Consider the following 55,757-nt stretch of genomic DNA (forward strand, 5'->3'; position numbering starts at 1 on the left):
AAACCGGCTCCGGCAACGGGGCTTTGAAAGGCTTGAGCCGTATGCGGGGAAACTCGCACGTACGGTTCTTAGGGGGCCGCGTCGCAGCAATGCGGTGCGGCTACCCGACTTTTGCGCAGAATCTGGCGGCTTCCCCGTTAAGCCTTTGCTTATAAGGTTTCCAGAGTTTTGCCGACAATTGTCTGCTGCGTCCCAATCACGGCAGCAGTAGCATGTCCGCCCGCGATTTCATATCGCGCCATCTGGGCGGGGGCACAAGATACCGGGCTTGGAATTTCGCTGTGTGTCACACCTTGGGCACCTTGCGCACATGGATTACCCGTGTGAGATCCGGAAAGCCCTGGGCCAGATGCCACTGCGCGAGCGCCGCCAAGCGCTGGCGCAACGTATTGATGGAGAGGGTCTGAGCGTGGGGAGCCAGGTAGCGCGCGATGCTATCGGCGCTTGCTGGCAGGAATCCGCCCCATTCGACCTCGAAGTGACGAACGGCGGACTGGTAGCTGCGCCGCGTGTTGTCGCGCGTGGCGGCTTCGAGATAACGATCGACGTCCGTCATCGTGAGCGCCGCGCCTTCTTCTTCCTCCAGTTCTTTCAGGTAGCGATGGATCGTCGTTTTCGAGCCTGTATTGCCTAGCGCGATACGTATCGCATCGATGGAAGGATGCTGTCCTTGCGCGACCAGTGAATTGCGGGCGCGTTTGACATCCAGGCGGCTCAGTCCAGCGCGGGCCATGGTTCTCTTACTATTTCATACTGTATTACGTACCATGTCTATACGTACCAATTTAATCCGTCAAGCTGTGAATCTATTCAAAAATCTCACGCGTGATAATGGCGGATTATCGCGTGTGAGTTTTCTGCGGACAGATCTCCATGCCGACCCTCGGTACAGGAAGCCCGAAAAGGCGCGATCGGGGAATGCTGGCCAGGCAAAAGCATGAAATCACCAAGATACGGGATTCGGGGAGCAATGGAACAACGAACCAACCTAAGCAATCGTTGTCGGCTCGCAATCCTGAGCCGTCGGCTCATGCTTTCGGCAACTGATCATTGGAGGGGCGCTACTTCCGGCCGGCACGCAAGGTGCGGCGCAAATGCCGGTACTCGGTCCAGGTCAGCCAGATCACCACGCCGTCCAGTATCGTGATAAGCAACAACAGCGGTGACCGCGTGAAGCTGTATCGGTACATCTGGTAGGTGATGAACAAGCCGAATACTGCGATGGCAGCCGGATAGTACGCGAGCCTTTCCCTCCAAAGGCCAATAATGAGCCAGAGTTTGACGACGCCATGGCTGAGCAGATAGAAAGCAGCGAAACGCTGGCTACTCACGGATAGGTTTTGTGCTGCGTGAAGCAGATGCGTGGCGACGAAGTCGCGCGGGTCCTCGGTCAATTCAGTGCGCGTGATGGTCCATACCAGGTCGAATACGAATTGGGGAGTCACCAGGTAGGTCAACAAGCCGGCAGCGATTTCCGCCGCTGCAAACGCGCCTTTGAGCGCGAGACTCACCTCAAAGGCGACGTGCAGGTTTTTCTCGTCAAACAGTTTCATGACAGCATTTCATCACGGCGGTTTGGTCAGCCGCGTATCCAACCCATTGAAATGGGGCGAGCCAAAATGTGCCGGTACAGGCGCTCGACAAGATCAGTGACCGAAACGCCCAGCTTCCGCCAAAGCGGTGTTACAGCCGTATAGGCAACAACTGCCACGCCCACCGCGCCAGCCATGTCCAGTGGGAAATGCACGCCCAGGAACACCCGCGCCCAGGCGACGCCCAACCCGGTCAACAGCGTTGCTACGGCCCAGACGGCTGCGCCGTCCAACAGCAACGTCAGGCCGACGCCAGCGAATACCGTCATGTGATCGCTCGGGAACGACGAATCGGCCGCATGTGGAATCCATGTGTGGCCGAGTCCGACCATGAACGGGCGTGGATGCGGCCATGCCGCGCCGATCACCTGATTGACCGCTACGCCGAGCAGTACGACCAGGCATGCCTTGATCGCCATGCTACGTCGTGCATGATCACCCCAAAGCCAAAAGCCGAGCAGTAGCAGTGGGATCAGGTCGACCAGGTAATCCGCCATGCCTATAGCGATCTGCACCAGCCAGGCAGGCGTGCCATCGCCGCCGTTGATTAGCAGGAACAAGGCTTGGTTGAAGGTTTCGATTTCACTCATCGCTGCTTGGGGTTCATAGGAAGTCAGTTCGTATTGACTGGTCAGTCGTCGTTCACCCTGCCCAACGGCCAGAGCTCGCTGCGCGCGACGGCCTTCGGCACCGAGAACGAATAGCGCCCGAGCATGTTGATGTGCTCATGGCCGAACGGCGACAGCCTCGCCTCGTCCTCGGACCACACCGGATAGGTTTTGCCACCACCAAGCATCGGAATTATTCAAATCCGCATGCTGCCACCGTAATATATGGCTCTTCATAACGGTTAAGGGGGGGAGCATGATTGGCAAGCTGATATCGTCCATCGTCCTCGTTGCCGGTGCGCTTGGGGCAAACATTTGCGCTGCCCAGAACAATACGGTTAGCGTGCTATACGCAGGCTCGCTCGTCAATCTGATGGAGCGCAGCATTGGCCCGGCGTTCGCGAAGGCAACCGGGCTGCGTTTCCAGGGCTACGCGGCGGGCTCGAACAAGATCGCGAACGAGATCAAGGGCAATTTGCGGCGCGGGGACGTGTTCATCAGCGCGAGCCCAAAGGTCAATACCGCCCTAATGGGCACAGCCAACGGCACCCACGTCACCTGGTACGCGAGCTTCGCAGAGTCGCCATTGATGATCGGCTACAACCCGCGTAGCCGGTTCGCCTCCGACTTCAAAACAAAGCGCTGGGATCAAGTGCTGCAGGAACCTGGGATCCGCATCGGTCGTACAGACCCGAAGTTGGACCCGAAAGGCGCATTCACTGTCGAGCTGATGACGAAAGCCGCCGAGTTCTATCACCAGCCCGACCTTGTCACGAAGACGCTTGGGGCGGTGGACAATCCGGAACAGGTTCTACCGGAAGAAACGCTGGTCGGGCGCTTGCAATCAGGCCAACTCGACGCGGGATTCTTCTACTCAACAGAAACGTCTGATCTCAAGATTCCCTCGATCCACCCGGCACCGGAACTGCAGGTGAAGGCAAGCTATACGCTGACCATCCTGAACGATGCTCCGAATCCAGGCGGTGCTGCCCGTTTCGTCGAGTTCCTATTGAGCGCGCAGGGCCAGGCGCTCCTAAAGGAGCATGGTGTCGACGTCCTCAAGCCGAAGATCAGCGGTGACGGACAGACGATCCCGCCGTCGGTCCGCGCCGTCATCGACGCCACCCAATGAAGGGGACATACGCCCGTCCGTTGACTTGGCTGGCGACCCTGCTCGCCGTCTATCTCTGTGCGCCGTTTGTTGCGAGCCTTGCGCAGATCAGCCAGGCGGACTGGGCAGGTGTCGACTGGGGTACCACATGGTCCGCAGTCGGTGTGTCGGTCGCGAGCGCAAGCGTTGCGTCGCTGCTCATCTTGCTCGGCGGTGTGCCGCTCGGTTATTTGCTGGCACGGTCAACGTCCCGGAAGGTGGCGCTGCTCGGTTTCGTTGTCCAGTTGCCGCTGGCGCTGCCGCCACTCACGAGTGGGGTGTTGCTGCTGTTTCTGCTCGGACCCTACAGCGTGCTCGGGCGCGCCCTGAACGCATCGCTCACCGATTCGTTCATCGGCATCGTGCTCGCCGAAACGTTTGTCGCGGCTCCGTTCCTGATCATCGCTTCGAAGTCAGCATTCGCTGCAGTTGACCCGGTGTTTGAAGACGTCGCGGCAACGCTCGGACATCACGCGGGTAGCCGATTCCTGCGTGTCACTTTGCCGGTCGCGTGGCCTGCCATTCGCGCGGGGCTGGCGCTCGCGTGGCTGCGTGCCTTTGGCGAATTCGGGGCAACCGTGATGGTTGCGTACCACCCTTACTCGTTGCCGGTTTATACCTATGTCGTCTTCGGCGGTCAGGGGTTGCCGGCGATGATACCGCTCCTGCTTCCAACCCTCCTGATTGCGGTGATCTGTGCCGCATTGTCGATTTATAGCCGCAGCAGCCGCGCCACTCCAGCGGCTGCAGGCAATGCAGAAGATTCGCCCCGCGTAATACCAGCCTCTCCGGCACCGGCGAGCAACACGCAGTTCACGATTCGTCTGCGCCGGCAACTCGGTGCTTTCAGCCTCGACGTCGCATGGGCGCCGCGCGCCCAACGGCTCGCGATCATCGGGCCCTCCGGGTCGGGCAAGTCGCTTGCGCTCCGGTTGATCGCGGGCCTTGAACGCAAGGATGACGGCACGGTAATGCTCGGCGACACCGAACTCTGCGCATTGCCGCCCGAGCGCCGGCAGATTGGCTATATGCCGCAGGATTACGGCCTTTTCCCGCACATGACTGTGGCGCAACAGCTCGCGTTTCCGATTGATGCTGATGCTGCTGCCGCGCGCTACTGGCTCCACCATCTCGGACTTGCCGCGTTTAGTTCTCATCTTCCAGGGCAACTGTCGTTCGGTCAGCGGCAGCGGGTTGCGCTCGCACGGGCGCTCACCCGTCACAGCCAGTTGCTGCTTTTCGATGAACCGTTTTCCGCGCTCGATACGCCCAGGCGGCGGCGCTTGCAGGAATCGCTGCGCGCATTGCAGCGTGAGATCGCGGCCGTAACGATTATCGTGACGCACGACCCCGACGAAGCCGCATTGCTGGCGGACGAGATCCTCGTGATTGAGGATGGCCGCGTACTGCAGGCGGGCTCGACGGACGAGATCTTCGCGCGCCCGGCAAGTCTTCGCGTGGCCGAATTGCTAGGGCTGTCGAACGTGGGCGAAGGCACCGTGATGGCCAATGGCTTAGTTGATATCGGGAACGGGATGGCACTGCCCGTGCGATTGCCTGCAGGCGGTGCGCCCGGACAACGCGTGATGTGGGGTGTAGAGCCCACCGGAATCCGCTTGTCGGCGGATGGCCCATATCGGGGCGTGGTCGACAGCATCCAATTGCGTCGCGGTGAGCGCTACGCGAGAGTGCGCGTGGGGACGTTGTTACTGGATGTCCGGGCCGATGCGGATCTCGATGTCTCAGAAGGTGTGCGTTGCGGGCTTTCAATCAGCCTGGAGGCAACGAACGCATGGACGGGGTAAGCGTCACCGATTCGTCATGGCGAACTGCGACGATCCATTCACATTTCTCTGCATCTCTTTGTTCGGCATCCATCTGATGTAACGATCTCTACATCATTGCAGTAATTCATACGGACATCTATGCTGCCGCCATGATTGCCGTTCCCGACGCCTAGTTCCTGCTGATCGTCAGCTGACGACCGCGTGCGTCACAGCGCGCACGCGGATCTAGCGCACGCCCAAGACCATCGGTTGCGCCGTATTGCGCGATGGGGCCCACCTGTTCCGGTACACGCCGATCGGTTGCGCAACTCGCGGCTTGGCTGACGAGACACCGCAGGCAGAAAGCCAGCGCATGGCGGCGATGTCGAACATTTCGGGGAGTCCTCCTAGAGCGGCGTTCACCTCGGTTGGAAGTGATCCCTGGGCGTTCAATTCGTGACGAAACGAGGCGAGCCTTCTTGCCGGCTCGTCCGCATGACTCCTTCCGCTCATAAGGCTCAACAATGGAAATAAACGTGGCAGAACCCCAAGAACCCGCCGCAGTGGCGGCTACCAAGATTCAAGCGCATGAGCGTCATGGCGTCTCATTCCGCGAGGCCTTTTGGGTCTGGGTCCGTGTCGCGGCCCTGAGCTTCGGCGGGCCGGCCGGACAAATCGCCGTGATGCACCGAATTCTTGTCGAGGAAAAGCACTGGATCAGCGAGACCCGCTTCCTGCATGTGCTCAACTACTGCACCCTCGTGCCAGGGCCGGAGGCGCACAAGCTAGCGGTCTACATCGGCTGGCTGCTGCATCGCACACGCGGCGGGCTCGTTGCGGGCATCCTGTTCATCCTGCCAGGCCTCCTGGCCTTGGGCGTCCTGAGCTGGGTCTATGCCAGCTACGGCAACGTAGGGGTCGTCCAAGCCTTGTTCTTTGGCCTGAAGGCCGCTGTGCTGGCAGTTGTGCTCGAGGCCGTACAGCGCGTCGGACGCCGGGCGCTCAAGAGCCGGGTCATGGTGGCGGTCGCCGGACTCTCCTTTGTGGCGATCTTCTTCTTTGCCGCACCGTTTCCGCTCATCATCGCAGCGGCTGCGGTGATCGGCCTGATCGGTAACGGGCTTGGGATGCCGGGCATCAAAGGTGGCGCAAGCCACGGCGCGGCAGCGAAAGAGGACGGACCGCAGGCGGCCATCGATGCAGCCTTCGCGCAGGAAGTCCCGGATCATGTCAAGCCGCCTTCCCTTGCGCGCGCCATCAAGATCCTGGGGATCAACTTGGCATTCTGGCTCGGCCCCGTGGTTGCCTTGCTCGCAACGGTTGGAGCCGAGAATGTCTACGCGCATATTGCCATTTTCTTCAGCAAGATGGCCGTGGTGACGTTTGGTGGCGCATACGCGATTCTTTCCTACGTTGCGCAGCAGGCCGTCGAACACTTTCACTGGCTGGCGCCAGGTGAGATGCTTGCCGGGCTCGGCATGGCTGAGACGACGCCCGGACCGCTTATCAGTGTGGTGCAGTTTGTCGGCTTCATGGCCGCCTTCCGGCAGCCTGGTGCGCTCGATCCTGCCATCGCGGGAACGCTCGGTGGAATTCTTGCGAAGTGGGTGACGTTCGCACCATCGTTCCTGCTGATCTTTGTCGGCGCACCGTATATGGAAGCATTGCGCGACAATAAAGCGTTGAGTGCAGTGCTTTCGACCATCACGGCGGCGGTAGTGGGTGTCATCCTCAACCTGGCCGTCTGGTTCGCCCTCCACACCCTGTTCGCTCAGGTCGACGTGAAGCATGCATATGGCCTCACGCTCCAGCTTCCGGTGCTGTCTAGCCTCGACCCGTGGTCGCTGCTGCTTTCCGTGGTGGCCATGCTTATGCTGTTCCGCTTCAAGGCCGGCATGATTACGACGCTCGCCACGTGTTGTGCCGCAGGCATCGCTTTCTACCTGCTCGGCTGGGTGGCCTGAGTTGCCTGACTGCAAGCCGTCGCGGTTCGTTCGGCTTGCTTGACGTGTTGCCGATGCTCCCGCCACGGATGCCAAATCAGGCCGCTTCCAGGCGGACTACATCCGCGTTCAATTGAAGTCAGGCCGTTTACCTCCTCCCGCAGTCGCCGATCCCGCGGGGATAAAACGGCGCGCGATCAGTCGTTTTGTAGCGATCGCTACATCGTTGCAGCAGTCTGTACGGCTGGCTATGCTGCCGTCATGACTGCCATCCCCACTCCCTGGCTTCTGCTGATCGTCAGCCTGCCCACCGCCAGCGCCACTGCGCGCATGCGGATCTGGCGGGCGCTGAAGGTTATCGGCTGCGCCGCTTTACGCGACGGCGCCTACCTCTTGCCCGCGCATGCCGAGCAGGCCGCGCACCTGCGCAGTCTTGCCGATGAGGCACTGCAGGAAGACGGCCAGGCGTGGTTGTTGAACGTTCAGGCCGAAGACGCCGCGGAAGACAACACGTACCGAACCCTGTTTGATCGCACCGCCGACTACACCGGCTGGCTGGCTGAACTGTCGGAGGCCCGCAAGACGCTCTCCAGCCTAGGTGCGACCGAGCTCAACCGCCTGCAGCGTCGCCATGATCGCGCCTACGAGGCGATTCGCAAAATCGACTTCTTCCCCAGCGAAGCATCCATACGCGCAGATGCGCAATGGCGGGATTTCGCTGCCGCCATCGAATCCGTCCAGTCGCCGGGCGAACCACATGCAGCCGCAGGCAGCATCCCGCGCCGGGACCCCACCCAGTACCAGGGGCGTTTGTGGGCGACACGCCGCAACCTGTGGGTCGATCGCATCGCCTGCGCTTGGCTGATCCAGCGTTTTGTCGATCCGCACGCGCGGTTCGTGTGGCTCGAAAACCCCGCCGATTGCCCAGCTGATGCGCTGGGCTTCGACTTTGACGGCGCGACCTTCACGCACGTCGGCGACCGGGTGTCGTTCGAGGTCTTGCTGGCCAGCTTTGGCCTGGATGGCAATCACGGGCTCTCCCGAATCGGAGCGGTGGTCCACGCGTTGGATGTGGGGGGCACAACCGCCTCTGAGGCTGGCGGGTTCGAGGCCATTCTGGCCGGCGCCCGCAAACGGCTGGCGGACGACGATGCGTTGCTGGTGGAGATTGGCGCCGTGCTGGATTCCTTGTATGCCCATTTCTCCGATGGCCGAAAACCAAGTTGACACTTAGGAAAACCAAGATGAACACGCCTCAAGAAGCTGACGTCACACCCGATCAGTCGCCTCACGAACGCCCGACCTACACGCTGTGGCAACTGCTGCTGTACTTCGTGCGCCTTGGCACCTTTGGCTTTGGCGGCCCGGTCGCACTGGCCGGCTATATGCGCCGGGACCTGGTGGATGCACGCCAGTGGATCACCGAGTCCGACTACAAGGAAGGCCTCGCGCTCGCGCAGTTGGCCCCCGGGCCGCTTGCTGCGCAGTTGGCGATCTATCTCGGCTACGTGCATTACCGCATCCTCGGGGCGACGCTGGTAGGCATCGCCTTCGTGCTGCCATCGTTCCTGATGGTGGTGGCGCTGGGCTGGGCCTATACGCGCTTTGGCGGACTGACGTGGATGCAGTCGGTGTTCTACGGCGTGGGCGCAGCCGTGATCGGCATCATCGCCATCAGCGCCTACAAGCTCACCACCAAGAGCGTCGGCAAGGACAAGCTGTTGTGGTTCGTCTACCTGGTGCTGGCTGCGGTGACAGTGATCACCGAGTCGGAAGTGGCGTGGCTGTTCCTGGCAGGTGGCGTGCTCGTGTGGTTCTGGCGCGCACCGCCCAAGTGGCTGCGTCAAGGCAAGATGAATGCACTGGCAGCGACGCCGATTCCGGCGGCAAGCGGCATGCTGAGCACGATCGATTGGCCGCTGTTGTCGCAGATTGGTGTGTTCTTCGCCAAGGCCGGCGCGTTCGTGTTTGGCTCGGGGCTCGCCATCGTGCCGTTCCTCTACGGCGGTGTGGTCACCGAAAACCACTGGTTGAACGACAAGCAGTTTGTTGACGCCGTGGCGGTGGCCATGATTACGCCGGGCCCGGTCGTCATCACGGTCGGCTTCATCGGCTATCTGGTGGCGGGCCTGCCTGGCGCCTGCGTGGCAGCGGGGGCGACCTTCCTGCCGTGCTACCTCTTCACCATCTTGCCGGCGCCGTACTTCAAGAAGTACGGCAAGCTGCCCGCGATCCTGGCGTTTGTGGACGGCGTGACGGCAGCGGCCATTGGCGCCATCACCGGTGCAGTGATCGTGCTGGCCAAGCGCTCGATCGTCGATATTCCCACTGCGCTGCTGGCCGTGGTGACGGTCGTGCTGCTACTGAAATTCAAGAAGCTGTCGGAGCCCGTGATCGTTGCGGGTGCCGCCCTGATCGGCTTGGCAGCGTATCCGCTGCTGCACCACTGAACACCGTTATGGGAGAAAACATCATGACCTATCAATTGCAGCCACTGGCGTGTGACCCGACCAAGCTTGCCGGTCTGTCGGAGAAGCTGATCGTCAGCCACTACGAGAACAACTACGGTGGTGCCGTGAAGCGATTGAACGCGATCACGGCTGAACTGGCCGCACTCGATGTGGCAGCCGCACCGGTGTTCGTGCTCAATGGCTTGAAGCGCGAGGAACTGATCGCCACGAATTCGATGATCCTGCACGAGGTGTACTTCGACAGCCTCGGTGATGGCGGGCCGCTGGAAGGTAGGTTGAAGGATGCCATCGAACGCGATTTCGGCTCGGTTGCGCGCTGGCAAGCCGAATTCACGGCGATGGGCAAGGCGCTGGGTGGCGGCTCGGGCTGGGTGCTGCTCACTTACTCCCCGCGAGACCAGCGACTGGTCAACCAGTGGGCTTCCGACCATGCGCATACGCTGGCGGGTGCCACGCCGATCCTGGCTCTCGACATGTACGAGCACTCTTATCACATGGACTACGGCGCAAAGGCTGCGGCCTACGTGGACGCGTTCATGCAGAACATTCAATGGCAACGGGTGGCCGCTCGCTTCGAAGCGGCGCTGCAGAAATAGGAGGCAGCCATGCCGAAGGCAATCTCCTCAATCGAACTCGTTGCCGTCATGCAAGGCCCGGTCCATCCGCAACTGATTGATGTCCGGCGCAAAGCGGCGTTTGACGCGAGCGGAAAGATGATCATCGGGGCGAACTGGCGCGATCCTGACGACATCGAGAACTGGATCGCCTCCGTCGAAGCGGGGCGACCGGTCGTCGTCTATTGCGCGCACGGCCATCAGGTCAGCCAGGGCTGCGCAGCCCGGCTCGAAGCGGCCGGCCATGGGGCAGTATTTCTCGCAGGCGGCATCGAGCAGTGGGCAGCAGACAACTACCCAACGATCAGCAAATCGTAACGGAGCCCATCATGAAATGGATTACTCGTGAACGCCCGAAGATCGACCGCATTGCCTGCCCCTGGCTGATCGCCCGTTTCATCGACGAGACGCCGGAGTTCCTGTACGTGCCGTCCGGCGACGTCGTGCGCATCGCCAATGAAACCGGCGCAATTCCGTACGACATTCCCGGCGTCGAGCTGTCGCACGTGGGCGAACTGTGCAGCTTTGATGCGTTTCTCGACGAATACCACCTTGGCGATGATCCGGCGCTGCAGCAACTGGCCGGCATCGTGCGCGGTGCGGATACGTCAAGGCTCGATCTGACGCCGCAGTCCAGTGGGCTTTACGCCATCTCGCTCGGACTGTCACAAGTGTTTGCCGACGACCCGGAGATGCTGAAACACGGCTTGGTGATGTACGACGCGCTCTACGCGTGGTGCCAACACTGCCAAGCGGAAACGCACAAGTGGCCACCCAAGATGCCGGCTTGAATGCGTCAAGGAGGCAACCTATGAAGCGGATCACGATCATTTCGTGGCTGTTGTTGACGGCAATTCCAGCAATGGGAGAAACGATCATGTTCACCCAGGACAAGCCAGGCGCGCCACCCGCCGGATGGGTGTCGGGTGTTACGGGTCAAGGCACCCCGAAATGGACCGTCGAAACGGACCCGAGCGCGCAGGGTGGCGGCAACGTACTCAAGCAATCAGGCTCCGGAGATTTCCCCTGGTGCGTGAAACAAGACGCCTCCGTCGTCGATGGCTTTGTAGAGGTGAAGTTCAAGCCCATTGCCGGCCGCGAAGACCAGGCGGGCGGCGTCGTGTGGCGATGGAAGGACGGCGACACCTACTACGTCGCGCGGGCGAACGCACTGGAGAACAACGTCTCGCTGTACTACACGACGGGCGGACGTCGGCACACGATCCAGTATCAGGGTGCGCCTGTCGCCGCTCAGGTCTGGCATACGCTGCGAGCCGAATTCGCGGGGAACCGTATCCAAGTGTCACTGGACGGCAAACGCTATATCGACGTGACGGACGAGCACATCAGCGGTGCGGGTGCAGTCGGCGTATGGACCAAGGCCGATAGCGTGACCTCCTTCAACGCTTTCTCGTTCGGAACTACCAACACGAAATAACGCTGAGGAGAAGCGAAAACAATGACCACGTCAGAACGGAACACGACCAACACCCAATTCCCTTTGCACGCAGCGGCAGACGCATCGTGTCCTGCAGTCCCTGCCGCTGAGGCAGTGGCGCGCGCTAGGAGATGGATGGGTGTAGCCCTGCTTTGCGTGAGCACTGTGGCGTTTGCCCAGAGCGAGTTCAAGCACCTGAGCGCCGCCGAAATCAAGAAGGCCATCGTTGGCAAGAAACTCACGGATGGTGCGCATTGGTCGGACAAGTTCATGCCAGACGGCACGCTCGAGTCCATCATGCACGGGCAAGTCCAAAACGGGCGCTGGAGTGTACGCGGGGGCCAGCTGTGCATGGCCTATCCTGAGCGCAAGAAGACTGCTGAAGAGTGCTACGAGGTCTGGCGCCGAGGTCAAGTGCTCGAGTATCGCCGCGATGGGGTCGGCATCGCACAGGGGGATTTGGTCAACAAATGAAGGCTTGGAGGATGTCATGTCGACTCGCACCCAGCAGCTTGCTGCAATCACCCTTGTAGTTTTAAGCGTAGCCGTCGCCGGCTGCGTCAAGAACCCGTTTGGCGAGCGCAGCCGTGAAACGGTTGCGATTGCGCAGGTGCCCGCACCGGTCAAGGCGACGATCGACCGGGCAGCCGGTGGTCGCGCAATCGGTGAGATCGAGAAACAGACCGTGAATGGCAGAGTTCGCTACGAGGCCACACTTGGCAGCGGAAGCGACAAATCCACCATTCTCGTTGGCGAAGATGGCAAACAAGTCATCGATGACGATGATGACTGAGTCGGCTCGCCACCACTTGGCAGCACCTGCGGAGCTTGCCGCCCGAGGCTGGCTCGCACGCCTGGTGCTGCCGCCAGGTGTCGACGCGGGGGCGTTACCGCTGCTCATCGGTCGGGCACTGCGCGGCTTCTGCGACGGGTTCATCGCCGTGCTATTGCCAGCGTACCTGCTCGGTCTCGGACTTGCGCAATTGGCCGTCGGGCTGATCAGCAGTGCAACGCTGATCGGCTCCGCGCTGGCAACGGTACTGGTCGGATTGCTCGGCAACCGTGTTCCACAGCGCCGCTTACTGATATTGGCGGCGGTGCTGATGGCCGCGACCGGAGCCAGCTTCGCGGGGCTGTCCTCTCTTTGGCCGCTGTTGATCGTGGCCTTTGTCGGCACGCTCAACCCGAGTTCGGGGGATGTCAGCGTGTTCCTGCCGCTGGAGCAGGCGCGCCTGGCGGAGTTGGCGACACCCGATACGCGCACGGCGCTCTTTGCCCGTTACAGCATGATCGGGGCGCTCTCGGCCGCCATCGGCGCCTTAGCGTCGGCGTTGCCCGCTTGGCTTGCAGCCCATTTGGGCCTGTCATTCCTGGCGGCCATGCGCGTGATGTTCATCGTCTATGCGTTGACCGGTATCGCGCTCTGGGCCCTCTATGTCCGCTTGCCACAGCCTCACCCGCATGCAACTTCGACGACTACTCCGCTGGGGCCGTCGCGCCGCATCGTGGTCCGCCTGGCGATGCTCTTCAGCGTGGATGCGTTCGCGGGCGGTCTGGTTGTCAATGCCTTGCTATCGCTCTGGTTGATGCAGCGCTTCGGCCTCTCCCTAGGCGCTGCTGGTCAGTTTTTTTTCTGGGCGGGGCTCTTAACCACGGCCTCCCAGCTCGCTGCGGCGCCCCTGGCCAGCAAGATCGGTTTGCTCAACACGATGGTGTTCACCCATATCCCGTCCAGCCTGTGCTTGATTGCTGCCGCGTTTGCGCCTTCGTTGGCTCTGACCCTGACGCTGCTGCTGGCACGTAGCGCGCTATCCCAAATGGACGTGCCGACTCGGACTGCCTATGTCATGTCGGTAGTGACGCCGCCTGAACGCACGGCGGCGGCGAGCCTGACGTCAGTGCCCAGGAGCCTGGCCGCTGCCATCAGCCCGACACTCGCTGGCGCGATGATGGGAATGGGCTGGCTCGGCATACCGCTGATCACCTGCGGTGTGCTGAAGATTGCCTACGACCTAGCGATCCTGCGTGCGTTCGGGCGCGTCAAACCGCTTACCTGACCGAATATCGGTTCGACCAATTCCGTTTCCATACCCACCCCTGGAGTGACTGATGCTACTACTAAAACGTGTTGCGCTTGTCTTTGCGGCAACCTTCGGCGCTTGCGCGATTGCCGGCGCGGCGCCGGCAGAGCCGCGGGCAGCGCTGGATACGGCTCGCATCGAGCAGATCACCGGCCTGAAAGGCAGCTTCTCCAAGAACGAGAACGTCTTCAAGGTGTCGAAGCCGCGCACCGACATCCCGATTCAGGCCGATGGCGTCGCCATGCCGCCGTTCATGGGCCTGACCTCCTGGGCGGCGTTCACGCCAGCGCATGAGGGCCACACGATGTTGATGGGGGATACGGTCCTCTTCGAGGACGAGGTGAACCCCGCGATGAGCGCGGCGCTCGACGCCGGGCTGGAGGTCACGGCGTTGCACAACCACTTCTTCTTCGACCGGCCGAAGGTGTATTTCATGCACATCGGCGGCATGGGTGACCCGGCCCAGCTTGCCAGCGGGGTCAAGAAGATCTACGACAAAATCGCAGAGATCCGCACGGCGAATCCTGCCCCCGGATCAGCCTTCCCTGGGAAGATTGGTGCCGAGAACAAGATTACGCCAGCTCCACTGGAAACCATCCTGGGCATGAAGGGTCAGGTCAGCAACGGCATGTTTAAGGTCGTGATTGGCGCGAAGGCCACCATGCACGGCGTGTCCTTCGGCAATGAAATGGGCCTTAACACCTGGGCAGCATTTGCAGGCACCGACGACGAAGCCGTCGTCGATGGTGACTTTGCGATGCGCGAAGACGAACTGCAGCCGGTCCTGAAAGCGATGCGCGCCGAAGGCATCAACATCGTGGCCATTCACCAGCACATGACGCACGAGCAGCCGCGCTACGTGTTCTTGCACTACTGGGGCAAGGGTAACGCTGTGGCACTGGCGAAGTCGGTCAAGAAGGCACTGGACGTGCAGGCGGCTCTGCAGAAGTAGCGCGACGATACGAAATCGGCGCCAGCGGAGGTTGGCGCCGCTCATCATCATCGAACTCTCGGTGCCGTGCTCAATTTTGGGACACATCAAGTTGTTGTTGACCACGAATGGAACATGTCAGCGATGAGCATGGCCTGGGTGCCCCGGGACAAGCATGCATCTCCGCGCATCCTGATAGCTCCTTTCTGATTGGTATCGAAATTGCTCTCCCGGCGATGCGGGCGCGACTCGAATCGGCGTTCAAAGTCTCCAGCCATTCGATCGCACGCAAGCAATAGGAAGGTGCCAGAAGCCCCGACACGGCACCTCCGACAACGTACAAATTCGCCCATAGAGGAAGAGGAGAATCGATGAAGCACACTATGACAGTCTGGGGAGCCCTGGCCCTCATCGCTTGCAGCCAGGCCGCACCCATTCATGCGGCCGAGCTGGAGGGGCGCAAGGCCATCAACCTCGTATCGTCAGCCGGCGAGAAGCTTGTAATCGGCCATGTGGATTTCAGCCCCAAGGAAGGCGGCTACGCGTTCAAGCTCGCCTTCGCTAGAGAGGCCTTCCGCGAAATCTACATGCAGGAAACCAACTTCCTCTGCCTATCCGACGCCCGGAAAGATGTCTGCCATTTTCCCTATCCGCCCGGCGATTACGCGTCAGACGACAGCAGCGGCCTCATTAGCGAGAGTGATCTGCGTGCGCTTGAACATGCACTGCTGTTCGCCGAGAAACGTCGGGCACCGGAAGAGATCGATATCAACCCGTTCAATGGGCTTTATTACCGGTTGCAGCTCATTGACAAGCACATTGGAGGCACTCTCTTTGCCGTCGATCTGAGCCGCACGATCGACATGGAAGGGGGCACAAAGTATCCGATCGGCCCGAACAACCTGGAACCGGTCAATTTGCAGTACCAGCGTTTTCCTCGCCTGGTCATCGAGTAACGCTTGCTCGATGGAAGTTAACGCCGACAGGCTGGTTCAGGTCGCGCGGCTCCGCTCGCGCTTTTTATCGTCATTCGCAAGTTCATAAAAATGGAATACGTTTCTGCGGTCGCCGATCGATCGTTATTAAAAAATCTGTCGCCCGTTGACTGGCTGTATGCCCTGGCGCTTGGAGCAGGGGCGGTGTTTGCGTTGATGCGATATAGCCCCTACATGGATTACTACGAGGAGGCGATTCTCGTTCTTTCGGTGCCCAGCGCTGCGTGGCTCGGTTGGCATTGGAAATCGGTCCGATGGATGCTGGCGCTCGTCGCCACGCTGGCGCTCTTTGCAATAGGGCTCTATGCAGGCGACCCCGCCAGGGGCGGCAGCGTCTTTCTATTGAAATACGTGCTTTCCAGTCAGTCCGCGATCCTGTGGATGTGCACCTTGTTTTTTCTTTCCACGCTGTTCTTCTGGGGTGGTCTGCTGTTCCGTTCGGAACTTGGGGCTGGCTTGGGGAGCACGTTGTGCTGGAGTGCCACGATTCTCGGCTTCACAGGATTGATGGTGCGCTGGTATGAGTCTTACCTGATTGGCGCGGACATCGGTCATATCCCGGTGTCCAATTTGTACGAGGTATTCGTTCTTTTTAGTCTCATCACCGCGTTGCTGTATCTGTACTACGAAAGCCACTACGCGACGCGCGCGCTCGGCCCCTTCGTGCTGCTGGTGATCTCGGCCGCCATCGGCTTTCTGCTCTGGTATACCTTCGCGCGGCAAGCCGATGAGATCCAGCCATTGGTTCCGGCGCTGCAAAGCTGGTGGATGAAAATCCATGTGCCAGCCAATTTTATCGGCTATGGCGGGTTCGCGTTGGCCTCGATGGTGGGCGTCAGCTATCTCCTGAAGGAGCGCGGAGTGTTCGCTGATCGGCTTCCCAGCTTGGAGCTGCTGGATGACTTGATGTACAAAGCCATCGCGCTGGGCTTCTTGTTTTTCACGATCGCAACGATTCTCGGCGCCCTGTGGGCAGTTGATGCTTGGGGCGGATATTGGAGCTGGGACCCCAAAGAAACCTGGGCATTGATCGTTTGGCTGAACTACGCCGCATGGCTGCATCTTCGACTGGTAAAAGGCCTGCGCAGTCGGATCGCGGCATGGTGGGCCGTCGCAGGCCTAGTGGTCACAACATTTGCTTTCCTTGGCGTCAACATTTTTCTTAGTGGTCTGCATTCTTACGGGGAGCTATAGGCGCACAGTCGCTCTTTGTTGGAGTTTGTCGATCAGCACTTCCGTAAGGGGCGACTTAATGCAAAGCCGGTTAGAGATCGAGCTCTCCAAGCACTAACACTCGATGATGAAGTTGCGGGCATCTTTTCTCGATGAGAAGTATCACATCCACTTACAGGAGGTTTGACATGTCTCGTACCTATTTGCAAAGACTCGTCCTCGCTTCGGCTCTGACGTTGGGGGTGACGACAGCCCATGCCGCTGAGGCATCCCAAAGCGATCTTGTCGCGGCGCTCCCGAAAAGCAAACTGACACTGGCAGAAGGGATGCGCCAAGCAGCCAAGCCCGGCGAGGCGGTGATCTCGGCGAAATTCGAATTCGACGACAACGGGAAACTATCCCTTTCGGTGTACACCGCGGAAAAAGGCCTGTCCGTTGATTCCGAGAAGAACGTCTTGAAGGAACTAAGTGGCAGTCCCGAGCAGACTCCATGGAAGCCGGACGTAGAGATCTTCAAGGACGTACCTCATGTCGCGCGCTCGGCGGAGCAACTGACGCTAATGTCGCTCACGTCCGTAGCGTTGCTCGACGTGGTCGCGAAGGCCCAGAAAACGTACCCAAACGGAAAAGTCTTTTCAATCACACCGGAGATCAAGCAACGCAGAGCAGTCGCGGTTGTGCTGGTCACCAACAATGGCAAAGTATTTGAAATGAGCTACAAGCTGTTAGACGGCACGTTGGTCGAAAAACGTCAGCACTGATTGGCACCCACGACCAGAAAATACGCAAACTGCGCGAGGTCGTGGCGCGGCGCGGGTCACTGACGTGACGTCGGCGGGCGACCTCGGCAAGTATCGTCAGTGCGGCCCGCACTACAGGCTATTGCAGCGCAGAATGACGGCAATTTTCTGGCCGCCCCATCCTGCCGCCACGGAAGGCTCTGCACTGCCGGCTTCAGCAGATTGCCGCCGCAGCGCAAGGCCACCGTTTGCATTTCGTAGCACATGTCGACTGCTTCTAGTTCAGGCCCGCACCTGAAGTCCTCTCACCGCGTGCTGCGAGACGCGGTCGAATTGTTGTCCTCGATGCGCTTCGCGATCGCACTGCTGACGGTGATCGCTGTCGCCAGCGTGATCGGCACGATACTTAATCAGAACGAGCCCTACCCGAACTATGTCAATCAATTCGGGCCATTCTGGGCGGACCTGTTCCGTATGCTCTCACTGCAAAAGGTCTACAGCTCCTGGTGGTTCCTGCTGATTCTGGCCTTTCTCGTAGTGTCGACCACGCTTTGCCTGATCCGCAATTCGCCCAAGATAATCGTCGAGATGCGCTCGTGGAAAGACCACGTACGCGAGCGCAGCCTGCGCGCCTTCCATCATCGAGGTGAATTCGTTGTCGCGCTGCCCAGAGCCGAGGCGCTCGCGCGAGTGGGAGCGCTGCTGCGCAGCCACGGTTATCGCATCAAGCAGGTGGAGCACGAAGGCGCCACGCTACTGGCGGCAAAGGCTGGCGCGGCCAACAAGCTGGGCTATATCTTGGCGCACGCCGCCGTCGTGGTGATTTGCATTGGGGGCCTCCTGGACGGCGACATGCTGATCCGCGCCCAGATGTGGCTCGGCGGCAAGACACCGATCAGCAACGATGCGGTGATCGGCGAGATCCCACTCCAACACCGCCTTCCGGCCAGCAACCCTGGTTTTCGCGGCAGTGTCTTTGTTCCCGAAGGCTCCACGGTTTCCTCGGCGATCCTCAACATTGCAGATGGCTCACTGGTGCAGGACCTGCCATTCACCATCACGCTCAAGAAATTCTCGATCGATTTCTATCAGACCGGCATGCCCAAGCTGTTTGCCTCCGATGTGATTGTCACCGACCGCGCGACTGGCAAGCAGACCGTGGCCACGGTGAAAGTCAACGAGCCGCTTGTGGTCGACGGCATTGCGATCTACCAGTCGAGCTTCGGGGACGGCGGAACGAAGCTGAAGTTTGTTGGTTATCCGATGCAGGGCACAGGCCGCGGAACCTTTGCCATCGACGGCACCGTGGGTGCCAGCGCGCCACTAGTCGGCACCGGCTCCGCCACGGACAGTGAGGGCCTGACGGTCGAGTTCAGCGATTTCCGCCTGATGAACATCGAAAGCATCACCGATGCCTCGGGCAAGCCGGACGCGCGCGGCGTGGCACGCAAGTCGCTGAGCCAGCCTATCGAGTCGCGCCTGGGTGCCGCGGCCAACACAGAAAGCCAGAAAGTGCTGCGCAATGTTGGTCCTTCGGTGCAATACAAGCTGCGCGATCGCAACGGGCAGGCGCGCGAGTACAACAACTACATGGTGCCTGTGCAGTTGGATGGGCAATCGGTGTTCCTGGCCGGCATGCGCGAGTCGCCGAACGAGCCGTTCCGCTACCTGCGTATTCCCGCCGATGACCAGGGCAGCGTGACCGATTGGATGCGCCTGCGAGCAGCACTGCAGGATCGCGCGACGCGCGCAGAGGCGGCGCGCCGCTTTGCGCTGGCTTCGATGCCAGGCGCCGACAAGACGGAGTTGCGCACCCAGTTGGCCGAGAGCGCGCTGCATGCGCTGAATCTGTTCGCAGGGTCAACACGGCCCAGCCCGGATTCGCCTCCTGGCGGCTTTACCGCGATCGCCGGATTCCTAGGAAAATCCGTTCCCGCAGCCGAACAGCAGAACGCCGCCGACGTACTGTTGAAGATCCTGAACGGCTCGATGTGGGAACTATGGCAGCTCGCACGCGCGCAGGACCAGTTGCCGGCGCCGCCGAACAATGCGCAAAGCGGCGCCTTCCTGCAGCAGTCGATCGATGCCTTGTCAGACAGCGTCTTCTACGGGGCCCCGGTCTTTCTGCAGCTTCAGGATTTCAAGGAGGTCAAGGCCAGCGTGTTCCAGATGACCCGCTCGCCGGGCAAGAGCATCGTGTATCTCGGTTCTCTGCTGCTGGTGCTGGGCGTGTTGGCGATGTTCTATATCCGCGAGCGCCGCGTGTGGATCTGGATCAAAGACCACGATCACCTGACCGCAAAGCCGGGCAGCCAATTGCTGATGGCAATGTCTACTCAGCGGCGCACGCTGGACTTCGAGAAGGAGTTCGTCGCGCTGCGTGAAGACATTGGCAGGGCCGCAGGCGCTGACGGACAGCCCTTGCCGCCGTCGCAGACGCTGCACTGAACGGAGGCATTCGCATGTTGCGAGCGAATTCTGGCGGTTTGGCTCGAAACGCAGTCATCAATCAATGAGTTGTGAAACTGCTGTTGGAGAGAAGGCTTCTTGGTCGCCAAGCTTTACTGAAAGCCGCTCTGCAACTTGATACCACCGGAATTTGCACGGAACGTATGACTTCCCCTAGATGAGGCTGCCGATCATGACGCTCGGAAAACCTAAGCGTGCCCAATCGCTCTCGCATCAGTGCTGTGCTGTTTTCGCATGGGTCCTCGCTTCGCTCACGATGACGCTGGGCCTGCCTTACGGAGGCAATGCTGCAACGTCCGACCAGCCCGCGGCACCACTATTGCAACATGTGGGCGACTACCCGCTCCCCGGCGCCACGACGCGATGGGACTACCTCAGCCTGGACCCAACCAGGTCGCGGCTGTTTGTCGCCCACCTCGGGGATAGCGCTGTGGTCGTCATGGACACCAAGACCAAAGCTGTGCTGGCCACGATCAGCAACATCGGCCATGTCCACGGCACGTTGGCAGTTCCGGAACTCGGTCGCGTGTATGCCTCAGCGACCGGAACCGACGAAATCGTGGCAATCGATGTGACGACGCTGAAAATCATCGCCCGCATCCCAGGGGGTGTTTATCCTGATGGCATTGCCTACGCTCCTGAGGTCGGAAAATTGTATGTCTCCGATGAGACTGGCAACACGGAAACGGTGATCGACGCCCGCACCAACCAGCGAATCGCGACCGTCGAGTTGGGTGGCGCAGTTGGGAACACGCAATACGACCCGGTTTCGAAGCACATTTTTGTCAACGTCCAGGGGCGTGGGACCCTGGTCGAAATCGACCCGCGTGTCGACAAGATCGTGGACCGCATCGTATTGCCCGGGGCCGACGGAAATCACGGGCTGCTGATCGAGCCCAAGCTGCACCTGGCATTCATCGCCTGCGAGGGAAATAGCCGCATGCTTGTCCTGGATCTGAAAACCAAGCAGCTCGCTGCCAACTTCGAGGTCGGACAGAGTCCCGACGTGTTGGGCTATGACGCAGATCTCGGACGGTTGTATGTAGCCAGCGAATCCGGCGTGCTGTCGATCTTCCATGTAGCCGCGACAGGTGTGACGAAAGCCGGCGAAGGCTTCGTGGGGCCGAATGCGCATAGTTTGGCGATCGATCCCGCCACGCATGAGATTTATCTTCCCGTAAAAGACGTCGACCATCACCCCGTAATGCGTGTCATGAAGCCTGGCGCCTAACACCCCACGAACGCGCGACAATAGGGGCGTCTGCTCAAACACGGCTGTCGTCATGTCCATCCGCTCCGCTTCCCCGGCCTTGGCCGCCGCGCTGCTGTTCGGCGCGAGCACGCCCCTGGCCAAGACCCTGACCGGCTCGATCTCGCCAATTTTGCTCGCCGGCTTGCTCTACCTGGGCAGCGGCCTTGGGCTGGCAGGGGTGCTGTTGGCTCGCCGGCTTGCCAGGAAACCTGCTGAAGCGTCACCACCGGGGCCAGCCATTCCCCGCCGAGAAGTCCCCTGGCTGCTCGGCGCCATCCTCGCTGGCGGCGTGGCGGGCCCAGCACTCCTGATGACGGGCTTGACGCAAACGGGGGCTGCGCCTGCGTCGCTGCTGCTCAACGTCGAAGGCGTCTTCACGGCACTGATCGCGTGGCTCGTGTTCAAGGAGAACGCCGACCGGCAGATCGTGCTGGGGATGGTCGCCATCGTTGCGGGCGGCGTGCTGCTGTCTTGGCAGCCGGATGCGGCGAGCCTGTCGCCCAGCGCCTTGCTGATCGTTGTGGCCTGTGCTTGCTGGGCGATCGACAACAACCTGACGCGCAATGTCTCGTCCAACGATGCGGTGCTGATTGCCTGCCTGAAGGGGTTGGTGGCGGGCACGTGCAATACGGGTTTTGCGCTGGCTGCCGGGAATGCGTTGCCGACGGCGCTTCCGCTTGCCTCGGCGATGCTGGTTGGCTTCGCCGGGTACGGTGTCAGCTTGGCGCTGTTCGTGGTGGCGCTGCGGCACCTGGGCACCGCGCGCACCGGGGCGTACTTCTCGGTCGCGCCGTTGTTTGGCGTGGTGATTTCCTTCCTGATTTGGCCGGAGATCCCTGGCATCCTGTTCTGGATGGCCGCAGCCTTGATGGCGCTTGGCGTATGGCTGCATCTGCGCGAGCGGCACGAGCATGAACACGTACACGAGCCGATGGAGCATTCGCACGCGCATCGGCATGACGAACATCACCAGCACGCGCACGCTTTCTCGTGGGATGGCAGGGAGCCGCACGTGCACGTCCACCGGCACGACGCGCTGGTCCATAAGCACCCGCATTACCCGGATATCCACCACCGCCACACGCACTGAGCCGCGATGTCGGACGTCGATCGCTATCTCGAAGCCGCTACCCGCGACAACACGCGGCGCAGCTACCAGTCCGCCGTTCGCCACTTCGAGGTCGAATGGTGCGGGTTCCTGCCGGCGAGCGCCGACAGCGTGGCGCGTTACCTGGCCGACCAAGCCCAGACGCTTTCCATCAATACGCTGCGTCAGCGCCTGGCAGCACTCGCGCAGTGGCACGTAACGCAAGGCTTTCCAGATCCCACGCGAGCGCCCCATGTGCGCAAGGTGCTCAAGGGCATCCAGGCGCTGCATCCCGTGCCGGAGCGGCGCGCGAAGCCGCTGCAACTTGCTCAACTGGAGCAGTTGGTTGCCTGGCTGGATCGCCAGATCGAAGCGGCGTCAGCCGCGGGAAACATGCGCGCGCTGCAGGTGCATACGCGCAACAAGGCCCTGGCACTGATCGGCTTCTGGCGTGGTTTCCGCTCGGACGAGCTGAGCCGGCTGCGGGTCGAACACATCAGCATCGAGCCCAGTCGCGGAATGTCGATTTTTCTGCCGCGCTCGAAAACGGACCGCAATCTCGGCACGACCCAATGGGCCTGAAGCGGTTGACTTCGATGATGGACTCTTCTGGCTTCTCGTTGCTCATGGCATCCTGCCTTGCAGGCTTGAAGATGGGCGGAGCGAACTCTAGGCGTTGCCCAGACTCTACATGAGACTCGATACACTGGCACTGCACGGGGACGCACTCGCGTAAAGCAATGGCTTGAGCCGTGATTTCCTCCCTAAGGGCTTGTGCGACACCTGTCCTCAGGTCATTGCTGATCAACGCTTGGCACCTTGTCGCGCAGGTAGGCTATCGCCGCATCATGAAAGCCACTAGATTAAGTACATCCAAGGAGTCGAGATGAGCCGGGCAGATCGGCCAGAGCCAACCGCGGCGGACGCAAAACCACCCAAGGTAGTGATTCGCCGTTCCAAGCGGAGGCAGGTAGTAACACCTGAGGTGAAGGCGCAGTTGCGCGCGAATGCTCGAATCTCTCAGCGTCGCACATTTCCCGAACTCCCCGAGTGGCGGCGGGATGAGCCCGACTGAGTGTATCGACACGGTGTGCGGGCCTGGACGATCTTGAGGGAATAATTGCCGGCGAGGCAAGTCCTTGTCTCTAGCGCAACGATATCGTTTCTAACTCCGTCGGTACCGTGGGGCAGGGAATGGTTGGGCGTTAGTCGAGCCCCTGTTGGCCTAAACCTGTCGTACCGCCAGTCACGGACCTCGGCATCCCAGTCGTGTAGGAAAGCGCAAACTGCCTAGCCTGACGCCAACGCGTACGCATTACGTGCGAGTGCCGCTGCAAACTGCTGGCGCCACGGTTCCGGCACAACCTTAACGCATACATATTTGCGACCCTGGTGTTCATGGAGTGGACTGCCTTGATCAGATCATCACGTGTCGTACGTGCTCCCAAATCGGCTCACGTATCCAAGGGTAATGACACGGCAGGCCAAGAAAAGCAGGTGCGCTGCGGCCAAGATCCGGAGTTCGTGGAGTGAGCCCGCGAGGAGCGGTGCGTGAGGAGGCTGCCATAGAAAAGGCGCTACGGCGTCAAAAGCTCGGCGAGTCTCTTTTCCTCTAGAGCCTGGCACAGGCATCAGCGAAAAGCGAAGGCATTGGCGCGCGCATCGTGCAGCGCGTGATGCCGGCCACCGTGCTCACGGAAGTACGTTTCTAGCCGCTCCATATCAAGCCGGCGGCCTATGTGTTCGCACTTCCAGCCGGGGGGGATTTCGGCATCGATCAGATCGAGCACCAGATCGAAGTCGCCTTGATAGTCGAAGCACAATACTCGCTGAGGCCTTGCCGGCACGGCGAGCAGCCACGCCATTAGCTCGTCGCGCAACTGCGCGGCCGGCATCGAGCGGCCGGGAAACTGGCCGAGCTGCGGCAGCACAGCTGCCCGCACGAACTCGCTGCACGCGGACAGCTCGAAGTCCGCACGCTCGCCGTAGAACTCCCGGCCGTCTTCACCCACGATAGCCACGCTGATGAGCTGGCAATCGATAAAGTCTGTGAACTCGGTATCGACAAAATAGCGCGTTTTCCACGGACTGAGCGGGCCTTTGGAGGCATGCATGGTATGTGCGGACTGGATGAGGTTGAGCCGGACTTATTGAGGCAGCAGGCTCGCCATGGGCGAGGCTTGACGCAGTTGCTGGCCACGGTCCGACTCCTCCAGGGCCAGCTTCCAATCGCGCTCGGCAATGATGCGTTGCCATTCATCACGCAGCGGCTCGGAACGGATGGAGGCCACCGTGTCCTAGCGCTCCACGATCTCCAGTGCCCGAGCCTCTAGCGACGGATTGGCGCGAACCACTCGCGCCGCTTCTTGATGAATGAGTAATCTTTGCAGATTTTCCCTATTCACCGGGTTTTCTCGTTGTGGAGAGCCCTGTTGGGCCGGGACGGCCGTCCCACTGGTCGCGGACCCAGGCATTCCAATCGTGGGCATGCGGTGTGAGGCACGTCTCGCCGTGGACCGCGATGAATGCGCTGCCTACCATCGCCTCAGCAAATTGCTGTCGCCATGGCTCAGGCACTTCGTCCATGCGCACGTACAAGCGGCCCTCAGCCTCCCGGATCGGCACCGCTGCAATCAGCTCATCGCGGGTCATTCTTTGCCCTCCTCAAATGACTGTTCAATCTGCTTGGTGTCGCGCACGTTGACTGGCCCCAGGGTGCGAGTCTGCATCAGGCCGGCCAAGCGGGGTCGGTACAGGTGATACGTGCGGCTCTCTCTGATGCGAGATTGCTTGCAAAGCCCGATAGGTTCAGAGTTACGCGAACAAAGTGAGGGTAGCGCGAATTTCGACAACAGGCGGTCCCGGTCGCGCGGCAAGGTGGTACGGTTACAGAACCCCATGAGGCGAGAGGCGCTAGCGAGTTCCAACTGAGCCGAAGGAATCATGGCCACAAGTTGACCAGCGGGGGGCAAATACGAGCATGGCTTCGCCAAGGTTCAGGTATTTGTGAATCCCCGGCCGACCCTCTATCCCGGGGGGCTAGTGGTTAAGTAACTTTTGGATTTAGTCCGAGGAGACATGCATGCGCTGTAATAGTTATGTTTTTCCTGGCAAGAACGAAGGACAATACGCAACTGCAGGTGGACGGCATCCTGTATTTCCAGGTGACCGACCCGATGCGGGCGTCGTATGGCTCCAGCAATTTCGTGATCGCCATCACGCAGCTCGCGCAGACGACGCTGCGCTCGGTGGTCGGCAAGCTGGAACTGGACAAGACCTTTGAAGAGCGCGATTTCATCAACCACAGCGTCGTCAATGCGCTGGATGAGGCGGCATCGAACTGGGGCGTGAAGGTGCTGCGCTACGAAATCAAGGATCTGACCCCGCCGAAGGAAATCCTGCACGCCATGCAGGCGCAGATTACGGCCGAGCGCGAAAAGCGTGCGCTGATCGCCGCATCCGAAGGCAAGCGTCAGGAGCAGATCAACCTAGCATCCGGTGCGCGCGAGGCCGCTATCCAGAAGTCCGAAGGGGAAAAGCAGGCCGCCATCAACAAGGCGCAGGGCGAGGCGGCGGCGATTCTGGCGGTAGCCGAAGCCAACGCACAGGCGATCCAGAAGATCGGTCAGGCCATTCGCACCGAGGGTGGTGTCGATGCCGTCAACCTGAAAGTGGCGGAAGAGTATGTGAGCGCGTTCGGCAACCTGGCCAAGCAGGGCAACACGCTCATCGTGCCGGGCAACATGGGCGACCTGAGCACGATGATTGCGTCAGCGTTGACGATTGTGAAGCAGCAGCGGCCGAGCGCGTAAAGCTCGGCAAGGCGGGAGGGCTCAGGCCTTTTCGCGCATGAGGCGCGCCTTTTCGCGCTGCCAGTCGCGGTCCTTCTCGGTTTCGCGCTTGTCGAAGAGCTTCTTGCCCTTGGCGAGGCCGATTTCGCATTTCACGCGGCCGCGCGTGTAGTGCAGATTGAGCGGCACGAGCGTGTAGCCGCGCTGCTCCACCTTGCCGATGAGCTTCTTGATCTCTTCGGCGTGCAGCAGCAGCTTGCGGGTGCGCACGGGGTCTGGATTGACATGCGTGGAGGCCGATTGCAGCGGGCTGATATGGGCCCCGATCAGGAACAGCTCGGCGTTACGAATGACGACGTAGCCTTCCTTGATCTGCGCACGGTTGGCTCGGATGGCTTTCACCTCCCAGCCCTCGAGAGCCATGCCTGCCTCGTAGCGCTCCTCGATGAAGTAATCGAAGAAGGCCTTCTTGTTGTCGGCGATGGTCATACGTTGGAATATGCGGTGCGCGCATTGGGGTGATGATCCCTGCATGCGCTGCGATAAAATGGCGAGTTTAACAAATCCGCCGCAATCCCAACCGGGGCGCGGCGCGCAAAGCTTTCGGATCACGCATGGCAGACGTTGAAAAAACCGTGTTGATTGGCTACTCGGCCGAACAGATGTTCGACCTGGTCACCGACGTCAAGGACTATCCGAACTTTCTGCCGTGGTGCGGCGGCGTGGAAATCTACGAGCAGACGGAAACGTCACTCGACGCGCGTGTCGATATCGCCTTCAAGGGCATCCATCAGTTCTTTCGCACGCGCAACGTGCAAACGCGGCCCACCCGCATCGATATGACGTTCGCAGACGGGCCTTTCAAGTCGTTCACCGGTTTCTGGATCTTCACGCCGCTGCGCGCGGATGCCTGCAAGATTAACTTCCACCTGCATTACGAGTTTTCCAGCGTGATTCTGGAAAAGCTGATCGGCCCGGTGTTCAGCATGATTGCGAATACCTTTGTCGACTCATTCGTCAAGCGCGCCGAGGCGGTGTATGGCGAGTCCTGAATCCGGGTCCCTGATTGACGTAATGGTCTGCCTGGCGACGGTCACGCCGCCGCAGCTCGTCAACGTGCAAGTGCCGGCACAGGCGACAGTGGCCGACGCCGTGCGCGCGTCCGGCTTGCTCAGCGGCGTGGATCTGACGATCGAGACCTGCCGGCTGGGCGTTTACGGCAAGCGCAAGACGCCCGATGCCGCATTGCATGCGCGTGATCGGGTGGAAATCCTGGGCCCGCTGATCGCCGATCCGAAGACCGCACGCCGGCGGCGCGTGCAGAAAGTGCGAGCAACCGGCACTCGTGAAGGGCTGAAGTGGCTGCGCAACGAGGCGCCGCCCAAAGATGACGTCCTCGAATAAGTCTTAGTCTTAGCCGCAGTTCTGGTCCAGCACGGCTTGGTTGCGCTGGATGGCCTGGGCGCGCTGGTTGTCATCCATATACGAAAGCGACCCATCCGGCTGCGGCGTGGCATAGCGGCGGCCGCCTTGCAGGTAAGCGGTGTCGGCGCGAAGGCGCTGGCATTCTGCCTGTTTGCGCTGGGCCTGCTCCGCCTGCTTGGCCTCGTCCTGTTCCTTCTTGGCGCGGTCGGCCATGCGTTTGCGCAGTTCTTCATCCGGCTTGGGCGCGGCGACGCCGGAGGCCGGCTGGCCGGGTTTCGCGGCTGGGTTCGAGTCTGCCGCCTTGACGCCCGAGGCCGGCGCAGAAAGCGCCTCGTAGGCCGTGGCGGTGCGGCTGTTCGGGTTGCGGATGATGCGGCTGGGCGGCACCGACGGCGGCGGTGCAGCGTCGCTGTAGACCATGTGGCCCTTGTCGTCGCGCCATTGCCAGGCCCATTGCGCCTCGGCAACCGGGCAGGCAAGGGCGATCAGGGCAGCAGTGGCAGGCAACAGGACGTGCAGTCGTTTCATGGAGTTCTCGTTCGTGGACTGCCGACGGCGCGCTGGCCGACCCGACGACGGCCCCTCGACGCGCACGGGAGCCCGGTGGCGTGATCGCCACTCGCCAATCTACGCCGACGGCCTGGCTCGGCCTGTCGACTCGCCCCCCGGCAAGGCGCCCAGTTTATGCAGACTTGTCGTTGGCGTGCAAGCGCACCGACCAGCCGACGCCCAGGATCAGCAAGGCGATTGCGGCGATCTCAAGCGGGCGTGGCCAGCGGCCGTCATACACAAAGCCATATGCCAGCGCAAACAGCGTCTCGAACACGATCATCTGGCCCGACAGCGTGAGCGGCAGCCGTCGCGAGGCGATGTTCCACAGGTTGTTGCCGATCAGCGACGCGCCGAGCGCCACGGCCGCATTGACCGCCCAGAACGTGCCCCAGATACGCCCGCCGGCGCCCATCCATGCTGTGCCAACCGTGAGCAAGGCCACCGTGATCAATGCTGCCGACAGAATGCCGCTCGAAATGCCATATAGAGCAGACCATTCGTTGCTGGAAAAATGCGGATTGCGCTGCAGGTAGCGGGCGTTGTCCACGGCGTACCACGTCCAGCTGCACAGCGCGCCGGCCGCGCAGACGATGCCCGCAACGCGCTGCCAGATCGGCCGGACATTGGCCGCCGCAGCGGTGGCCTGATGGCCAAACAGGTCGACATTGATGCAAACAATGCCCGCAGCCACCACGAGCAGCGGCCAGATCAGCCGGGAAAGCGGTACAGCGCCATGGTCCCGCCGCCCCAGGACCGTGACGGTGATGGGCAAGATGCCGATGATCAGCGAGGTGGGCGCGACCCCGGCCAGTTGCACGGCGAAGGCCACAAGTACGTAATAGACAAGGTTGCCGCTGCAGGATTGTCGGACGAGCGCCAGGCAATCGGCGCGCGTTATCTTGCGGGCAATGCGGGGGAGGATCGGGCCGGCCGCAATGGCGGCGATGATGCCGTAGGCGAGGTAGCGGCCGAGGGTCAGTTCCCACGGTGAAAAGGCGGGCAGCGCGCGGGGCGCGATAAAGACCATGCCCCACATCGCCCCGGCCAGCAGGGCGCACAATACGCCAATTCCCATTCGAACACTCGCGAGGCTGATTCGGCGCGGCCGCTGGCGGCGCAGGGCGCTGGAGGTGCGTGCGCGAAGAAAAATTTATCGAGCATAGCACGGGTCTCTACAACCGTGGGGCGAATTCCCGTATAATCCGATTTTGCGCCTAGAGGAAATTGCTATGCGTCTTGTCCAGAAAGCACTCACGTTCGATGATGTGCTGCTCGTCCCGGCCTACTCGGCCGTCCTGCCCCGCGATACGTCCCTTCGCACCAGGCTCACCCGTTCGATCGAACTCGCCATTCCGCTCGTCTCCGCCGCCATGGATACGGTCACGGAAGCGCGGCTCGCCATCGCCATGGCGCAGCAAGGTGGCATCGGTATCGTCCACAAGAACCTGAAGCCGGAAGAACAGGCGCGCGAAGTCGCCAAGGTCAAGCGCTTTGAATCGGGCGTGCTGCGCGACCCGATCACCATCGGTCCGGACATGAAGATCCGCGACGTGATGGCGCTGTCGGCCCAGCACGGCATCTCGGGCTTCCCGGTGCTGGAAGGCAAGAAGGTGGTGGGCATCATCACCAACCGCGACCTGCGCTTTGAAGAAGAACTGGACGCCCCCGTGCGCGCCAAGATGACGCCGAGCGAGAAGCTCGTCACCGTCAAGGAAGGCGCCTCGCTGGAAGAGGCCAAGCGCCTGATGAACAAGCACCGCCTGGAGCGTGTGCTGGTGGTGGGCGAGGCTTTCGAGCTGCGCGGCCTGATCACCGTCAAGGACATCCAGAAGGCCACCGAATATCCGCTGGCGTCGAAGGACGAACGTGGTTCGCTGCGCGTGGGTGCAGCGGTGGGCGTGGGCCCGGATAACGATCTGCGTATCGACTTGCTGGTCAAGGCCGGTGTGGACGTGATCGTCGTCGACACCGCGCACGGCCACAGCCAGGGCGTGCTGAACCGCGTGCGCTGGATCAAGGACAACTACCCGCAAGTGCAGGTGATCGGCGGCAACATCGCCACGGGCGACGCTGCCAAGGCGCTGGTCGACCACGGCGCAGATGGCGTCAAGGTCGGCATTGGCCCCGGCTCGATCTGCACGACGCGGATTGTCGCCGGCGTGGGCGTGCCGCAGATCTTTGCCGTGTCGAATGTGGCCGAGGCACTGAAGGGCACCGGCGTTCCGCTGATCGCCGATGGCGGTATCCGCTACTCGGGCGACGTCGCCAAGGCCTTGGCTGCCGGCGCACACACCGTGATGATGGGCGGCATGTTTGCCGGTACGGACGAATCGCCGGGTGAGGTGTTCCTGTTCCAGGGTCGCTCGTACAAGAGCTACCGCGGCATGGGCTCGGTGGGCGCGATGAAGGACGGCGCTGCCGACCGTTACTTCCAGGAAGACAACACCGCCAACGTCGACAAGCTGGTGCCCGAAGGTATCGAGGGCCGCGTGCCTTACAAGGGCTCCGCATTGCCGATCGTGCATCAGCTCACGGGCGGCGTGCGTTCGTCGATGGGCTACTGCGGTTGCGCATCGATTGCCGAATGGCACGAGAAGGCGCAGTTTGTCGAGATCACCGCTGCCGGCATGAACGAATCGCACGTGCACGACGTGCAGATCACGAAGGAAGCGCCGAACTATCACCGCGACTGATCGCTTGTCGATCTTCGCAAACAAGATAGACGGCAAGCAGTACTGCCGCCGGGGTGCGCGGGCGCTCCGGCTGAATCAACCGGCGGCCGAAGCACGGGCGGCCGCCCGCAACTGGAGACGATGATGAAAGCGCTTTTGCGACTCGTTCTGTTTCTGGATGCGGCTGTCGCACTGTGCGTCGGTCTCGTCCTGTTGGCTTCACCGATGACGTCCATCTTCGGCGCGCTGCAATTGCCGCAGCCGGAGCCTGCGATGTACGGCCAGCTGCTCGGCGTCACGCTGATTGGCGTGGCCTGGCTGCTGTGGCACGCCACGGTCAACGGTCAACTGACGACCGCCGTGGCGCAGGTGGTCGGTCATGTGAACCTGGCCGTCGCCGTGCTGGTGATCGCCTGGCTGCTGTTCTTCCACCTGCCGGTGGACGGCGCAGGCCGCATCTGGCTGCCGACGTTTGCGGCGGTGCTGGCGGCGTTTTCCGCTGTGCAGATTCCCGCCTCGCGCCGCGTGCGCACCCATGAGCGTGTGCGCGCGCAGAAGGCCCGCGAAGATGCCGCGGCCGCGCGCGAACGCGAACGGGCAGAAAAGGCGCAACGCAAAGAACCTGGCTACATGCCGCCTCCGGGCTACGGCCCCGGCACTGAAGTCGACACGATTGCCGATTCCATTCCTCCACAACATGCACGACAAAGTCCTCATCCTTGATTTCGGCTCGCAGGTCACGCAACTGATTGCGCGGCGCGTGCGTGAAGCACACGTCTATTGCGAGATCCACCCGAACGACGTGTCCGATGCCTTCGTGCGCGAGTTCGCACCCAAGGCAATCATCCTGTCCGGCAGCCACGCCAGCACCTACGAAGACCATCAGCTGCGTGCCCCGCAGGCCGTGTGGGACTTGGGCGTGCCCGTGCTCGGCATCTGCTACGGCATGCAGACCATGGCCGTGCAGCTGGGCGGCAAGGTGGAGTGGAGCGACCACCGCGAATTCGGTTACGCCGAAGTGCGCGCGCATGGCCACACCCGCCTGCTCAAGGACATCCAGGACTTCACCACGCCGGAAGGCCACGGCATGCTCAAGGTGTGGATGAGCCACGGCGACAAGGTGGCCGAGCTGCCCCCGGGCTTCAAGCTGCTGGCATCGACGCCGAGCTGCCCCATCGCCGGCATGGCCGACGAGGCGCGTGGCTACTACGCCGTGCAGTTCCACCCGGAAGTCACGCACACCGTGCAGGGCCGCGCGATGCTCGAGCGCTTCGTGCTGGAGATCGCCGGTGCCAAGCCGGACTGGATCATGCGCGACCACATCGAGGAAGCCGTCAAGCGCATCCGCGAGCAGGTCGGCGATGAAGAGGTGATCCTCGGCCTGTCGGGCGGCGTCGATTCGTCGGTGGCGGCGGCGCTCATTCACCGCGCGATCGGTGACCAGCTGACCTGCGTGTTCGTCGACCACGGCCTGCTGCGCCTGGACGAAGGCAAGATGGTGATGGACATGTTCGCCGGCCGCCTGCACGCCAAGGTCGTGCACGTGGACGCGTCTGAGCAGTTCCTCGGCCACCTGGCCGGTGTGACGGACCCGGAAGCCAAGCGCAAGATCATCGGCCGCGAGTTCGTTGAGGTGTTCCAGGCCGAAGCCAAGAAGCTCAGCAACGCCAAGTGGCTGGCGCAGGGCACGATCTACCCGGACGTGGTGGAATCGGGCGGCACCAAGACCAAGAAGGCAACGACGATCAAGAGCCACCACAACGTGGGCGGCCTGCCGGAAACGCTCGGCCTGAAGTTGCTCGAACCGCTGCGCGACCTGTTCAAGGATGAAGTGCGCGAGCTGGGCGTGGCGCTCGGCCTGCCGCATGAAATGGTCTATCGCCATCCGTTCCCGGGGCCGGGCCTGGGCGTGCGTATTCTGGGCGAGGTCAAGCGCGAATATGCAGACCTGCTGCGCCGTGCCGACGCCATCTTTATCGAAGAGTTGCGCGGTACCAAGGCCACGGCGCAGGACGCTGCCGCCGGCCTCTGCGGCGAAGGCGATGTGGGCAAGAGCTGGTACGACCTGACCAGCCAGGCGTTTGCGGTGTTCCTGCCGATCAAGTCCGTCGGCGTGATGGGCGATGGCCGCACATACGACTACGTGACGGCGCTGCGTGCCGTGCAGACCACCGACTTCATGACCGCACATTGGGCGCATCTGCCGTACACGCTGCTGGGCCGCGTGTCGAACCGCATCATCAACGAAGTGCGTGGTTTGAGCCGTGTCGTGTACGACGTGTCGGGCAAGCCGCCTGCGACGATTGAGTGGGAGTGAGGTTTTCTCCCCAAGTGGAAAGAAGCCCGCATGACGCGGGCTTTTTTCTGTCCAGCGTCTGCGCCGGGAGGGCCGACGCTGGCGCGCTATGTAATATTTGTTGACACACCGACAGAACACCTGTAGAACCAATCCCCGCAGGATCTTCAAGCAGTTACTCCGATGTTCTGGGTCGTCACGCCACGCGGTACTTCCTTTGCTCCATGTTTCTTCCTTGATTGTCGTGCCTGGTGAGCACAGGCTCATACAGAACTTTTTAGGATATCCAACATGGAAACCGGCACAGTAAAGTGGTTCAACGACTCCAAGGGCTTCGGCTTCATCACCCCGGACGCAGGCGGCAACGATCTCTTCGCCCACTTCTCTGAAGTTCAGGGCAGCGGGTTCAAGTCCCTCCAAGAGGGCCAGAAGGTTCGCTACGTTGCAGGCGTTGGCCAGAAGGGCCCGGCTGCCACGAAGATCGAAGCGATCTGATCGGTCGTTCATCTGCCAAGAAAAAACCCCGCATCGCGGGTTTTTTTTTTTCAGCTGAACGCACGCGCCACGGCTCGCCTATGCCGCCTGCTTGCGCGGCCGCCGTACCGCGCGAATCTTCCCCGTGGTGCCGCCGCCGCAAAAGAACTGATCGGCACCGTTCGATTCCAGCCCCGACACAGTGATGCCGGCCGGCATATCAAGCTGCTCCAGCACTTCACCGGTTTGCGGATCGATGTGGCGCAGCTCGCTCGTATCGGCTTCCCACGTCGCGTGCCAGAGTTCCCCGTCCACCCACGTGACGCCGGTCACGAAGCGGTTGGATTCGATGGTGCGTAGCACCTTGCCGGTGTCCGGATCGATCTGGCGGATCTTCCGCTCGCGGTAATGCCCGACCCACAGCGTGCCTTCGGCCCAGGCGAGGCCTGAGTCTCCGCCCGCACCGGGCGCGGGAATCGTGGCGAGCACGGTGCCTGTTTGCGGGTCGATCTTCTGGATGCGGTCTTCGGCAATCTGGAACAGGTGCCGTCCGTCGAACGCCGTGCCGGCATGGGCGGGCACATCGATCGAGCGCAGTGCCTTGCCGCTGTCGGGGTCGAGTTCCTTCAACTGGCCGCCGGCAGCAAACCAGACGTGCTGACCGTCGTAGGTCACGCCGCCTACGTTTTCAGCGCCGGGGAAGGGGCCGTATTCGCGCACGACTTCGGCGGTGGATCGTTTCATGTGGGGCTCGCTGGATTCGGTTGTGGAGCCTTCATCCTAGTCACTTGGCAGCGGCGCAGGGAGTAACAAGGTGGTCGCGAATCCGGGTACCGGCGGCGTGACCCAGCGGCGCGCCCGCCCGCGTCCGAAGAACTGCACCTTGCCGGCGGCGGCCAATGCGTCGAGCGCGCGCTGTACCGTGCGCTGGCTGGCCCCGAGCGCCAATGCCAATGCAGAGCTGGACCACGATTCCCCATCGGCCAAGCACGCCAGCACGGCGGCGTATTGCTCGTCGACGGGCTGCGCGAGCACGACCACGCTTGGCGCAGCATGGGGTTGCAGTGCGAATCCCTGCTGGGTCGCCTTGACCGTGCCCAACGCACCAAGTGCCGTGCGCAAACGACCGATTTCCACGCGCAGGCGCACACGGTGCGAGTCGTCGGGATGCCGGGTGCGGAATGCGCCCGCGATGAGGGCGTCTCGGGGCACGTCTTCCGGCCACGCTTCGGCCAATGCCCGCGCCAGCGTGAAGAGCACGGGCCGCGTGGCAAGGGGGACGACCGCATCGGTCTGTCGCACGGCGAGTCGGCATGCGTCCACCACCAGCGCGTCTGACGCGAAGAGGGCTTCGACATCATCAAGACGCAGGACACGTTCTTCGCCGCGCGAGATGAGCCGCGCAGCCGGTGCGCTCAAGGCCTGGGCGGCACGTTCCACTTCGGCGGTGAGCGTCGGGATGCCGGCTTGACGCGCCGCGATATCGGCGTCGTTCAAGGCTGCGCGTGCGCCGGCGGTCTGCAAACGTCGGATGGCAATGCCGGCGACGACGAGCGCATGTGCCGCGCGCAAGACCGCAGGAAGACGCGCCGGGCTTAGCGCGGCGAGCGCGGCTTCGGCGTCGTCCAGGCGGCCGATCAGCAACAGGCGGCGGATGCTGAGATACCGCGCGTGTGCGGCGTTGACGTGATCGCCGTGCGCCTCGAGCGTGGCGCATGCGGTGTCCAGGGTTTTGGCGGGCCAGCCCAGATCGCGCGAGGCGAGGGCGACTTCGGCTTCCGCGATGATGCAGCGTGCGCGTGCCACGGCCTCGCGTGCGCCGAATGCACGGGCGGCGCGGCGCAGCAGGAGCTTGGCGCGTGCCAGGTCACCGAGCTGGGCCATGGCGATGCCGCGCAGTGCGAGTGCTGGCGCGTCGTCACGCAAGGCGACGCGGTTCAGCGCTCCGAATGGGTCACCGGCGGCGAGTGCGCGGGCTGCAGCCGTGATCAATGAATCCATTCGAATCCCGCCACACTTGTCACTCCCGCCGTTTGAGGTCGGCGCCTAATCTAGCACACGACCACTCACCCAAAAACGGAGGCAAGCATGAGTGCAACACACCCGACAGCAACCCGCGCAACCTGGCTGGCAGAGCGCATTGAACTGCTCAAGGCCGAGAAGGAACTCACGCGCCGCAGCGATGAACTCGCGCGCCGCCGGCAGGCACTGCCGTGGGTCCGCGTCGACAAAAGCTATCGCTTTGAAACCGAGAGCGGCAACGCCTCGCTGGCCGATCTGTTTGGCGGCCGCTCGCAACTGCTGGTCTATCACTTCATGTTCGGGCCCGACTACAAGGCGGGCTGCCCATCGTGCTCGATGATTGCCGATGGCTTCGATGGCTTCGTCACGCATCTGGCGAACCACGACGTCACGTTGATGGCGGTGTCGCGAGGGCCGTTGGCCAAGTTGCTGGAGTACCGGGAGCGGATGGGCTGGAGCTTCCCGTGGGCGTCGTCGGTGGGCAGTGATTTCAACTACGACTTCAACGTCTCGATCACGGAAGACCAGCAGCGCGCCGGCAGCGCCGACTACAACTACGTGCGCGGCAGCCACGTGATGGATGCATCCGACTTGCCCGAACCCGTGCAGCAGTTCGCCAGCATGTGCGGCACCGATGCGCCCACCTACGTGCGCGACCGTCCCGGCATGAGCGCGTTCGTGCTGGAAGATGGCGTCGTGTATCACACGTATTCCACCTACGCGCGCGGGCTCGACGGCTTGTGGGGCGCATACCAGTGGCTGGACCGCGCGCCGCTGGGCCGCAACGAAACCGGTGTCTGGTGGCGTCGCCATGACGAATACGCTCAGCAGCGTTGAGCTGTCACGCGAGCAAGCCGTGTCCGAGCGCGGCTTTCTGGCCGTCTAGGCATTGCTGTTTATCGCCAGCACGGCGGCGACGGTGGCATGGTGCAACGCCATGCCGGCCATGAGCGAGATCCCGATAGCCTGGATGCCGATGTGCGGTCAGACATGGTGGAGCTTTGCAGCCTCATTTGTTGCCATGTGGACGGTGATGATGGCGGCGATGATGCTGCCGTCATTGCTGCCGATGCTGCGGCAGTATCGCGTGGCGCTTCACCTGGCAGGCGAGCAGAACGTCGATGCGCTGACGGCGTTTGCAGGCGTGGGGTACTTCGCGGTGTGGGCGCTGATCGGCGTCATGGTCTTTGCGCTGGGTGCGGCATTAGCCCAGCTCGAGATGACATGGCCCGTGCTGGCACGCGGGGCGCCGGTTGCGAGCGGCGCAGTCGTCCTGTCGGCGGGCGCTCTGCAGTTCAGCGCATGGAAGGCGCGCCAGCTTGCACGGTGCCGCGCAGTGCCAGCGCCTGGGCGCGCTGCATGGCGATTTGGCTTGCGCCTCGGCCTGCGCTGCGCCGGGTCGTGCGCGGGGCTGACGGCAATCCTGCTGGTGACCGGCGTGATGGATCTGCGCGCAATGGCGGCTGTGTCAGCGGCGATTACGCTGGAGCGCCTGGCACCTGCGGGCCAGCATATGGCCCGCTACGTTGGCGCGGTTGCCATCGGCGCCGGGTTGCTGTTGGTGCTGCGCGCCGCGTTTCCCTGAGGCATGCCGCGTACACGCGTTACATCACCGCGCCAAGCTGCCACGGCACGAACTCGTTGTCGCCCAAACCATTGAGTTCGCTCTTGGTGGGCGTGCCGGAGGCAGTGGCCAGCATCAGCTGGAACAGCGCATCGCCGGCTTGCGCGATGCTGAGGCGGCCATCGACGATACCGCCGCAGTCGTAGTCCATGTCGAGTTCCATGTGCCGATAGAGCGTGCTGTTGGTCGCAAGCTTCAAGGAGGGCACCGGCTTGCAGCCATAGGTGGACCCGCGGCCCGTTGTGAAGCAGATCAGGTTGGCGCCCCCCGCGACCTGGCCCGTGGCAGACACGGGGTCGTAGCCCGGCGTGTCCATGAAGACGAGGCCGTGCGTCTGCACCGGCTGCGCGTATTCATACACGGCCATCAGCCCGCTGCTGCCGCCCTTGGCGACCGCCCCGAGGGATTTTTCCAGGATGGTCGTGACGCCACCGGCCTTGTTGCCGGGCGAAGGGTTGTTGTTCATGTCCGCGCCCAGCGTGCGGGTGTAGTGCTCCCACCACGCGAGCCGGTTCATCAGCGCATCGGCAACCGCAGGTGAGGCGGCGCGTGCGGTCAACAGGTGTTCTGCACCATAGATCTCGGGCGTTTCGGATAGCACCGCGGTGCCGCCGTGCCGCACAAGCAGATCCACCGCGGCGCCCAGCGCCGGGTTGGCGCTGATGCCGGAGTAGCCGTCCGAGCCGCCGCATTGCAGGCCCACCGTGAGGTGGCTTGCGGGGACTGTGCTGCGTTGTGCCTGGTTCGCGATCGGCAGCATGTCGCGCAGCATGGACAGGCCGGCCGCAATGGCTTCGCGCGTGCCGCCTTCCTCTTGGATCGTCAGCGATGCGAACAGGCCCGGTGTGCGCGCCCCGAGCATCTGCACGAGCGGCGCGACCTGGTTGACTTCGCAACCGAGACCAACGATCAGCACGCCGGCAAAGTTTGGGTGATCGGCGTAGCCGCGCAGCGTGCGCTGCAGCAGTTCCAAGCCTTCGCCGTTGCCGGCCATGCCGCAGCCGCTGCCGTGCGTGATGGCGACCACGCCATCCACGTTGGGAAATGCAGCCGCCTCTGCCTGGGCCGCTTGCACGATATGCCGACACACGGTGGCCGAGCAATTCACGCTGGAGATGACGCCAATGAAATTGCGCGTGCCGACGCGGCCATCCGCCCGCACGTAGCCCTCGAACGTGGCGGGCGTGTCGACGGGGACGGTGGCGCGGTACGCGTGACCAACAGCATGCTGGGCAGTCGCGTGCGCCATGCCGATGTTGTGGACGTGCACGTGCTCACCCGCACGGATGGGTGCCGTCGCCACGCCGATGACCTGCCCATATTTGTGCACCGGCTGGCCCACGGCGATGTCTCGCAATGCGACCTTGTGTCCGGCGGGAATGGCATCGCGGGTGGTCAATGCAGCGTTGAGCGCTGCGCTGGGCGCGAGCGCCACGCGCGCGACGGCGACGTCGTCGTCGGGGGCAAGCAGGATGAGGGGAGCGTCGGACATGGTGCGTTGCAGGTTCAATTCGGATTGGCCAGCGCGGCGTTCAGGCGCGGCTGGGCAAGGTGCAAGCCCAACTGATGCGCGAGCGCGACGATGGGTGCCAGGCGCCGCTGCTTCTTCTGCGCGTGGTTCTGCGCGATGTCGGCCAGGCGGTGGGCAAGGTAGGGGTTCAACAGTCGTTCGCGTAGCAAGACGAGATAAGCCTCGGCGGCATCGCGCTTGCCCAGGGCTGTGAATACGGGAACGATCTCGTCGTGCCACAGGGCTTCCAGCTCCGGCCGCAGGCGCGCGTCTTCCATGGCCTGCGCGACGGTCATGTCGGCGGGGTGCGCATCTTCGCGCCAACGCTCGGCCAGAAACGTGTGGCCCGCGTTGAGCAGAAAGAGCTTGAGGCGCTCGTGATGATCGAGTTCATCCGTCAGGACGATGGCCGGATGTGTGCAGGGCAGCACCAGCCCCGGGCGGCGCTCGATGGCCCACAGGGCGTACGGTTCCGCCACGGCGCCCACGGGGTGCAATGCCTCGGAGACGATGCGGTCTACGAGCGAGTTGGCCCAGACACAATGCGTGCGCAGCCAATCGACGAATGCGGTGGGCAGGGCCCATTGCCGTGCCAGCGCGCAGACCGTTGCGCAGAGCGTGTCGCCATTGCGCTCGATCAGCTCGCACGGAAACAGCGACAGCGGCGCGTGCGGCTGTCGCAACCAGCGGCCGAGCAGCAGCGCCACGAGTTTCGCGGGGAAGCTGCGCGGCACGCGCGATGGCTGCTGGATCAAGCTGGCATCGTCGCGCGGGTCGAGCTGGTAGCCCTGGTCGGCGGTGTTGGACACGACGACCTGCACGTCTGTTGCCATGAGGTCGCGCAGTTGCTCCCAATCGGCGTCGGCCTGCAGGGCGCGCTGCACGGCGTGGCAGGTGACAGTCTGGTCAACGGGTGCGCCGTCTCGCAAGCCGCGAATGCGCACCGGGTAACCCGCGCCGCCGGCAAGCGCCGCCACACGCGCGGCACTGGCCGGGTTGGCGGTCGTCTGTACGACCGTGATGCCGCCCAGCGCTTGTCCCACGTCGAGCGCTTCCGACACGAACAAGTCGACGTGCGCCTGCAGGAAGCGGCTCGTGCCGAACTGGAGGATCGGCGCCGTCATGCGCTCAGCACTCCACGATGGCTTTCACCACGCCGGCGGCGGGATCGAGCAGCGTCTTGAAGTGCTCGGGCACATCCGCCAGCGCCATGCGGTGCGTATTGAGCGCGCCGGGAATCTTGCCCGCGCGCATGGCGTCGAGCACGGTCTCGAAATCTTCCGTGGTGGCGTTGCGACTGGCGAGCAGCGTGGTCTCGCGTTTGTGGAATTCCGGATCGGAGAACGAGAGGTTGGCCGCCACCACCGAGATCAGCACATACGTGCCGGCATGCGCCACAAAGCGCAGGCCGCGCTCCATGGCCTTCGGATTGCCCGTGGCGTCGAACACAACGTCATAGAACTCGTTGTCCGTAAGCGTGGCGAGTTGCGCTTCGTCGGCATCGCCCAGCGCAACGCTGGCATCCACGCCGAGTTGCTCCGTCGCAAAGGCGAGGCGATCCGCGCGTGAATCCAGCGCCGTGACCGTCGCGCCGCGCAGCTTGGCGAAGATCATGGCGGCCATGCCGATCGGGCCGGCGCCGACGACCAGCACGCGCTGCTCGGCGCGCACCTGCGCCCGACGCACGGCGTGCGCGCCAATAGCCAGAAATTCCACCATCGCGGCCTGATCGAGGCTGACGCCGTCTGCCTTGTGCACGAAGGCTTGCGGCACGCTCAGGTATTCCGTGAAGGCCCCGTCGCGATGCACGCCCAGCACCTGGATATTGACGCAGCAGTTTGTCCGGCCCTGGCGGCATGCAACGCAGTGGCCGCAGGACAGGTACGGCATCACGTAGACCACGTCGCCCTTGCTCAGCGCGCTGCCGGCCGGCGCCTGTTCGACGATGCCCGACAGCTCATGCCCCATCACGCGCGGGTAGTTGAGGTAAGGCTGATTGCCGGTGAAGATGTGCAGGTCGGTGCCGCACACGCCCACGCGTTTGACGCGCAGCAGCACTTCGCCTTCGGCGGGGCTCGGGACGGGCCGGTCCAGTGCGCGCAGCGTGCCCGGCGTCTCGCAAACGACGGTCAGCATGATGCGGCTCCCGCCGAGGGCGCGCCGCCAGTCTCCGCCCGGCTGAGGCATCGAATAGGTGGTGTATGGGCGCGTGGCAATGGCAAACGATGGGTCACCTTCCGGTCTCCTTGGGTGGGATGAGGTGAGGGCCGACTGCTTGCGCGTACTGCGCCAAGTTGAGGGAAATGGTGCGCGTCTCCCACAACTGGTCATGCCAAACAGGCCTCACCTATTGGTCAGGCCAATTTAACATCTCGCGTGAAATTCCTGGAGGGGGGAAACCCTGATGTCGGAAATCCCTTGTTTTCAAGGGGTCAAGGCGTAGTGGGCAGATATTTGGTCAGGCCGCTTTGATGCGGTCTGGCCTGGCGTAAGGCCCCGCGGCAGGGTTGCGCGGCCGCGGGCAGGCCGCGCATGAGGCAGGGAGGCTTACTGCGGGGCGTCTTGCTGAATGGCGCCGGCGATCCAGCGTTCTTCCGACGCCCGCAAGTGCGCCCGCATGGCGGTTTGCGCCGCGATGGGGTCGCCGGCCTGCAGCGCCTTGAGAATCTCTTCGTGCTCATGCACGGCCGCATGCCAGCTGGATTCGCCTTCCGCGTGGTCGCGGATGGCCATGGCGAGCGGGTCATGGCGGCTGTCGAACAGCTCCGCCACGAAGCGGCTCAGGACCGAATTGCCGGCCGTCTCGGCAATCAGCATGTGGAACTGGCGGTCGGCATCGGTGGGCGACTTTCCGCTCGATGCGAGTTTCTTCATGCGGTCGATGGTGCGCTGGAGCTTGTCGAGCGTGGCGGCCGTCAGCCGCCCAGTGGCAAGCGTGATGACATCGCCTTCGAGCACGGCCCGGGCCTGCATCAGCTCAGAAGGGCTTTCGCCCAGCGACGGAATGGCCGCGCTTTCGCTGACCGCGCTTGCGTCCTGCACATACACGCCGGAACCCATGCGGATTTCCACCTGGCCGCCGATCTCCAGCGCGATCAGCGCCTCGCGCAGCGACGGTCGCGACACGCCCAGCGTTTGCGCGAGTTCGCGTTCGGGCGGCAGGCGTGTGCCGGGGCCGAGCTTTTCTTGCTGGATCAGCGCGAGAATCTGCGCGGCTACGGATTGGTAAAGCCGCTTTGGCTCTGTCTGCTTCATTGTGGTGTGGTTTTAGGCGCTGACGTGACTGCGTTCGGGTGTGTTTCGAGTCTAGCATGCGCACCGCGAGCCGTTGTCTACACTGGTGTCGGCAGCAGTTCAGGGTTTGCACTAGTGGTCAGGCAGGTACGTTATAAGTGATATTGGCTTGACCAAAAAATGCCTAGCCTGATCGAAACGTTCCAAACTGGACTTACCAGTGTGTCGAGCGGAAGATCGGAGCCGCGCAACACAACGGAGACCACGATGAGCAGTGCTGACGCCGTGCCCGCGCACGTAAGCAGCTCCAGAGCGTCGATGCCGCAAGAGATTCTGCGTTTGCAGCGCATCGGCAAGCGCTTTCCCGGCGTCGTTGCGCTGGATGGCGTGGATCTGGATCTGCGCGTGGGCGAAGTCCATGCCGTCTGCGGCGAAAACGGCGCCGGCAAGTCCACCTTGATGAAGATCATCAGCGGCCAATACACGGCGGACGACGGTGCCATCACTTACCGCGGCGAGGCAGTGCGCTTCACCTCGACTTCCGAGGCGCAGGCGGCCGGCATTGCAATCATCCATCAGGAACTGAATCTCGTGCCGCATCTGTCGGTGGCGGAGAACATCTTCCTGGCGCGCGAGCCCAAGCGCGGGCCCTTCATCGATTACCGCAAGCTCAACACGAACGCACGCAGCTATCTGCAGCGGATCGGTCTGGCCGTCGAGCCGACCACGCTGGTCGGCGCGTTGTCGATCGCGCAGCAACAGATGGTGGAGATCGCCAAGGCGCTCTCGCTCAACGCGCGCGTGCTCATCATGGATGAGCCGACGTCTTCGCTCACGGAGTCCGAAACCGTCCAGCTGTTTCGCATCATCAAGGAGCTGCGCGCCGACGGCGTGGCGATTCTGTACATCTCGCACCGGCTGGACGAGATGGCTGAGATCGTCGATCGCGTGACGGTGCTGCGCGACGGCCGCCACATCGCCACCAGCGATTTCGCTTCCACCAGCGTCAACGAGATCGTCGCGCGGATGGTCGGTCGTTCGCTCGACGATGTGTTTCCCGCGCGCACATCGGTGCCGACCGACGAGGTTTTGCTGCGCGTCAATGCACTGAGCCGCGCAGGCGTCTTCGGCCCGGTGTCGTTCGAGCTGCGCAAGGGCGAGATTCTTGGTTTTGCCGGCCTGATGGGCGCGGGCCGCACGGAGGTGGCGCGTGCCATTTTCGGTGCGGAGCGTCTCGATTCCGGCTCGATCATGCTGGGCCATATGGGCGATCAGCCGGTCACGATCCGTTCGCCGCGCGAGGCGATCCGGCGAGGCATTGCCTATCTGTCGGAAGACAGAAAGAAGGACGGGCTGGCGCTCTCGATGCCGGTGGCCGTCAACATCACCCTGGCCAATGTGCGGGCGATTTCCTCGCACGGCTTTTTGCGCTTTTCCGAAGAGACCGCCGTGGCGCAACGCTACGTGCGCGAACTGAACATCCGCACGCCGTCGGTCGGGCAGACCGTGCGCAACCTCTCGGGCGGCAATCAACAGAAGATCGTGATCGGCAAGTGGCTGTATCGCGGTTCGCGCATCCTGTTTTTCGATGAACCGACGCGCGGCATCGACGTAGGCGCCAAGTACGCGATCTATGGATTGATGGACCAACTTGCCGCGGACGGTGTCGGTGTCGTGCTGATCAGTTCGGAGTTGCCCGAACTGCTGGGCATGACCGATCGAATTGCCGTCTTTCATGAAGGCCGCATCACCGCAGTCCTGGACACACGGAAGACCAACCAGGAAGAAATTCTGCATTACGCATCAGGACGAACCCATGCTTGAAATGACATCAGATCAGCCGCAGCCCGTGAAGACGCAGCGCAAGCAACATCACCGCGACTTGATCCAGAAGTTTGCAGCGCTCGGCAGCCTTGTGGCGCTCGTGATTGCGTTTTCCGCCACCAGCGCGGCGTTCTTTTCGGTCGGCAATTTCATGACCGTCGCACTGCAGGTCACGTCGATTGCCTACCTGGGCGTGGCCGCCACGTGCGTGATCATCACCGGCGGCATCGACCTGTCGGTGGGTTCGGTGCTGGCGCTCTCGGGCGTGGTGGCGGCATTGCTCGTGAAGATGGGCGTGCCGGTGCCGCTGGCCATGCTGGCCGGCGTGGCCGTCGGCGCCGTGTGCGGATGGGTCAACGGTATCTGCATCACGCGGATGGGCCTGCCGCCGTTCATCGCCACGCTGGGCATGATGCTGGTCGCGCGCGGCCTGGCCCTGCAGATCACGGGCGCTCGTCCGGTCTCGGGCCTGGGCGACGCCTTTGGCGAACTCGGCAACGGCGCACTGTTCCGCATCTCGCACATCGGCGCAGACGGCTTTCCAGACACGGTCTTCCCCGGCATTCCTTACCCGGTGGTGATCATGCTGGCGCTGTTCGTCGCCGTGTCGGTGCTGCTGTCACGGACTTCCCTCGGTCGCCACATCTACGCGGTCGGCTCGAACGCCGAGGCGGCGCGCCTGTCCGGCGTGAACGTGCAGGGCGTGAAGCTGTTCACGTATGTGCTGTCGGGCTTGCTGGCCGGGATGACGGGCTGCGTGCTGATGTCTCGCCTCGTGACGGCGCAGCCGAACGAAGGCGTGATGTACGAGCTGGATGCGATTGCCAGCGCCGTGATCGGCGGGACGTCGCTGATGGGCGGTGTCGGAACGGTCTCGGGCACGGCCATCGGCGCATTCGTGATCGGCGTGTTGCGCAACGGGCTCAACATGAACGGCGTATCGAGTTTTATCCAGCAGATCATCATCGGCGTGGTCATCCTCGGCACCGTCTGGATCGATCAGCTCAGAAACCGCAAGTTGTGACTTGAGAAGTTCAAACCAAAACCAAGGAGTGAGACATGAAGAAGCTTTCCGTGCTGGCGGTGGTTGCAGCAACGTGCGCACTGTTCTCTGCCTATTCGCAGGCGGCAGGCGGTGAAATTGCCGTGATCGTGAAATCGGCAAATTCCAACTACTGGCAGAACGTTCAGAAAGGCGCGACGGCCGCCATGGGCAACGCGAAGGGCTACACGATGACGCTCCAGGGGCCGGCGGCGGAATCGGCCATTGCCGACGAAGTGAACATGGTCGAGAACGCCGTCAACCGGCATGTGGCAGGCATCGTGCTGGCGCCGTCAGACCCGGATGCGCTGGTGCCGGCGATGAAGAAAGCGTGGGAAGCGCACATCCCCGTGGTGCTGATCGACTCGATGGTGTCCGATTCCGGCAAGCAGTATTACCAGTCGTTCCTGTCGACGGACAACACGAAGGCCGGTGAGCTGTGTGCGAAGGCCATGATCGAGGCCGTCGGCCAGACCGGCAAGATCGCCATCATGTCGTACGTGCCGGGCGCCGGCTCTGAAATCGGCCGCGTGGGCGGCTTCAGGAAATACATCGAGACGCATTCGAAGCTGCAGATCGTCGGGCCGTTCTATTCGCAATCGCAAATGGCGACGGCACTGAACCAGACGACGGACGTGCTGGCCGCCAATCCCGATTTGAAGGGCATCTTCGGTGCGAACGAGCCGACGGCCGTCGGGATGGGTCGCGCGCTGCAGCAGTCCGGCAAGAGCGGCAAGGTGGCGGCCATCGGTTTTGACGGCAACCAGGATCTGCAGGGCTTCGTGCGCGACGGCACGATCCGCGCCATCGCTGTCCAAAGCTCGTACCAGATGGGCTACAAGGGCATCGAAACGGTGGTCAGCGTGATCGAGAAGAAGCCCGTACAGAAGCAGGTCGACACCGGCGTGATGATGGTCAACAAGCAGAACCTGGATTCGCCTGAAGCCAAGAACGTCTTGTACTGACGAGGCATCGCAACAAGGGGCATGGCGGCGTGTCGTTCACCGCCATGCCGGCTGCATCCCTTTCCTGAGCGGCGCAGTGCTTTTCACTCCATTGCCGGAACGGGCCAACACCAACGTGGCCCGCGCCGGAACGCAGACGCAATGAGACTCCAAGGAAAACGCATCCTCGTGACGGCGGCCGGGCAGGGTATTGGCCGGGCCAGCGCGATGATGTTTGCAAGAGAGGGCGCGCAGGTGCTCGCCACCGATATCAACGCAGAAGCGCTGGCTACGCTGGCAGAGACCGCCGGCGTGCGCACACTGCGCCTGGACGTGACAGACGCCAACGCCGTCGCCGTCCTGGCACGCGAAGAAGCCGCCTTCGATGCGCTGTTCAACTGCGCGGGCTTCGTGCACTCCGGCAGCATCCTCGAATGTTCGGAAGACGACTGGGCGTTCTCGTGGCAGCTCAACGTGACGTCGATGTACCGGCTTACACGTGCGCTGCTGCCGAAGATGCTCGACAACGGCGGCGCCTCGATCATCAACATGGCCTCCGCCGCGTCCAGCGTGAAGGGCGTGCCGAACCGCTTCGTGTATGGCACCACCAAGGCCGCCGTCATCGGCATGACCAAGGCGATTGCCGCCGATTTTGTGGCGCGCGGCATCCGTTGCAACGCCATCTGTCCGGGCACGGTGGAGTCTCCGTCGCTCGAACAGCGCATTGCCGCGCAGGCGCGCGAGCAGAACGTGTCGATCGACACCGTCCGCGCCGCCTTCGTTGCACGCCAGCCCATGGGCCGCGTCGGCACGGCAGACGAGATTGCCGCGCTGGCGACCTACCTCGCTTCGGATGAGTCCCGCTTCACGACCGGCACCTGCTGCGTGATCGACGGCGGCTGGTCCAATTGATTTGGCTTGATTGATTGCAGTTCACAACGACAACACGATGAAACTCCTCCGCTACGGCCCCAAGGGCCAGGAAAAGCCGGGCCTGCTCGATGCGCAAGGTCAAGTGCGCGACCTGTCGGGCGTGATTGACGACATTGCTGGCACGGCGCTGCTGCCCGAGAGCCTGGCCCACCTGCGCACGCTCGACATCAGTCGCTTGCCCATCGTCGATGGCACGCCGCAAGCGGGCCTGCGCCTGGGCGCCTGCGTGGGCAACGTCGGCAAGTTCATCTGCATCGGCCTGAACTACTCCGACCACGCCGCCGAAACCGGCGCCGAAGTGCCTGCCGAGCCGGTCGTCTTCGGCAAATGGACGAGCGCCATCTGCGGCCCGAACGACGATGTGGAAATCCCGCGCGGCTCGGTCAAGACCGATTGGGAGGTCGAGCTTGGCGTGGTGATCGGCAAGGGCGGCCGGTACATCAGCGAGGCCGATGCGCTCGCGCATGTGGCGGGCTACTGCGTCATCAACGATGTGTCGGAGCGCGAATACCAGCTCGAGCGCGGCGGCACGTGGGACAAGGGCAAGGGCTGCGACACGTTCGGCCCCATCGGGCCGTGGCTCGTCACCGCAGACGAGGTGCCCAACCCGCAGGCGCTGCATCTGTGGCTGGAGGTGGATGGGCATCGCTATCAGAACGGATCGACGTCGACGATGGTGTTTGGCGTGGCGCATCTCGTCAGCTATCTGAGCCGCTTCATGAGCCTGCAGCCGGGCGATGTGATTTCCACCGGCACGCCGCCGGGCGTGGGGCTGGGGCAGAAGCCGCCGGTCTACCTGCGGGCCGGCCAGACCATGCGGCTGGGCATCGAGGGCCTGGGCGAGCAGCGCCAGCGCACGGTGGATGCACAAGGCTGAAAGCACGCGTTCCGCATTCCGCAATCCCGAACACGATACTCATGACCATCATCCGATCCCTGCGCGTGCTGGACGTGCGCTTTCCCACCTCGCAGCATCTCGACGGCTCTGACGCGATGAATCCGGACCCGGATTACTCCGCGGCCTACGTGATCCTGGAGACTGACCAGCCGGGCCTGGAGGGCCATGGCCTGACCTTCACGATCGGTCGCGGCAACGAGGTGTGCTGCGCCGCCATCGCGGCGATGCGTCATCTGGTGGAAGGGCTGGACCTCGACTGGATTCGTGAAGACATGGGCCGCTTCTGGCGCCATGTCACGTCCGACAGCCAGCTGCGCTGGATCGGCCCGGACAAGGGCGCCATTCATCTGGCGACGGGCGCGGTCGTCAATTCTGCGTGGGATCTGTGGGCCAAGGCTGAAGGCAAGCCGCTGTGGCGCCTGGTGGCCGATCTAACGCCCGAAGAGTTCGTGCGCTGCATCGACTTCCGCTACATCACCGACGGCATCACGCCCGAAGAAGCGCTGGAGCTGCTGCGCAAACAGGTGCCCGGCAAGGCCGCGCGCATCCGCACGCTGGAGCAGGAAGGCTACCCGTGCTACACCACGTCGGCCGGCTGGCTCGGCTATGACGACGACAAGCTGCGCCGCCTCTGCCGCGAGGCCGTCGACAGCGGCTTCCGCCATATCAAGCTCAAGGTCGGGCGCGATCTGAAGGACGACATTCGCCGCGTCTCTATCGCCCGTGAAGTGCTGGGGCCGGACCGCGAATTGATGATCGACGCCAACCAGGTCTGGGAGGTCAAGGAGGCCATCGACTGGGTGCGCGAACTCGGTTTCGCCAAGCCGTGGTTCATTGAAGAGCCGACCAGCCCGGACGACGTGGAAGGCCATCGCAGGATTCGCGAAGCCGTCACCCCCGTCAAGGTCGCTACCGGCGAGATGTGCCAGAACCGCATCCTCTTCAAGCAGTTCATCATGCGCGGCGCGATTGACGTTGTGCAGATCGATGCATGCCGGCTGGGCGGCGTGAATGAAATCCTGGCCGTGCTGCTGCTGGCCGCCAAGTACGGCCTGCCGGTGTGCCCGCACGCTGGCGGCGTGGGCCTGTGCGAGTACGTGCAGCATCTGTCGATGATCGACTACATCTGCGTATCGGGCACGCGCGAAGGCCGCGTGGTCGAGTACGTCGACCATCTGCACGAGCACTTTGTCGATCCGTGCGTGGTGCGCAATGCCGCCTATCTGCCGCCGCAGGCTCCTGGTTTCTCCATCACGATGAAGCCGGCATCGCTTGAGCAATACCGCTTCCGGGGCTGATGCGATGACGGATTCTGCGCTGCCCGTGCCACGAATAGACGCGCACCAGCATTTCTGGCGCTATCGCCCCGAGGCGTATTCGTGGATCGGCCCCGGCATGGAAGCCTTGGCGGAAGACCGCCTGCCTGCCGACCTGCTGCCGGAGCTGCGCGCGCAACGCCTCGACGCTGCGATTGCCGTGCAGGCGCGCGGTGTGCGGGAGGAGACGGATTTCCTGCTCGACCTTGCTGCTGCGCACGACTGGATTGTCGGCGTGGTGGGCTGGGAAGACCTGCATGCCACCGATCTTGAGGCCCGCCTTGAGGCAAGGAGCGGTGAGCACAAGCTGATCGGCTTCCGGCACACCGTGCAGGACGAACCGGACGTCGCGGCATTTTTGTCGAACCCGGCATTCGAGCGCGGCGTCGCACTGCTGCAGCTCTGGGGCTACACGTACGACGTGCTGGTGTTCGGTCATCAACTCGCGCCCGCCGTGGAATTCTGCGGTCGGCACGATCACCACTGGCTGGTGTTGGACCACCTCGGCAAGCCGCCGCTCGAAGCGTTCGAGCGTGACGCGCAAGCCCTGGCGCGTTGGCGGGCCGCGCTTGCGCCGCTCAAGGACATGCCGCATGTCGCCTGCAAGCTTTCCGGCCTGCTGACCGAAGCCGACTGGCGAACGGGCGTGACGGCGCGCGACGTGCAGCACGCCCGCCAGTGCCTGGACGTGGCTCTCGACGTGTTCGGCCCGGGCCGCGTGATGTTCGGATCGGATTGGCCCGTCTGCCAATTGGCGGCGTCGTACGGCACGGTGGTCGACGTGCTGCGCGTCTGGGCCGAAGAGCGGCTCAGCGCCACCGAACGCGCCGACCTCTGGGGCGGCAACGCCACCCGCTGCTACAACCTGCAACTCAAGGCTTGAACCATGGATTTGCATCTGCAAGACAAAGTCATCATCGTCACGGGCGGCGCGGCCGGCATTGGCGCAGCCATCTCGCTGCAATTGGCGGCCGAGGGCGCCATTCCCGTCGTCTGCGGCAAGAGCCCGATGACGCCGGCGTTCGAGTCCGAACTGATGCGTCGGCAGCCGAAGGCACGCTTCTTCCAGTTCGATCTGGAGGATGAAGTCGATTGCCGCGGCATGGTGGACGAAATCGTGCGCGCGTTCGGGCATATCGATGGGCTGGTCAATAACGCCGGCATCAACGACAGCGTGGGCCTGGACGCCGGCCGTGACGCCTTTGTGCGGTCGCTCGAAAAGAACCTGATCCATTACTACGTCATGGCACATCTGTGCGTGCCGCACCTGAAAGCGAGCCGCGGGGCCATCGTCAATATCTCGTCGAAAACGGCGCTGACGGGGCAGGGCAATACGAGCGGGTACACCGCCGCAAAAGGTGCGCAGCTGTCGCTGACACGGGAATGGGCGGCGTCGCTGGCGCCGGACGGCGTGCGCGTCAACGCGGTCATTCCGGCCGAGGTGCTGACGCCGCTGTATGAGCGCTGGATCGCCACGTTCGACAACCCCGATGCCAAGCTCGCGGCGATTACATCGAAGATTCCGCTGGGCCAGCGCATGACCACCGCCGACGAGATTGCCAGCACCACGGTCTTCCTGCTCTCTGCGCAGGCCTCGCACACGACGGGGCAGTGGGTGTTTGTCGACGGTGGCTACACGCACCTCGACCGCGCGCTGACGTGAGGCCGCCATGCGCTACTGCCTTGCTCTGGATCTGAAAGACGACGCGGCGCTCATCGCCACGTACGAAGCCCACCATCAACGCATCTGGCCGGAAGTCGCGCAGCACCTGCGCAAGCACGGCGTGACCGGCATGGAGATCTATCGCCTGGGCACCCGCATGGTGATGCTCATGGAGACCGACGACGCCATCTACGACGCCGAACGCATGGCGCTTGCCACCGAAACGGACCCGAAGATCCGCGAATGGGAAGCGCTGATGTGGCAGTTCCAGGCGCCCACCCCGTGGACGCCCGCCGGGCAGAAGTGGACACCGATGCGCCGGATCTTCGATTTGCAACAGCAACCGCAGTAGAAGCAATTCCGGCCGTGGCCGGCATGACACCAGAGAGGAGAGATGACAATGAAAAAACGAGCAACCTTGCCGCTGTGTGCGGCAATCCTGTGTGCGGCCGCCGGTGCCGCGCATGCACAAACCAACGTCACGCTGTACGGCCGCGTTGCCAGCGGCATCGACTACCAGAACAACGTCGCCCCCACCGCGACCTCGCCGGGCGGCAGCCTCTGGCGCGCCGCCGACAACCAGTGGGGGACCAGCATGTTCGGGTTCATGGGCAAGGAGGATCTCGGCGGTGGCCTGCAGGCGGTGTTCCGGCTCGAATCCGGCTTCGGTGCAGCGCAGGGCAAAACCAACGGCGATGCGCTCTTCAACCGCCGTTCGTACGTCGGCCTGTCCAGCCCGACCTGGGGCACGTTGACGGCCGGCAAGAACCTCTTCATCAGCAACGACGTCTGGTTCCTCGACCCGACCGGCCAGCAGTTCATCGGCTCGGCCACGCTCGTGCGCGGGCGCAACTGGCCGGGCGCGAACAACATCGTCGAATATCAAAGCCCGACGTGGGGCGGCTTCCAGATCGGCCTGCAGACGGGCCTGGGCGAGCAGCCGGGTTCGTTCACGAACAGCCGCCGCGATGGCGTGTCAGCCGTCTACACGGCCGGCCCGCTGGAAGTGCGCGCGATCTACGACGTGATCCGCGACGGCAACGGCAAGTTCAGCGACATCTTCAACTTCTCGAAGGAAGCGACGATCGGCGGCACGTACACCATCGGCAAGGCGAAGCTGTTTGCGGCGTATGAAAACCTGTCGGCGCCGGATGCCGCAGCGGGCGCGCCGACCAAGGCGAACCACTACTGGCTGGGCATCAACTACGAAGTCACGCCGGCGCTGACGCTGATCGGCGCGGCCTACCGCGTCAACGTGAACCATGGCGGCGGCAACGCCAACCTGTTCATGGCCGGCGCGAACTACAACCTGTCCAAGCGCACGATGCTGTACGCGAGCGTGGGCACCGTGCAGAACAGCTCCACCGCCAATTTCTCGGTGGAAGCGACCAACAACAACCCGGCCCCGGGCAAGAACCAGCTGGGTGCCTACACGGGTATCGTTCACTCGTTCTGACGTCTGGCTTCTGACTGAGCGTGACCTCCTGATCGCTCGGCTCCTTGTCAGCCCGCACGTGTGCGGGTTTTTTTCTTTTTGGAGTGCATCTATACGCGGCGGGAATGGCCGTTGCGAGCGGATCTGCAGCAGATCGAGCCACATTTGCGATGCGCTTCGTGCCTCGGCAACCTTTGTGCAACTGGCGTAAGATGCCCGCTCGATTTTTGATCGCTGCGTGCGACACCAAAGCAACATGAACCTTCCGCTCTTACTCAATATCGCGACGTTCGTCGTCATCCTGATCGCCCTCGGCCGTGTGAACGCGAGCTGGAGTCTGGCCAAGCGCGTGCTGCTGGGCATGGTGCTGGGCATCCTGTTCGGACTGGCGCTGCACCTGATCTATGGCGACGACAGCGCGACGCTCAAGCAGTCGATCTCGTGGTTCAGCATCGTTGGCGGCGGCTATATCCAACTGCTGCAGATGATCGTCATGCCGCTCGTGCTGGTGTCAGTGCTGAACTCGGTCGCCAAGCTCAACAGCACGGCGTCGCTGGGCAAGATCAGTGTGCTCACGATCGGCACGCTGCTGCTCACGACGCTGATCTCCGCGCTGGTCGGCGTGTTCGTCACCCACCTGTTTGGTCTGACGGCGCAGGGGCTGGTGCAGGGCGCGCAGGAAACCGCCCGGCTGACCGCCATCCAGGACAACTATGTCGGCAAGGTGGCCGACCTGTCGGTGCCGCAGCTGGTGCAGTCCTTCATTCCGAAGAACCCGTTTGCCGAGCTGACCGGCGCCAAGCCGACGTCCATCATCGGCGTGGTGATCTTTGCGGCGTTCCTCGGCGTGGCTGCCTTGAACCTGCTCAAGGATGATGCGGTGAAGGGCGAGCGCGTGCTGACCGCCATCGACACCGCGCAGGCCTGGGTGATGAAGCTCGTGCGGCTCGTCATTCGCCTGACCCCTTACGGCGTGCTGGCGCTGATGACGAACGTGGTGGCTGTGTCCAACGTGCAGGACATCATCAAGCTCGGCGGTTTCGTCGTGGCGTCTTACCTGGGCCTGGCGATCATGTTCGGCGTGCATGCCGTGCTGCTGACGCTCAACGGCATCAATCCGCTTCGCTTCTTCCGCAAGGTCTGGCCGGCGCTGTCGTTCGCGTTCACGAGCCGGTCGAGTGCAGCCACCATTCCGCTGAGCATCGAGGCGCAGACGCGGCGCATCGGCGTGCCGGAGTCGATCGCCAGCTTCGCCGCATCGTTTGGCACGACCATTGGCCAGAACGGCTGCGCAGGCCTGTATCCCGCCATGCTGGCAGTGATGGTGGCGCCCACCGTGGGCATCAACCCGTTCGATCCTGTATGGATTGCAACGCTCGTGGCGGTGGTCACGCTCAGCTCGGTCGGCGTGGCGGGGGTGGGCGGCGGCGCCACGTTTGCGGCGTTGATCGTGCTGCCGGCGATGGGCTTGCCGGTGACGCTCGTGGCACTGCTGATCTCCATCGAACCGTTGATCGACATGGGCCGTACCGCGCTCAACGTCAACGGCTCGATGACGGCCGGGACGATCACCAGCCAGTTGCTGGGGCAGACCGATCGCAGTGTCTTCGATGCTGCCGATGACGTGGAGATGGCACACCGCTGATCTGCGCGTCGAAACGAAAAATGCCGGCCAGGGGGTCGGCATTTTTTTTGAGCGCAGGGCGGCTCAGCCGGGCGTCTGCGCTAGCTCCGTCAGCAGTTCCATGAACGCGCTGGCCAGTTCGCTGGGCGTGGCGGCGCTTCTGCGCAGCAGGCCGACGGGCTCCTTGGTGCCCGACGTGACGATGTCCAGACGGGCGAGTTGACCATGCGCCAGGTCGTCGCCCGCCGCGCGCTCGGGGGTGATCCACACCGCGTCGGATCGGCACGCCAGCAACCGTGCGACGGACACCGAAAGCGTTTCCGTCACGCCCGCCGGCAAGCGCAGCCCGTGCGTCTGGAACAGCGCTTCGGTGTGATGGCGCGGCACCGTGCCCGGCGTGGCGATCACCAGCGGGTAATCCAGCACCGCCTGCAGCGAGGCCGACGCGCCTGCCTGCGTCAGCAGCGGATGCCCCGGCCGCACGACGAGCGCCAGCGGCTCGGCATACAGCAACTCGAACGACAGCCCCTGCATGCGATCCGGCTCGGCCATGCGCCCGACGATGAAATCGAGTTCGCCGGCCTTGAGCGCGGTCAGCAGCTCGACATTGGTGCCGGTGCGCAACCGCACGCCGGCATGCGGTCGCTGCGCGTGCAAATGGGCAATCGCCTGGGGCAGCAGGCTGCTGGCCACCGTCGGCAGGGCGCCCACATGTACGACCGGCGCGGAAGCGTCCGTCGAACCCATCAGCGCCGCGGTGGCCGATTCCAGCGCCTGCGTCACGCCCACTGCATGCCGCAGGAATTGCTCGCCGGCCGCGGTGAGCCGTGCGCCTTGCCGGCCGCGCTCCACGAGCTGCACACCCGCCAGCGCCTCCAGCTCACCGAGCGTTTTCGATACCGCCGGCTGGCTCAGATGCAACCGCTCGGCGGCGCGCCGCAGGTTGCGCTCCTGCGCGATGGCGACAAAGCAGCTCAGATGGCGAAACCGGATGCGGGACGGCAAGTCCGCTGAGAGGGTACTTTCCATAACTTGTGGTTATCGATTTTCCGATAAGAAGTCAATTTACTTCACTTTTTGTCGGCGATACAGTCTCTGCACGATTTCATAAGGAGACGCCCCATGACCCTGCCGCTTTCCGGCACCGGCGAATTCGCCCAGCGCGACACCGCGCAGCATCCGCCCGCACTGACCCCCGGCTACAAGACCAGCGTGCTGCGCTCGCCGCGCAACGCGCTCATCTCCACCCTGAATACGCTGTCGGAAACCACCGCACCGGTGTTCCACGCCGACGACCTGGGCGCGCTCGACAACGACCTGATCCTCAACTACGCCAAGGAAGGCCTGCCGATCGGCGAGCGCATCATCGTCCACGGCTACGTGCGCGACGAGTTCGGCCGCCCCGTGCCGAACGCGCTGGTGGAGGTGTGGCAGGCCAACGCCGGCGGCCGCTATCGCCACAAGAAAGACCAGTACATCGCGCCGATCGACCCGAACTTTGGCGGCTGCGGCCGCATGCTGACGGATGCCAACGGCTACTACGTCTATCGCACCATCAAGCCCGGCCCGTATCCGTGGCGCAATCGCATCAACGACTGGCGCCCGTCGCACATCCATTACTCGCTCTCGGGCGATGGCTGGGCGCAGCGCCTGATCACGCAGATGTACTTCGAGGGCGACCCAATGATCGCGCAGTGCCCGATCATCAAGACCATCCCGAGCGAAGAGCAGGTGCGCGGTCTGATCGCGCTGCACGACACGGCGAACCACGTGCCGCTCGACAGCCGCTGCTACCGCTTCGATATCACGCTGCGCGGCCGCCGTGCCACGCATTTCGAAAACGCCGTGCCCGCCCCGCAAGGAGCCAAGTGATGACCACGACCACACTGCGTGAATCGCTCGAACGTGCCCAGGCAACGGCCATGACGACAACGCCGCCGTTCGCGCATTTCAACGAGACCGCATCGCAGACGGGCGGCCCGTACGTGCACATCGGTCTTGCACCGCGCCAGGCCGGCTTCGACATCTACGACAAGGAATTCGGCAGCGTCCTGACGACGCCTGCCACACGCGGCGAACGCATCGCGCTGGAAGGCCGCGTCTACGATGGCTCGGGCTCGCTCGTGCGCGACGTGCTGATCGAGATCTGGCAAGCCAACGCGGACGGC

58 protein-coding genes and 1 pseudogene (1 of these 59 running past the window's edge) are annotated in these 55,757 nt (G+C 63.0%); 42 read left to right on the forward strand and 17 right to left on the reverse strand.

What is annotated here, in order from left to right; all coding sequences use genetic code 11:
* Positions 1–286: 286 nt before the first annotated feature.
* The 4 genes from R2676_RS22610 to R2676_RS22625 all read right to left on the reverse strand — a co-directional run bounded on the left by R2676_RS22610 (position 287) and on the right by R2676_RS22625 (position 2,388).
* Positions 287–733, reverse strand: coding sequence for a DNA-binding protein (locus R2676_RS22610; RefSeq protein ID WP_253913053.1), 447 nt, complete (start codon positions 731–733; stop codon positions 287–289).
* Between the two features lie 328 nt (positions 734–1,061).
* A complete protein-coding gene (locus R2676_RS22615) occupies positions 1,062–1,553 on the reverse strand; it encodes a DUF2127 domain-containing protein (protein WP_154208838.1) in 492 nt (163 codons plus the stop codon).
* 26 nt (positions 1,554–1,579) lie between these two features.
* Positions 1,580–2,182 carry a phosphatase PAP2 family protein gene (locus tag R2676_RS22620; protein ID WP_154208840.1) on the reverse strand — a complete coding sequence of 201 codons (603 nt, stop codon included), beginning with the start codon at positions 2,180–2,182 and terminating at the stop codon, positions 1,580–1,582.
* Between the two features lie 41 nt (positions 2,183–2,223).
* Positions 2,224–2,388: a hypothetical protein gene (locus tag R2676_RS22625; protein ID WP_154208842.1), complete on the reverse strand. Its 165-nt coding sequence runs from the start codon at positions 2,386–2,388 to the stop codon at positions 2,224–2,226.
* A gap of 68 nt (positions 2,389–2,456) precedes the next feature.
* Between R2676_RS22625 and R2676_RS22630 the strand changes: the two genes are divergently transcribed.
* From R2676_RS22630 to R2676_RS22725, 20 genes are all read left to right on the forward strand, one after another.
* Positions 2,457–3,332 (forward strand): extracellular solute-binding protein, encoded by an 876-nt coding sequence (locus R2676_RS22630; RefSeq protein WP_154208844.1) that lies wholly within the window; start codon positions 2,457–2,459, stop codon positions 3,330–3,332.
* Positions 3,329–5,155: an ABC transporter ATP-binding protein/permease gene (locus tag R2676_RS22635; protein WP_154208846.1), complete on the forward strand. Its 1,827-nt coding sequence runs from the start codon at positions 3,329–3,331 to the stop codon at positions 5,153–5,155. The genes R2676_RS22630 and R2676_RS22635 overlap by 4 nt, the downstream gene beginning before the upstream one ends.
* Before the next feature lie 497 nt (positions 5,156–5,652).
* A complete protein-coding gene (chrA, locus tag R2676_RS22640) occupies positions 5,653–7,080 on the forward strand; it encodes a chromate efflux transporter (RefSeq protein ID WP_316857473.1) in 1,428 nt (475 codons plus the stop codon).
* 240 nt (positions 7,081–7,320) lie between these two features.
* Complete coding sequence (locus R2676_RS22645; protein ID WP_154208850.1) at positions 7,321–8,286, forward strand: chromate resistance protein ChrB domain-containing protein; 966 nt, start codon at positions 7,321–7,323, stop codon at positions 8,284–8,286.
* A gap of 17 nt (positions 8,287–8,303) precedes the next feature.
* Positions 8,304–9,509, forward strand: coding sequence for a chromate transporter (locus R2676_RS22650; RefSeq protein ID WP_154208852.1), 1,206 nt, complete (start codon positions 8,304–8,306; stop codon positions 9,507–9,509).
* A gap of 23 nt (positions 9,510–9,532) precedes the next feature.
* A complete protein-coding gene (locus tag R2676_RS22655; RefSeq protein WP_154208854.1) occupies positions 9,533–10,126 on the forward strand; it encodes a superoxide dismutase in 594 nt (197 codons plus the stop codon).
* A 9-nt stretch (positions 10,127–10,135) separates the two neighbouring features.
* Complete coding sequence (chrE, locus tag R2676_RS22660) at positions 10,136–10,462, forward strand: rhodanese family chromate resistance protein ChrE (protein ID WP_154208856.1); 327 nt, start codon at positions 10,136–10,138, stop codon at positions 10,460–10,462.
* Positions 10,463–10,473: 11 nt separating this feature from the next.
* Positions 10,474–10,935, forward strand: coding sequence for a chromate resistance protein ChrB domain-containing protein (locus tag R2676_RS22665; protein ID WP_154208857.1), 462 nt, complete (start codon positions 10,474–10,476; stop codon positions 10,933–10,935).
* Between the two features lie 20 nt (positions 10,936–10,955).
* Positions 10,956–11,582, forward strand: a complete 627-nt coding sequence (locus R2676_RS22670) for a hypothetical protein (RefSeq protein ID WP_154208859.1) — start codon at positions 10,956–10,958, stop codon at positions 11,580–11,582.
* A 135-nt stretch (positions 11,583–11,717) separates the two neighbouring features.
* Positions 11,718–12,056 (forward strand): hypothetical protein, encoded by a 339-nt coding sequence (locus tag R2676_RS22675; RefSeq protein WP_253913054.1) that lies wholly within the window; start codon positions 11,718–11,720, stop codon positions 12,054–12,056.
* A 16-nt stretch (positions 12,057–12,072) separates the two neighbouring features.
* The gene (locus tag R2676_RS22680; RefSeq protein ID WP_154208861.1) at positions 12,073–12,375 is read left to right on the forward strand and encodes a hypothetical protein; all 303 of its coding nucleotides are present in this window, start codon (positions 12,073–12,075) and stop codon (positions 12,373–12,375) included.
* Entirely contained in the window at positions 12,359–13,639 is a 1,281-nt protein-coding gene (locus R2676_RS22685; RefSeq protein WP_410482501.1) for an MFS transporter, read from the forward strand. Before R2676_RS22680 ends, R2676_RS22685 begins: the two co-directional genes overlap by 17 nt.
* 52 nt (positions 13,640–13,691) lie before the next feature.
* Positions 13,692–14,615, forward strand: a complete 924-nt coding sequence (locus R2676_RS22690; RefSeq protein WP_154208863.1) for a DUF1259 domain-containing protein — start codon at positions 13,692–13,694, stop codon at positions 14,613–14,615.
* A gap of 350 nt (positions 14,616–14,965) precedes the next feature.
* Positions 14,966–15,550, forward strand: a complete 585-nt coding sequence (locus R2676_RS22695) for a hypothetical protein (protein ID WP_154208865.1) — start codon at positions 14,966–14,968, stop codon at positions 15,548–15,550.
* A gap of 90 nt (positions 15,551–15,640) precedes the next feature.
* Entirely contained in the window at positions 15,641–16,783 is a 1,143-nt protein-coding gene (gene ccsB, locus R2676_RS22700) for a c-type cytochrome biogenesis protein CcsB (RefSeq protein ID WP_154208867.1), read from the forward strand.
* A 167-nt stretch (positions 16,784–16,950) separates the two neighbouring features.
* Positions 16,951–17,523 (forward strand): hypothetical protein, encoded by a 573-nt coding sequence (locus tag R2676_RS22705; protein ID WP_154208870.1) that lies wholly within the window; start codon positions 16,951–16,953, stop codon positions 17,521–17,523.
* 243 nt (positions 17,524–17,766) lie between these two features.
* Complete coding sequence (locus R2676_RS22710; protein WP_154208872.1) at positions 17,767–19,950, forward strand: cytochrome c biogenesis protein ResB; 2,184 nt, start codon at positions 17,767–17,769, stop codon at positions 19,948–19,950.
* A 277-nt stretch (positions 19,951–20,227) separates the two neighbouring features.
* Positions 20,228–21,202 carry a YncE family protein gene (locus R2676_RS22715; RefSeq protein ID WP_253913056.1) on the forward strand — a complete coding sequence of 325 codons (975 nt, stop codon included), beginning with the start codon at positions 20,228–20,230 and terminating at the stop codon, positions 21,200–21,202.
* A 52-nt stretch (positions 21,203–21,254) separates the two neighbouring features.
* Positions 21,255–22,313, forward strand: a complete 1,059-nt coding sequence (locus R2676_RS22720) for a DMT family transporter (RefSeq protein WP_154208874.1) — start codon at positions 21,255–21,257, stop codon at positions 22,311–22,313.
* A 6-nt stretch (positions 22,314–22,319) separates the two neighbouring features.
* Entirely contained in the window at positions 22,320–22,892 is a 573-nt protein-coding gene (locus R2676_RS22725) for a site-specific integrase (RefSeq protein WP_253913055.1), read from the forward strand.
* A gap of 1,049 nt (positions 22,893–23,941) precedes the next feature.
* On the opposite strand, the gene R2676_RS22730 is transcribed toward R2676_RS22725, so the two are convergent.
* The 3 genes from R2676_RS22730 to R2676_RS22740 all read right to left on the reverse strand — a co-directional run bounded on the left by R2676_RS22730 (position 23,942) and on the right by R2676_RS22740 (position 24,962).
* Positions 23,942–24,424 carry a 3'-5' exonuclease family protein gene (locus R2676_RS22730; RefSeq protein ID WP_064045408.1) on the reverse strand — a complete coding sequence of 161 codons (483 nt, stop codon included), beginning with the start codon at positions 24,422–24,424 and terminating at the stop codon, positions 23,942–23,944.
* A 33-nt stretch (positions 24,425–24,457) separates the two neighbouring features.
* On the reverse strand, positions 24,458–24,601 hold the full coding sequence (locus R2676_RS22735) for a hypothetical protein (RefSeq protein ID WP_231107303.1): 144 nt from the start codon (positions 24,599–24,601) through the stop codon (positions 24,458–24,460).
* A gap of 106 nt (positions 24,602–24,707) precedes the next feature.
* Entirely contained in the window at positions 24,708–24,962 is a 255-nt protein-coding gene (locus R2676_RS22740) for a hypothetical protein (protein WP_064045406.1), read from the reverse strand.
* Positions 24,963–25,426: 464 nt separating this feature from the next.
* Here R2676_RS22740 and R2676_RS22745 point away from each other — a divergent pair.
* A pseudogene (locus R2676_RS22745) lies at positions 25,427–26,122 on the forward strand (SPFH domain-containing protein); the annotation flags it as partial.
* A 21-nt stretch (positions 26,123–26,143) separates the two neighbouring features.
* Here R2676_RS22745 and smpB read toward each other — a convergent pair.
* Positions 26,144–26,590, reverse strand: coding sequence for an SsrA-binding protein SmpB (smpB, locus tag R2676_RS22750; protein WP_027677453.1), 447 nt, complete (start codon positions 26,588–26,590; stop codon positions 26,144–26,146).
* Between the two features lie 125 nt (positions 26,591–26,715).
* Between smpB and R2676_RS22755 the strand changes: the two genes are divergently transcribed.
* Both R2676_RS22755 and R2676_RS22760 read left to right on the forward strand, forming a co-directional pair.
* Entirely contained in the window at positions 26,716–27,153 is a 438-nt protein-coding gene (locus R2676_RS22755; RefSeq protein WP_009238217.1) for a type II toxin-antitoxin system RatA family toxin, read from the forward strand.
* Positions 27,140–27,505: an RnfH family protein gene (locus R2676_RS22760; protein ID WP_206271828.1), complete on the forward strand. Its 366-nt coding sequence runs from the start codon at positions 27,140–27,142 to the stop codon at positions 27,503–27,505. Before R2676_RS22755 ends, R2676_RS22760 begins: the two co-directional genes overlap by 14 nt.
* A 9-nt stretch (positions 27,506–27,514) precedes the next feature.
* Here R2676_RS22760 and R2676_RS22765 read toward each other — a convergent pair whose 3' ends face one another.
* Entirely contained in the window at positions 27,515–28,054 is a 540-nt protein-coding gene (locus R2676_RS22765; RefSeq protein ID WP_206271827.1) for a DUF4124 domain-containing protein, read from the reverse strand.
* Between the two features lie 154 nt (positions 28,055–28,208).
* A complete protein-coding gene (locus R2676_RS22770; protein WP_206271826.1) occupies positions 28,209–29,153 on the reverse strand; it encodes a DMT family transporter in 945 nt (314 codons plus the stop codon).
* A gap of 154 nt (positions 29,154–29,307) precedes the next feature.
* Between R2676_RS22770 and guaB the strand changes: the two genes are divergently transcribed.
* The 4 genes from guaB (at position 29,308) to R2676_RS22790 (ending at position 33,541) form a co-directional block, all read left to right on the forward strand.
* On the forward strand, positions 29,308–30,771 hold the full coding sequence (gene guaB, locus R2676_RS22775) for an IMP dehydrogenase (RefSeq protein WP_206271825.1): 1,464 nt from the start codon (positions 29,308–29,310) through the stop codon (positions 30,769–30,771).
* Positions 30,772–30,894: 123 nt separating this feature from the next.
* A complete protein-coding gene (locus tag R2676_RS22780) occupies positions 30,895–31,473 on the forward strand; it encodes a hypothetical protein (RefSeq protein WP_012761917.1) in 579 nt (192 codons plus the stop codon).
* Entirely contained in the window at positions 31,448–33,067 is a 1,620-nt protein-coding gene (guaA, locus tag R2676_RS22785; RefSeq protein ID WP_206271824.1) for a glutamine-hydrolyzing GMP synthase, read from the forward strand. Before R2676_RS22780 ends, guaA begins: the two co-directional genes overlap by 26 nt.
* 270 nt (positions 33,068–33,337) lie before the next feature.
* Positions 33,338–33,541, forward strand: coding sequence for a cold-shock protein (locus tag R2676_RS22790; protein ID WP_027677448.1), 204 nt, complete (start codon positions 33,338–33,340; stop codon positions 33,539–33,541).
* Positions 33,542–33,619: 78 nt separating this feature from the next.
* Here R2676_RS22790 and R2676_RS22795 read toward each other — a convergent pair whose 3' ends face one another.
* Both R2676_RS22795 and R2676_RS22800 read right to left on the reverse strand, forming a co-directional pair.
* Positions 33,620–34,264: a Vgb family protein gene (locus tag R2676_RS22795; protein WP_206271823.1), complete on the reverse strand. Its 645-nt coding sequence runs from the start codon at positions 34,262–34,264 to the stop codon at positions 33,620–33,622.
* 36 nt (positions 34,265–34,300) lie between these two features.
* The gene (locus tag R2676_RS22800) at positions 34,301–35,521 is read right to left on the reverse strand and encodes a helix-turn-helix domain-containing protein (RefSeq protein ID WP_206271822.1); all 1,221 of its coding nucleotides are present in this window, start codon (positions 35,519–35,521) and stop codon (positions 34,301–34,303) included.
* A gap of 87 nt (positions 35,522–35,608) precedes the next feature.
* Between R2676_RS22800 and R2676_RS22805 the strand changes: the two genes are divergently transcribed.
* Together R2676_RS22805 and R2676_RS22810 are read left to right on the forward strand one after the other, a co-directional pair.
* Positions 35,609–36,379, forward strand: coding sequence for a DUF899 domain-containing protein (locus R2676_RS22805; RefSeq protein ID WP_206271821.1), 771 nt, complete (start codon positions 35,609–35,611; stop codon positions 36,377–36,379).
* Between the two features lie 100 nt (positions 36,380–36,479).
* Positions 36,480–37,127, forward strand: a complete 648-nt coding sequence (locus tag R2676_RS22810) for a DUF2182 domain-containing protein (RefSeq protein ID WP_410482500.1) — start codon at positions 36,480–36,482, stop codon at positions 37,125–37,127.
* Between the two features lie 19 nt (positions 37,128–37,146).
* Here R2676_RS22810 and R2676_RS22815 read toward each other — a convergent pair whose 3' ends face one another.
* The 4 genes from R2676_RS22815 to R2676_RS22830 all read right to left on the reverse strand — a co-directional run bounded on the left by R2676_RS22815 (position 37,147) and on the right by R2676_RS22830 (position 41,931).
* Positions 37,147–38,658 carry a UxaA family hydrolase gene (locus R2676_RS22815; RefSeq protein ID WP_206271820.1) on the reverse strand — a complete coding sequence of 504 codons (1,512 nt, stop codon included), beginning with the start codon at positions 38,656–38,658 and terminating at the stop codon, positions 37,147–37,149.
* A 14-nt stretch (positions 38,659–38,672) separates the two neighbouring features.
* The gene (locus R2676_RS22820; RefSeq protein ID WP_206271819.1) at positions 38,673–39,800 is read right to left on the reverse strand and encodes a mannitol dehydrogenase family protein; all 1,128 of its coding nucleotides are present in this window, start codon (positions 39,798–39,800) and stop codon (positions 38,673–38,675) included.
* Between the two features lie 4 nt (positions 39,801–39,804).
* Positions 39,805–40,812, reverse strand: coding sequence for a zinc-binding alcohol dehydrogenase family protein (locus tag R2676_RS22825; RefSeq protein ID WP_206271818.1), 1,008 nt, complete (start codon positions 40,810–40,812; stop codon positions 39,805–39,807).
* Between the two features lie 411 nt (positions 40,813–41,223).
* Positions 41,224–41,931, reverse strand: a complete 708-nt coding sequence (locus R2676_RS22830; protein WP_027677440.1) for a FadR/GntR family transcriptional regulator — start codon at positions 41,929–41,931, stop codon at positions 41,224–41,226.
* Between the two features lie 297 nt (positions 41,932–42,228).
* On the opposite strand from R2676_RS22830, the gene R2676_RS22835 reads away from it, so the two are divergent.
* The 11 genes from R2676_RS22835 to R2676_RS22885 all read left to right on the forward strand — a co-directional run bounded on the left by R2676_RS22835 (position 42,229) and on the right by R2676_RS22885 (position 53,610).
* Positions 42,229–43,734, forward strand: coding sequence for a sugar ABC transporter ATP-binding protein (locus R2676_RS22835; RefSeq protein WP_410482502.1), 1,506 nt, complete (start codon positions 42,229–42,231; stop codon positions 43,732–43,734).
* Positions 43,727–44,758 carry an ABC transporter permease gene (locus tag R2676_RS22840; protein ID WP_027677438.1) on the forward strand — a complete coding sequence of 344 codons (1,032 nt, stop codon included), beginning with the start codon at positions 43,727–43,729 and terminating at the stop codon, positions 44,756–44,758. The genes R2676_RS22835 and R2676_RS22840 overlap by 8 nt, the downstream gene beginning before the upstream one ends.
* Before the next feature lie 35 nt (positions 44,759–44,793).
* The gene (locus R2676_RS22845; RefSeq protein WP_206271816.1) at positions 44,794–45,741 is read left to right on the forward strand and encodes an ABC transporter substrate-binding protein; all 948 of its coding nucleotides are present in this window, start codon (positions 44,794–44,796) and stop codon (positions 45,739–45,741) included.
* Positions 45,742–45,882: 141 nt separating this feature from the next.
* Positions 45,883–46,632, forward strand: coding sequence for an SDR family oxidoreductase (locus tag R2676_RS22850; protein WP_206271815.1), 750 nt, complete (start codon positions 45,883–45,885; stop codon positions 46,630–46,632).
* A gap of 37 nt (positions 46,633–46,669) precedes the next feature.
* On the forward strand, positions 46,670–47,530 hold the full coding sequence (locus R2676_RS22855; protein WP_206271814.1) for an ureidoglycolate lyase: 861 nt from the start codon (positions 46,670–46,672) through the stop codon (positions 47,528–47,530).
* A gap of 41 nt (positions 47,531–47,571) precedes the next feature.
* A complete protein-coding gene (locus R2676_RS22860; RefSeq protein ID WP_206271813.1) occupies positions 47,572–48,849 on the forward strand; it encodes an L-fuconate dehydratase in 1,278 nt (425 codons plus the stop codon).
* Positions 48,850–48,868: 19 nt separating this feature from the next.
* Positions 48,869–49,750 carry an L-fucono-1,5-lactonase gene (locus R2676_RS22865; protein WP_206271834.1) on the forward strand — a complete coding sequence of 294 codons (882 nt, stop codon included), beginning with the start codon at positions 48,869–48,871 and terminating at the stop codon, positions 49,748–49,750.
* Positions 49,751–49,753: 3 nt separating this feature from the next.
* Positions 49,754–50,530, forward strand: coding sequence for an SDR family oxidoreductase (locus tag R2676_RS22870; protein WP_206271812.1), 777 nt, complete (start codon positions 49,754–49,756; stop codon positions 50,528–50,530).
* A gap of 7 nt (positions 50,531–50,537) precedes the next feature.
* Positions 50,538–50,882, forward strand: a complete 345-nt coding sequence (locus R2676_RS22875; RefSeq protein ID WP_206271811.1) for an L-rhamnose mutarotase — start codon at positions 50,538–50,540, stop codon at positions 50,880–50,882.
* A gap of 48 nt (positions 50,883–50,930) precedes the next feature.
* The gene (locus tag R2676_RS22880) at positions 50,931–51,986 is read left to right on the forward strand and encodes a porin (RefSeq protein WP_316857460.1); all 1,056 of its coding nucleotides are present in this window, start codon (positions 50,931–50,933) and stop codon (positions 51,984–51,986) included.
* Positions 51,987–52,221: 235 nt separating this feature from the next.
* Positions 52,222–53,610: an L-cystine transporter gene (locus tag R2676_RS22885; RefSeq protein ID WP_154208381.1), complete on the forward strand. Its 1,389-nt coding sequence runs from the start codon at positions 52,222–52,224 to the stop codon at positions 53,608–53,610.
* Positions 53,611–53,673: 63 nt separating this feature from the next.
* Here the strand turns inward: R2676_RS22885 and pcaQ are convergent, their stop codons facing one another.
* Positions 53,674–54,618, reverse strand: a complete 945-nt coding sequence (gene pcaQ / locus R2676_RS22890) for a pca operon transcription factor PcaQ (protein ID WP_206272119.1) — start codon at positions 54,616–54,618, stop codon at positions 53,674–53,676.
* 93 nt (positions 54,619–54,711) lie between these two features.
* Here pcaQ and pcaH point away from each other — a divergent pair, with 93 nt between their 5' ends.
* Positions 54,712–55,461 (forward strand): protocatechuate 3,4-dioxygenase subunit beta, encoded by a 750-nt coding sequence (gene pcaH, locus R2676_RS22895; protein WP_206272120.1) that lies wholly within the window; start codon positions 54,712–54,714, stop codon positions 55,459–55,461.
* Positions 55,461–55,757: the 5' portion of a protocatechuate 3,4-dioxygenase subunit alpha gene (pcaG, locus tag R2676_RS22900; protein ID WP_004626744.1), read on the forward strand. Its footprint extends 399 nt past the window's final position; only the first 297 of its 696 coding nucleotides appear in the window; the start codon lies at positions 55,461–55,463; the stop codon falls past the right edge of the window. Before pcaH ends, pcaG begins: the two co-directional genes overlap by 1 nt.

Origin of the sequence: Ralstonia flatus, from assembly GCF_958439105.1 — a bacterium.
Lineage (GTDB): Bacteria > Pseudomonadota > Gammaproteobacteria > Burkholderiales > Burkholderiaceae > Ralstonia > Ralstonia flatus.

Coding starts and splice junctions, on each gene's coding strand:
- R2676_RS22805 (WP_206271821.1), top strand. CDS start 35,609: ATGAGTGCAACACACCCGACAGCAACCCGCGCAACCTGGCTGGCAGAG.
- R2676_RS22780 (WP_012761917.1), top strand. CDS start 30,895: ATGAAAGCGCTTTTGCGACTCGTTCTGTTTCTGGATGCGGCTGTCGCA.
- R2676_RS22825 (WP_206271818.1), bottom strand. CDS start 40,812: ATGCTGACCGTCGTTTGCGAGACGCCGGGCACGCTGCGCGCACTGGAC.
- pcaQ (WP_206272119.1), bottom strand. CDS start 54,618: ATGGAAAGTACCCTCTCAGCGGACTTGCCGTCCCGCATCCGGTTTCGC.
- R2676_RS22770 (WP_206271826.1), bottom strand. CDS start 29,153: ATGGGAATTGGCGTATTGTGCGCCCTGCTGGCCGGGGCGATGTGGGGC.
- R2676_RS22755 (WP_009238217.1), top strand. CDS start 26,716: ATGGCAGACGTTGAAAAAACCGTGTTGATTGGCTACTCGGCCGAACAG.
- ccsB (WP_154208867.1), top strand. CDS start 15,641: ATGGAATACGTTTCTGCGGTCGCCGATCGATCGTTATTAAAAAATCTG.
- R2676_RS22870 (WP_206271812.1), top strand. CDS start 49,754: ATGGATTTGCATCTGCAAGACAAAGTCATCATCGTCACGGGCGGCGCG.
- R2676_RS22860 (WP_206271813.1), top strand. CDS start 47,572: ATGACCATCATCCGATCCCTGCGCGTGCTGGACGTGCGCTTTCCCACC.
- R2676_RS22795 (WP_206271823.1), bottom strand. CDS start 34,264: ATGAAACGATCCACCGCCGAAGTCGTGCGCGAATACGGCCCCTTCCCC.
- R2676_RS22850 (WP_206271815.1), top strand. CDS start 45,883: ATGAGACTCCAAGGAAAACGCATCCTCGTGACGGCGGCCGGGCAGGGT.
- R2676_RS22695 (WP_154208865.1), top strand. CDS start 14,966: ATGAAGCACACTATGACAGTCTGGGGAGCCCTGGCCCTCATCGCTTGC.
- R2676_RS22810 (WP_410482500.1), top strand. CDS start 36,480: ATGCCGGCCATGAGCGAGATCCCGATAGCCTGGATGCCGATGTGCGGT.
- R2676_RS22875 (WP_206271811.1), top strand. CDS start 50,538: ATGCGCTACTGCCTTGCTCTGGATCTGAAAGACGACGCGGCGCTCATC.
- R2676_RS22710 (WP_154208872.1), top strand. CDS start 17,767: ATGTCGACTGCTTCTAGTTCAGGCCCGCACCTGAAGTCCTCTCACCGC.
- R2676_RS22705 (WP_154208870.1), top strand. CDS start 16,951: ATGTCTCGTACCTATTTGCAAAGACTCGTCCTCGCTTCGGCTCTGACG.
- R2676_RS22725 (WP_253913055.1), top strand. CDS start 22,320: ATGTCGGACGTCGATCGCTATCTCGAAGCCGCTACCCGCGACAACACG.
- R2676_RS22665 (WP_154208857.1), top strand. CDS start 10,474: ATGAAATGGATTACTCGTGAACGCCCGAAGATCGACCGCATTGCCTGC.
- R2676_RS22670 (WP_154208859.1), top strand. CDS start 10,956: ATGAAGCGGATCACGATCATTTCGTGGCTGTTGTTGACGGCAATTCCA.
- R2676_RS22635 (WP_154208846.1), top strand. CDS start 3,329: ATGAAGGGGACATACGCCCGTCCGTTGACTTGGCTGGCGACCCTGCTC.
- R2676_RS22800 (WP_206271822.1), bottom strand. CDS start 35,521: ATGGATTCATTGATCACGGCTGCAGCCCGCGCACTCGCCGCCGGTGAC.
- smpB (WP_027677453.1), bottom strand. CDS start 26,590: ATGACCATCGCCGACAACAAGAAGGCCTTCTTCGATTACTTCATCGAG.
- R2676_RS22880 (WP_316857460.1), top strand. CDS start 50,931: ATGAAAAAACGAGCAACCTTGCCGCTGTGTGCGGCAATCCTGTGTGCG.
- R2676_RS22645 (WP_154208850.1), top strand. CDS start 7,321: ATGACTGCCATCCCCACTCCCTGGCTTCTGCTGATCGTCAGCCTGCCC.
- R2676_RS22690 (WP_154208863.1), top strand. CDS start 13,692: ATGCTACTACTAAAACGTGTTGCGCTTGTCTTTGCGGCAACCTTCGGC.
- R2676_RS22855 (WP_206271814.1), top strand. CDS start 46,670: ATGAAACTCCTCCGCTACGGCCCCAAGGGCCAGGAAAAGCCGGGCCTG.
- R2676_RS22760 (WP_206271828.1), top strand. CDS start 27,140: ATGGCGAGTCCTGAATCCGGGTCCCTGATTGACGTAATGGTCTGCCTG.
- R2676_RS22655 (WP_154208854.1), top strand. CDS start 9,533: ATGACCTATCAATTGCAGCCACTGGCGTGTGACCCGACCAAGCTTGCC.
- R2676_RS22840 (WP_027677438.1), top strand. CDS start 43,727: ATGCTTGAAATGACATCAGATCAGCCGCAGCCCGTGAAGACGCAGCGC.
- R2676_RS22620 (WP_154208840.1), bottom strand. CDS start 2,182: ATGAGTGAAATCGAAACCTTCAACCAAGCCTTGTTCCTGCTAATCAAC.
- R2676_RS22715 (WP_253913056.1), top strand. CDS start 20,228: ATGACGCTGGGCCTGCCTTACGGAGGCAATGCTGCAACGTCCGACCAG.
- R2676_RS22765 (WP_206271827.1), bottom strand. CDS start 28,054: ATGAAACGACTGCACGTCCTGTTGCCTGCCACTGCTGCCCTGATCGCC.
- R2676_RS22790 (WP_027677448.1), top strand. CDS start 33,338: ATGGAAACCGGCACAGTAAAGTGGTTCAACGACTCCAAGGGCTTCGGC.
- R2676_RS22815 (WP_206271820.1), bottom strand. CDS start 38,658: ATGTCCGACGCTCCCCTCATCCTGCTTGCCCCCGACGACGACGTCGCC.
- R2676_RS22720 (WP_154208874.1), top strand. CDS start 21,255: ATGTCCATCCGCTCCGCTTCCCCGGCCTTGGCCGCCGCGCTGCTGTTC.
- R2676_RS22625 (WP_154208842.1), bottom strand. CDS start 2,388: ATGCTTGGTGGTGGCAAAACCTATCCGGTGTGGTCCGAGGACGAGGCG.
- R2676_RS22730 (WP_064045408.1), bottom strand. CDS start 24,424: ATGCATGCCTCCAAAGGCCCGCTCAGTCCGTGGAAAACGCGCTATTTT.
- R2676_RS22615 (WP_154208838.1), bottom strand. CDS start 1,553: ATGAAACTGTTTGACGAGAAAAACCTGCACGTCGCCTTTGAGGTGAGT.
- chrE (WP_154208856.1), top strand. CDS start 10,136: ATGCCGAAGGCAATCTCCTCAATCGAACTCGTTGCCGTCATGCAAGGC.
- R2676_RS22680 (WP_154208861.1), top strand. CDS start 12,073: ATGTCGACTCGCACCCAGCAGCTTGCTGCAATCACCCTTGTAGTTTTA.
- R2676_RS22830 (WP_027677440.1), bottom strand. CDS start 41,931: ATGAAGCAGACAGAGCCAAAGCGGCTTTACCAATCCGTAGCCGCGCAG.
- pcaH (WP_206272120.1), top strand. CDS start 54,712: ATGACCCTGCCGCTTTCCGGCACCGGCGAATTCGCCCAGCGCGACACC.
- R2676_RS22835 (WP_410482502.1), top strand. CDS start 42,229: ATGCCGCAAGAGATTCTGCGTTTGCAGCGCATCGGCAAGCGCTTTCCC.
- guaB (WP_206271825.1), top strand. CDS start 29,308: ATGCGTCTTGTCCAGAAAGCACTCACGTTCGATGATGTGCTGCTCGTC.
- R2676_RS22845 (WP_206271816.1), top strand. CDS start 44,794: ATGAAGAAGCTTTCCGTGCTGGCGGTGGTTGCAGCAACGTGCGCACTG.
- guaA (WP_206271824.1), top strand. CDS start 31,448: ATGCACGACAAAGTCCTCATCCTTGATTTCGGCTCGCAGGTCACGCAA.
- R2676_RS22885 (WP_154208381.1), top strand. CDS start 52,222: ATGAACCTTCCGCTCTTACTCAATATCGCGACGTTCGTCGTCATCCTG.
- R2676_RS22630 (WP_154208844.1), top strand. CDS start 2,457: ATGATTGGCAAGCTGATATCGTCCATCGTCCTCGTTGCCGGTGCGCTT.
- R2676_RS22685 (WP_410482501.1), top strand. CDS start 12,359: ATGACGATGATGACTGAGTCGGCTCGCCACCACTTGGCAGCACCTGCG.
- R2676_RS22675 (WP_253913054.1), top strand. CDS start 11,718: ATGGGTGTAGCCCTGCTTTGCGTGAGCACTGTGGCGTTTGCCCAGAGC.
- R2676_RS22610 (WP_253913053.1), bottom strand. CDS start 733: ATGGCCCGCGCTGGACTGAGCCGCCTGGATGTCAAACGCGCCCGCAAT.
- R2676_RS22740 (WP_064045406.1), bottom strand. CDS start 24,962: ATGACCCGCGATGAGCTGATTGCAGCGGTGCCGATCCGGGAGGCTGAG.
- R2676_RS22650 (WP_154208852.1), top strand. CDS start 8,304: ATGAACACGCCTCAAGAAGCTGACGTCACACCCGATCAGTCGCCTCAC.
- R2676_RS22820 (WP_206271819.1), bottom strand. CDS start 39,800: ATGACGGCGCCGATCCTCCAGTTCGGCACGAGCCGCTTCCTGCAGGCG.